Source organism: Fibrobacter sp. UWH6 (genome assembly GCF_900142465.1).
Classification (GTDB): Bacteria; Fibrobacterota; Fibrobacteria; order Fibrobacterales; family Fibrobacteraceae; genus Fibrobacter.
Map to the genome: position 1 here is coordinate 1 of NZ_FRAX01000003.1, position 57,671 is coordinate 57,671.

Annotated in this window: 42 protein-coding genes (1 of these 42 running past the window's edge); 21 read left to right on the forward strand and 21 right to left on the reverse strand. The window is 50.0% G+C overall.

The annotated features are described in order from the left end of the window. Window positions 1-318: 318 nt before the first annotated feature. From BUB73_RS03470 to BUB73_RS03505, 8 genes are all read left to right on the forward strand, one after another. Entirely contained in the window at window positions 319-1,617 is a 1,299-nt protein-coding gene (locus tag BUB73_RS03470) for a chloride channel protein (RefSeq protein WP_371522154.1), read from the forward strand. Window positions 1,618-1,753: 136 nt separating this feature from the next. Then, window positions 1,754-2,710 carry a radical SAM/SPASM domain-containing protein gene (locus BUB73_RS03475; RefSeq protein ID WP_073234753.1) on the forward strand — a complete coding sequence of 319 codons (957 nt, stop codon included), beginning with the start codon at window positions 1,754-1,756 and terminating at the stop codon, window positions 2,708-2,710. Between the two features lie 35 nt (window positions 2,711-2,745). Then, window positions 2,746-3,579 (forward strand): hypothetical protein, encoded by an 834-nt coding sequence (locus tag BUB73_RS03480; protein WP_073283642.1) that lies wholly within the window; start codon window positions 2,746-2,748, stop codon window positions 3,577-3,579. A gap of 108 nt (window positions 3,580-3,687) precedes the next feature. Continuing rightward, window positions 3,688-4,200 carry a preQ(1) synthase gene (gene queF, locus BUB73_RS03485; RefSeq protein ID WP_073161466.1) on the forward strand — a complete coding sequence of 171 codons (513 nt, stop codon included), beginning with the start codon at window positions 3,688-3,690 and terminating at the stop codon, window positions 4,198-4,200. A 95-nt stretch (window positions 4,201-4,295) separates the two neighbouring features. Then, window positions 4,296-4,985: a 7-cyano-7-deazaguanine synthase QueC gene (queC, locus tag BUB73_RS03490; RefSeq protein WP_073161467.1), complete on the forward strand. Its 690-nt coding sequence runs from the start codon at window positions 4,296-4,298 to the stop codon at window positions 4,983-4,985. An 11-nt stretch (window positions 4,986-4,996) separates the two neighbouring features. Next, window positions 4,997-5,692 (forward strand): queuosine precursor transporter, encoded by a 696-nt coding sequence (locus BUB73_RS03495; RefSeq protein ID WP_073283645.1) that lies wholly within the window; start codon window positions 4,997-4,999, stop codon window positions 5,690-5,692. A 9-nt stretch (window positions 5,693-5,701) separates the two neighbouring features. Then, window positions 5,702-6,526, forward strand: a complete 825-nt coding sequence (locus BUB73_RS03500) for an arginase family protein (RefSeq protein WP_073283647.1) — start codon at window positions 5,702-5,704, stop codon at window positions 6,524-6,526. A 45-nt stretch (window positions 6,527-6,571) separates the two neighbouring features. Next, window positions 6,572-7,435: a pseudouridine synthase gene (locus BUB73_RS03505; protein WP_073283650.1), complete on the forward strand. Its 864-nt coding sequence runs from the start codon at window positions 6,572-6,574 to the stop codon at window positions 7,433-7,435. A gap of 157 nt (window positions 7,436-7,592) precedes the next feature. Here BUB73_RS03505 and ftsE read toward each other — a convergent pair whose 3' ends face one another. The 6 genes from ftsE to rfbD all read right to left on the reverse strand — a co-directional run bounded on the left by ftsE (window position 7,593) and on the right by rfbD (window position 15,642). After that, complete coding sequence (gene ftsE / locus BUB73_RS03510; protein WP_073161471.1) at window positions 7,593-8,282, reverse strand: cell division ATP-binding protein FtsE; 690 nt, start codon at window positions 8,280-8,282, stop codon at window positions 7,593-7,595. 16 nt (window positions 8,283-8,298) lie between these two features. Continuing rightward, window positions 8,299-9,588 (reverse strand): peptidylprolyl isomerase, encoded by a 1,290-nt coding sequence (locus BUB73_RS03515; RefSeq protein ID WP_249269302.1) that lies wholly within the window; start codon window positions 9,586-9,588, stop codon window positions 8,299-8,301. A gap of 5 nt (window positions 9,589-9,593) precedes the next feature. Continuing rightward, the gene (locus BUB73_RS03520) at window positions 9,594-10,430 is read right to left on the reverse strand and encodes a hypothetical protein (RefSeq protein WP_073234746.1); all 837 of its coding nucleotides are present in this window, start codon (window positions 10,428-10,430) and stop codon (window positions 9,594-9,596) included. A 38-nt stretch (window positions 10,431-10,468) separates the two neighbouring features. Next, the gene (gene hrpA / locus BUB73_RS03525) at window positions 10,469-14,461 is read right to left on the reverse strand and encodes an ATP-dependent RNA helicase HrpA (protein ID WP_073283653.1); all 3,993 of its coding nucleotides are present in this window, start codon (window positions 14,459-14,461) and stop codon (window positions 10,469-10,471) included. A gap of 121 nt (window positions 14,462-14,582) precedes the next feature. Continuing rightward, a complete protein-coding gene (locus BUB73_RS17160) occupies window positions 14,583-14,726 on the reverse strand; it encodes a hypothetical protein (RefSeq protein WP_158236671.1) in 144 nt (47 codons plus the stop codon). A 1-nt stretch (window position 14,727) separates the two neighbouring features. Continuing rightward, a complete protein-coding gene (gene rfbD, locus BUB73_RS03530) occupies window positions 14,728-15,642 on the reverse strand; it encodes a dTDP-4-dehydrorhamnose reductase (RefSeq protein ID WP_073161475.1) in 915 nt (304 codons plus the stop codon). Between the two features lie 118 nt (window positions 15,643-15,760). Here rfbD and BUB73_RS03535 point away from each other — a divergent pair, with 118 nt between their 5' ends. Next, complete coding sequence (locus tag BUB73_RS03535; RefSeq protein WP_073283656.1) at window positions 15,761-16,927, forward strand: GDSL-type esterase/lipase family protein; 1,167 nt, start codon at window positions 15,761-15,763, stop codon at window positions 16,925-16,927. 178 nt (window positions 16,928-17,105) lie between these two features. Here BUB73_RS03535 and BUB73_RS03540 read toward each other — a convergent pair whose 3' ends face one another. The 7 genes from BUB73_RS03540 to BUB73_RS03570 form a co-directional block, all read right to left on the reverse strand. Next, window positions 17,106-18,836: a glycoside hydrolase family 11 protein gene (locus tag BUB73_RS03540; protein ID WP_083539630.1), complete on the reverse strand. Its 1,731-nt coding sequence runs from the start codon at window positions 18,834-18,836 to the stop codon at window positions 17,106-17,108. Between the two features lie 248 nt (window positions 18,837-19,084). Then, window positions 19,085-21,778: a DNA gyrase subunit A gene (gyrA, locus tag BUB73_RS03545; RefSeq protein ID WP_073161478.1), complete on the reverse strand. Its 2,694-nt coding sequence runs from the start codon at window positions 21,776-21,778 to the stop codon at window positions 19,085-19,087. A 57-nt stretch (window positions 21,779-21,835) separates the two neighbouring features. Next, entirely contained in the window at window positions 21,836-22,726 is an 891-nt protein-coding gene (gene surE / locus BUB73_RS03550) for a 5'/3'-nucleotidase SurE (RefSeq protein ID WP_073283662.1), read from the reverse strand. Between the two features lie 121 nt (window positions 22,727-22,847). Beyond that, on the reverse strand, window positions 22,848-23,990 hold the full coding sequence (locus BUB73_RS03555) for an ATP-binding protein (RefSeq protein ID WP_073283664.1): 1,143 nt from the start codon (window positions 23,988-23,990) through the stop codon (window positions 22,848-22,850). Between the two features lie 263 nt (window positions 23,991-24,253). Beyond that, on the reverse strand, window positions 24,254-25,417 hold the full coding sequence (locus BUB73_RS03560; protein ID WP_073283667.1) for an FISUMP domain-containing protein: 1,164 nt from the start codon (window positions 25,415-25,417) through the stop codon (window positions 24,254-24,256). Window positions 25,418-25,562: 145 nt separating this feature from the next. Then, a complete protein-coding gene (locus BUB73_RS03565; protein ID WP_073283671.1) occupies window positions 25,563-26,318 on the reverse strand; it encodes a TrmH family RNA methyltransferase in 756 nt (251 codons plus the stop codon). 50 nt (window positions 26,319-26,368) lie between these two features. Further along, the gene (locus BUB73_RS03570; RefSeq protein WP_139258473.1) at window positions 26,369-27,628 is read right to left on the reverse strand and encodes a PD40 domain-containing protein; all 1,260 of its coding nucleotides are present in this window, start codon (window positions 27,626-27,628) and stop codon (window positions 26,369-26,371) included. 217 nt (window positions 27,629-27,845) lie between these two features. Between BUB73_RS03570 and BUB73_RS03575 the strand changes: the two genes are divergently transcribed. After that, window positions 27,846-29,219, forward strand: a complete 1,374-nt coding sequence (locus tag BUB73_RS03575; protein WP_073156803.1) for a glycoside hydrolase family 5 protein — start codon at window positions 27,846-27,848, stop codon at window positions 29,217-29,219. A gap of 115 nt (window positions 29,220-29,334) precedes the next feature. Here the strand turns inward: BUB73_RS03575 and BUB73_RS03580 are convergent, their stop codons facing one another. The 5 genes from BUB73_RS03580 to BUB73_RS03600 form a co-directional block, all read right to left on the reverse strand. Further along, the gene (locus BUB73_RS03580) at window positions 29,335-30,543 is read right to left on the reverse strand and encodes a hypothetical protein (protein WP_254794999.1); all 1,209 of its coding nucleotides are present in this window, start codon (window positions 30,541-30,543) and stop codon (window positions 29,335-29,337) included. A gap of 203 nt (window positions 30,544-30,746) precedes the next feature. Continuing rightward, window positions 30,747-33,488: a TIGR02171 family lipoprotein gene (locus BUB73_RS03585; protein WP_073156806.1), complete on the reverse strand. Its 2,742-nt coding sequence runs from the start codon at window positions 33,486-33,488 to the stop codon at window positions 30,747-30,749. Continuing rightward, window positions 33,488-36,250, reverse strand: a complete 2,763-nt coding sequence (locus BUB73_RS03590; RefSeq protein WP_175552185.1) for a TIGR02171 family lipoprotein — start codon at window positions 36,248-36,250, stop codon at window positions 33,488-33,490. Before BUB73_RS03590 ends, BUB73_RS03585 begins: the two co-directional genes overlap by 1 nt. An 82-nt stretch (window positions 36,251-36,332) precedes the next feature. Next, a complete protein-coding gene (locus BUB73_RS03595) occupies window positions 36,333-37,046 on the reverse strand; it encodes a transglutaminase family protein (RefSeq protein ID WP_073156812.1) in 714 nt (237 codons plus the stop codon). 46 nt (window positions 37,047-37,092) lie between these two features. Then, on the reverse strand, window positions 37,093-39,084 hold the full coding sequence (locus BUB73_RS03600) for an alginate O-acetyltransferase AlgX-related protein (protein WP_249269301.1): 1,992 nt from the start codon (window positions 39,082-39,084) through the stop codon (window positions 37,093-37,095). A 147-nt stretch (window positions 39,085-39,231) separates the two neighbouring features. Between BUB73_RS03600 and BUB73_RS03605 the strand changes: the two genes are divergently transcribed. From BUB73_RS03605 to BUB73_RS03625, 5 genes are all read left to right on the forward strand, one after another. After that, the gene (locus BUB73_RS03605) at window positions 39,232-39,423 is read left to right on the forward strand and encodes a TM2 domain-containing protein (protein ID WP_073157379.1); all 192 of its coding nucleotides are present in this window, start codon (window positions 39,232-39,234) and stop codon (window positions 39,421-39,423) included. 33 nt (window positions 39,424-39,456) lie between these two features. Then, window positions 39,457-40,086 carry an RdgB/HAM1 family non-canonical purine NTP pyrophosphatase gene (gene rdgB, locus BUB73_RS03610; protein WP_073234722.1) on the forward strand — a complete coding sequence of 210 codons (630 nt, stop codon included), beginning with the start codon at window positions 39,457-39,459 and terminating at the stop codon, window positions 40,084-40,086. Window positions 40,087-40,203: 117 nt separating this feature from the next. Beyond that, entirely contained in the window at window positions 40,204-42,114 is a 1,911-nt protein-coding gene (locus tag BUB73_RS03615; protein WP_073283676.1) for a glycoside hydrolase family 9 protein, read from the forward strand. A gap of 102 nt (window positions 42,115-42,216) precedes the next feature. Next, entirely contained in the window at window positions 42,217-43,365 is a 1,149-nt protein-coding gene (locus BUB73_RS03620) for a hypothetical protein (RefSeq protein WP_139259103.1), read from the forward strand. Window positions 43,366-43,607: 242 nt separating this feature from the next. Beyond that, entirely contained in the window at window positions 43,608-45,452 is a 1,845-nt protein-coding gene (locus BUB73_RS03625; protein ID WP_073156822.1) for a DNA topoisomerase IV subunit B, read from the forward strand. 110 nt (window positions 45,453-45,562) lie between these two features. Here the strand turns inward: BUB73_RS03625 and BUB73_RS03630 are convergent, their stop codons facing one another. The 3 genes from BUB73_RS03630 to BUB73_RS03640 are packed head-to-tail and all read right to left on the reverse strand — an operon-like array spanning window position 45,563 to window position 47,633. Continuing rightward, window positions 45,563-46,894 carry a hemolysin family protein gene (locus BUB73_RS03630; protein ID WP_073283682.1) on the reverse strand — a complete coding sequence of 444 codons (1,332 nt, stop codon included), beginning with the start codon at window positions 46,892-46,894 and terminating at the stop codon, window positions 45,563-45,565. Beyond that, window positions 46,894-47,349, reverse strand: coding sequence for an rRNA maturation RNase YbeY (ybeY, locus tag BUB73_RS03635; RefSeq protein ID WP_083538114.1), 456 nt, complete (start codon window positions 47,347-47,349; stop codon window positions 46,894-46,896). The genes BUB73_RS03630 and ybeY overlap by 1 nt, the downstream gene beginning before the upstream one ends. Further along, window positions 47,349-47,633 (reverse strand): hypothetical protein, encoded by a 285-nt coding sequence (locus tag BUB73_RS03640; RefSeq protein WP_073156826.1) that lies wholly within the window; start codon window positions 47,631-47,633, stop codon window positions 47,349-47,351. Before BUB73_RS03640 ends, ybeY begins: the two co-directional genes overlap by 1 nt. A 180-nt stretch (window positions 47,634-47,813) precedes the next feature. Between BUB73_RS03640 and BUB73_RS03645 the strand changes: the two genes are divergently transcribed. The 6 genes from BUB73_RS03645 to BUB73_RS03665 all read left to right on the forward strand — a co-directional run. Then, on the forward strand, window positions 47,814-49,676 hold the full coding sequence (locus BUB73_RS03645; RefSeq protein WP_073283685.1) for a FecR family protein: 1,863 nt from the start codon (window positions 47,814-47,816) through the stop codon (window positions 49,674-49,676). Beyond that, window positions 49,676-52,825: a right-handed parallel beta-helix repeat-containing protein gene (locus BUB73_RS03650; protein ID WP_073283687.1), complete on the forward strand. Its 3,150-nt coding sequence runs from the start codon at window positions 49,676-49,678 to the stop codon at window positions 52,823-52,825. The genes BUB73_RS03645 and BUB73_RS03650 overlap by 1 nt, the downstream gene beginning before the upstream one ends. Window positions 52,826-53,009: 184 nt before the next feature. After that, entirely contained in the window at window positions 53,010-54,800 is a 1,791-nt protein-coding gene (gene pyk, locus BUB73_RS03655; protein ID WP_073283690.1) for a pyruvate kinase, read from the forward strand. A gap of 18 nt (window positions 54,801-54,818) precedes the next feature. Continuing rightward, window positions 54,819-56,477 carry an NAD(P)/FAD-dependent oxidoreductase gene (locus BUB73_RS03660; protein WP_073283693.1) on the forward strand — a complete coding sequence of 553 codons (1,659 nt, stop codon included), beginning with the start codon at window positions 54,819-54,821 and terminating at the stop codon, window positions 56,475-56,477. Between the two features lie 9 nt (window positions 56,478-56,486). After that, window positions 56,487-56,609, forward strand: coding sequence for a hypothetical protein (locus BUB73_RS17810; RefSeq protein ID WP_256374933.1), 123 nt, complete (start codon window positions 56,487-56,489; stop codon window positions 56,607-56,609). 64 nt (window positions 56,610-56,673) lie between these two features. Next, window positions 56,674-57,671, forward strand: the 5' portion of a protein-coding gene (locus BUB73_RS03665) for an RluA family pseudouridine synthase (RefSeq protein WP_073156839.1). 175 nt of this gene lie beyond the right edge of the window; the window shows 998 of its 1,173 coding nt (coding positions 1-998); its start codon is at window positions 56,674-56,676; the stop codon falls past the right edge of the window.

The window sequence follows — 57,671 nt, forward strand, 5'->3', positions numbered from 1 at the left end:
GTGATGGTGACCGTGGTATCGGTTTGTTCCTGCTTGACGACAGTACAGCCGTTGACATTGAAGATGGATTTGTATAATTTTGACATGGGCTTTTTCTTCTGTTTTTTTTGGCGATTAAATTTTAGAAAATAGCCCATTTTTTGTTTAATTTAGGCGAATGTCAACAAAAAAGGGTGGCGAAGCCACCCACACATGTTGATGAAGAGCCGATTTTTTATGAATTTTAGCGACTTTGGAAAATACAACCAGTTCAAGGAACAGTTCGCCAACATGTCTCCCGAAATGAAGGAGCAGATGATGAAGATGGCGAAGGAACAGATGAAGGCCCGTGTTGGAGGCTTTTTCAAGAAGTGGTTCTCCCTGCCGGTTTTGACAATCGTTGCCGCAGGAATGGGTGCAGCCATTGGCGCGCTGATGGCATTCTTCGGCCAGGTCTTGCAGACTGTTGGCGGATTGCGAGATGCACACCCCATCTACTTTATTCCGGGTTTGGCTCTGGCTGGTATCGCCATCGTTCTCGCCTACAAGAAATGGGGCAAGGGCGCAGAACGGGGCATGGGCTTGATTTTCTCTGTGGGACAGGGCAAGGAAAGCCACATTCCGTTGCGTTTGATTCCCATGGTGGCTGTGGGCACTTGGCTTACCCACTTGTTCGGCGGAAGCGCCGGCCGCGAAGGAGTGGCAGTACAGATTGGTGGCGCACTGGGTCACAACATCAGCAAGAAACTGCCTTTTGAAAATGCGTCCCACATTATGCTGGTGGCGGGCATGGCCGCAGGCTTCAGCGGACTTTTCCAGATTCCTATGGCGGCAACGGCCTTTGCATTGGAAGTGCTGATTGTTGGCCACATGGACCTGATGGCTTTGCTGCCGGCTGCAGTGGCTGCTTTTACCGCCTGCAAGGTTTCCAATATGTTGGGCCTTGAAAAGTTTGCGGTAGACCTGAATGGAATTTTGAGCACCGACGGCGGAGCAACCGTTAGCGGACTCTTTATGAATGGCGGCGCACTGGACATGAATTTTGTGGTGAAGCTTGCCTTGCTGGGCGTTTTGTTTGGTGTTATTGGTGGAGGCTTTGCAAAGTTGCTGAGCTTGGCCAAGGAATTTTTCGCCAAGAAATTCCCCGACGGAATGAAGCGTATCGCCATTATGGGCGTTACCTTGAGCGCACTTTTCCTGTTGCTGTGGCAGGGTCGCTATTCCGGCCTGGGCACCAACCTGATAGACATGTGTTTCTCTGGCGCAGGTATTGCTGACGGTTCCAATATCGCCGGCGGCATCCAGAGCTACGACTGGATTCTGAAATTTGCATTGACCATTTTGACATTGGCCGCAGGATTCCAAGGAGGCGAAGTCACTCCGCTGTTTAGCATCGGCGCAAGCCTTGGTGCAGTTTCTGCAGTGATGTTCGGCCTACCCTTCCCCCTGGCAGCAGCCCTTGGCTACGCCGCTGTTTTCGGAAGTGCAACCAACACCCTTTGGGCCCCGATTTTAATCGGCTGTGAAGTTTTCGGTTTCGACTGTCTGCCCGCATTCTTTGTGGTTTGCATTGCAGCTTATGTTTGCAACGGCGGACAATCCATTTACAACCAGAAGAAACTGAAACTGAAGTTCTAGGCAACTCTTTTAAAAGCTCAAGAAACAAGCGAAAACGTCATCCTGAGCGAAGCCCCGCGAAGTCGAAGGATCCAGTCGTTAGATTCCTCGAATCCAAGCCTACGGCATTTTGCTCAGAATGACATTCAGGTAGAAAATGAACGGCGTTTACATTGAAATCACGGATGTGTGCAATCTGCACTGCAGTTTCTGCCCTTGCGGAAAGCGTAAGACGGAAGCGCCTCGTGAATTCATGAGCTCGGATCTTTTTGAGCGTTGTGTTACCGAAGCAGCCGTCGTTACAGAACAAGTTTACTTTCACGTTCTTGGGGAGCCCACATTACATCCGGGATTTTCCCTGTACCTGAAAAAGCTGGAGGAAGTTTCCAACGCCCGCACCGACGGCAAAAAGCTCCAACTGAACTTAACTACAAATGGCACCACCATAGCACGCTGTGGCAAATCAATTCTAGCCTCCCCCGCTGTCCGACAGGTGAATTTTTCAACCCACGCCTATGCGGAATTGCCCTTTGACGAAGCCGCGGAAAACCTGCAGAATATCCTAGACTTTTGCCGTATGGCCGCTGCGGAACGTCCCGACTTGTACATCAATTTGCGACTGTGGAATGTAGGCGACGAAAGTTCCAACGCCTGGAACAACTACATGCTGGAGCAGGTGAATAAAGCCTTAGGCCGCACAGGCTCTGCAGATGAGAACAGTGCACCGGAAGAAAACCGCGCACCCATCACATTGGAGCATTTCTGCAGCCGCCACAAGAGTTTCCTTGTGGAAGGCCGCATTTATATTCATCAGGACTCAAGATTTGAATGGCCCGCGGCCGTCTCCAACGACGACAATTCAAGTTCTTGTGCAAACTTTCCGAAGGGAACGTGTCGCGCCTTGGACACTCACTGTGCCATCCTTCACGACGGCCGCGTAGTCGCCTGCTGTCTGGATCACAGCGGACAAATTACGTTAGGACGAATTCAAGACAACAGTCTTTTAAACATTTTGCATTCTCCTCTTGCGGTCAAAATCAAGGAAGGCTTTACCAATCACGAGCTGCGCCATCCCTTCTGTCAAAACTGTACTTTCTGCAAACGATTTAAATAAGACTTTTTCTATAATTCCTCCAGTAGGAGGTTTATATGAAAAACAGATTCTTATTTGGCTCTGTCCTAGCCTTTTCATTAGCATTCTGGGCTTGCGGAGATGATACTTCTAGCACAAGTTGCATAAGCGAATCCTCTGATTCCAACAGTCAAGAAATTTCCTCCAGCAGTGAAGCAACTGCGGAATCATCGAATGAATCCGAAATTCATAGTTCCTCCAGCATTGCTGAAGAAAGCCCTTCGTCAAGCAGCATAGTAGCCGAAGTGTCATCAAGTAGCGAAGAATCGTCCAGTAGTTCAGACGAATCAATTTCCTCCAGTAGCGAAGATACATCCAATAAGTTGGGTGTCTGGAGTTTTTACGAAGATAACTGCGACGCCTGCAAAATTTCAGCATCAAGCGTTTACTACGAAGAGTACGACTTTACAGGTTTGAAGGGCGCTGTAAAATGCCAAATGGGAGAATCCACTTACGCCGGCGCAACTATTCGCATTTACGAAGAACAGCAAGACATAACCGACTGGGGTGGGCTTTGCGCCGTCTTCAAATCAGAAGGTAGATTCTTCCTCGGCATTGTCCCCGAAGATGCAAAAAATTATTCGGGAGGAATCAATTATATGGCATGGATGGAAAGTGCAGATTCCCTTGTCATAGCAGACCTTCCCTGGGAAGTTTTCAGTCGTCAGGATGGCTTTGCAGAACAACGGGTAACAAAGGAAGACTTCCTCACGCGAATCGTGGGATTTATGGTCCAATTCGAAGACAACGGACCAGAATTGGACGGATCCTATAAAGGTGGATTTGAAATTCAAAAAATCGGTCCTTTAGGAACATGCGGAACTCCTACCGAAGGTTATACAACTTGGTGATAAAAAGTTATCCGAGGCGGTCTTGATGGACCGCCTTTATTTTTCTAAATTGCGGTACGCAAAGACAGTTCGAAAACCTCCTGTCTCTAAACAAAACTAGGAGCACATATGACCGACAATACGTCCGTTAATTCCGGCCGTACCGACGCTGAATTGGAAGGCGTCACCTTGCTTGGCAATCAGAATACCAAGTACAAGTACGATTACGATCCCGACGTTCTTGAACGTTTCCCCAACAAGCATCCCGACAATGACTACATGGTCATGCTGAATTGCCCGGAGTTTACTTCCCTCTGCCCCAAAACCGGTCAGCCGGACTTTGCGGAAATCCGCATCAACTACATTCCGGACCAGTACATTGTGGAATCCAAGTCCCTGAAGCTGTATCTTTTCAGTTTCCGCAATCACGGGGATTTCCACGAAGATTGTGCCAACATCATCATGAAGGATTTGGTGAAGTTGCTCTCACCCAAGTACCTTGAAGTGGAAGGCATTTTCACGCCCCGTGGCGGCATCTCCATTTACCCCTTCGCCAACTATGGCAAACCGGGTACCATTTACGAACAGAAGGCAACCGACCGGCTTTTCGCCAGCGTAGACCGCAGAAACTCCTGGAAATAAGTAAGCAGTGCTTAGTGATTAGTAAGCAGAAGTGGCAGGAGAAGTCCATTTTCTGTAATTCTAACCACTAATCACCAACCACTAACCACTATTCTATGAAAAAAGCAATCGTCCTTTCGTCAGGCGGTGTGGATTCCACCGTCTGCGTGGCCATGGCCGTAGCTAAATACGGCGCAGAAAATGTAGCCACCACTTCCATTTTTTACGGTCAAAAACACAACAAGGAACTGGAATGTGCCCGCAAGGTGGCAGACTATTACAAGTTGCCTCATTACGAATTTGACTTATCCAGTGTACTGCAGTTTTCAAACTGTTCGTTGTTAGCCCAGTCTACACAAGCCATCGAGCACAAAAGCTACGCCGAGCAAATCACGCCCGTCAATGGCAAGGTTTCCACTTACGTTCCTTTCCGCAACGGCTTAATGCTCAGTGTTTGCGCCAGTCTCGCCCAAAGCATTTTCGAAAACGATGACGTGGAAATCTACCTGGGTGCCCACGGAGATGACGCCGCCGGTAACGCTTACGCCGACTGCAGCGAAATTTTCGTAAGCACCATGAGTAGAGCCATTTCTATCGGCACCTACGAACAAGTCCGCGTCACCGCTCCTTTTGCAGGACTATCAAAAGCAGACGTGGTCAAGAAAGGTCTGGAGCTTAAAGCCCCCTTTGAACTGACCTGGAGCTGCTACGAAGGCGGCGATAAACCCTGCGGCGAATGCGGCACCTGCATCGACCGCGCTAAAGCTTTTGCCGCCAACAACGTGAAGGACCCCGCCATCGCATAAGGATTTCACTCATGAAAAAGACCAACGAAAACTTGATTCTTCTAAACATAATCTTCACCGTTGGCTTGGTCATCTCAAATGTGGTTACTGCCAAGCTGATGTACACAGGCATTAGCCTTTTCGGCAACGCAGTCACTTTGCCTGGTGCGGGCGTTTGCTACGCCTTTACCTTTTTGGCCACCGACATCATCGGCGAAATCTGGGGCAAGAAAGAAGCCAACAAGGCGGTCATCTTCGGCCTAGTGGGGCAAGTTTTTGCCACCCTCCTGATTTTGCTGACCCAGCACCTGCCCGCCGCAGACGACAGCATGCAAGAAACCTACGTTCGCCTTCTAGGTCAGAACTGGGTGTTCGTGGTGGCAAGCCTCGCCGGCTACCTCATCGCACAAAAATGGGACATCTGGATTTTCCACAGCATTCGCACCCGTTACATCGCCAAGCTTGGCGATACCAAACATCGCTGGATCTGGAATAACGCCTCCACCATGACCAGCCAAATTCTAGATACCGTTGTGTTTATCGGCATCGCCTTCGGTTTCGGATTCGGTTGGCTGTTCCAGGCAGAAATGCGCCCGGTGCTACTTTCCATGATGGTGGGGCAATACTTCTTCAAGATGATTCTTGCGGCCTGCGACACCCCCATTTTCTACTTGCTCACCCGAGATATCAAAAAGGATACCGAAATAGAGCTAAAAGATTTTTCTTAACTTTACGTCATGAATTTTTGCACCATCCAAGACTTTACCGGCATCTATAGCGAACAGCCTTTTATGCAGGAACTGCGGGAACGTGCCAACGTCTACTGGATGGATTGCACAAATATCAGCGGCACTGATTGTTACTGCGATGACGACGCCCAAGCTGAAATCCGTAAAATGATGGACCAAGCCGCAGACCGCGTCACAGCTAATAACGACGCCGGTTTCACCGGCATCCACTTCTTTGACAACGGCAATTACCACTACATGAGCAAGCTGTGGACGGACCGCGTCAACGAAGATTTTGACCTGGTCATATTCGATCATCATCCCGATATGCAGCCACCCCGATTTGAAGGAATTCTCAGTTGCGGGGGCTGGGTCAAGGAAGTTCTGGACAACAATAAGTTTATTAGAAATGTGGTGCTTATCGGCGTTGCGGACCATCTGATTGAAGAAATCAAGAACGAACCTAGTGCGGAATTCAAGAAGTACGCAAGCCGCGTGACATTCATTCCCGAGACTTTGTTACGCACCCCAAATTTTGATATATCACAGGTAGCACTTGCCGCCCTACGTTCATCAAACCTATATATCAGTATCGACAAGGATGTCCTTTCCATTGACGACGTGGTGACCAACTGGGACCAAGGCAGTCTAACCTTTGAACAACTGGAAAATATTTTGAAGAATCTGTTTGCCCACCGTAAAATACTTGGGGTGGACATTTGCGGAGAACGGGCTCGGAACCAGGATTTCCCGGAAGGCATTGACGAAGGCTCTGCGGATGCCACAAACAATGCTTTAAATAAAAAAATATTCAGCCTTCTAGATGTGCTCTAGATCCTTCGACTCCACTTCGTTTCGCTCAGGATGACACGTAAAAAAATGGTCTTCAATTCTCGCAACAGTTTCAACAAGCGTCCGCAACAGGGTAAGCCATCCTTTGGAAAAACCGCCAACAAGTTTGGCGGAGGCGCTCACGGCGTTGCCCGCGTTATTAGCAAGCGGGGTTACTGCAGCCGAAGCAAGGCCGAAATGCTTGTACGTGAAGGCCGCGTCACCCTGAACGGTCGCATCATCCACGACCCCGAAACTCCTGCCCGTGAAAGCGACGAAATCATCATCAACGGCAAGCGCATCGAAGCCAACGCCAAAGTGTACTTCATGATGAACAAGCCCCGGGGAATCGTCACCACGGCAAACGACGAAAAGGGACGCGCCACCGTCATGGAAGTTTTCGCAGAGCAATACCGCAAAATGTATTCGGGCAAGGAACCGCCCCACATCTCGCCGGTGGGCCGCCTAGACGCAGCCAGCGAAGGGTTGCTATTGTTCACCAACGATACTGAGTGGGCCAACCGCATTCTGGACCCCCGCAAATCAGACGAGAGACCAGAGGCGAGAGACGAGAGCGCAGGCACAGGCATCCACAAGAAAATTTACCGCGTGCAGACCAAGGGCAAGCCCACCGCCGAAGACCTTCACAAAATGGAAGAGGGCTTTATAGTTCCGCCCCGCGTTTTCGGGGAATCCGAAGAATTCATGCACGCCAAGCAGGCCGTCCTCCACACCGAAGGCGAAAAGAACTGCTGGCTAGAAATCACATTGACCGAAGGCAAGAACCGCGAAATTCGCCGCATGCTAGCCCACTTAGGCTACGAGGTTCTCCGCCTGGTCCGCATTCAGATTGATGAATTTATTTTAGGCGACCTTAAACCAGGTTGCATCAAGGAAATCCAGATTTCCTAAAAGCAGAATAGAGCCATTTCTATGGCAATCCAAAAACGAGTTAAATGGAATGGAAACCAGGATGACGTCCAAAGCCCACCAGCAAAGGAACAGGAACAAATCATTGCCAGGCAGCAAATGATTTTTACAGCCATTCCCCTCAACATATTCGAAGGCCTTAAATAATATCGCGATTGAGCAGTTCGCCGTGATCAAGAGTCAGACGGCGGAAAGTGCTGTTCATGTAGAAGTCGGGATTATGGGTTGCCATCAAAACGGTAGTGCCGCGGGCATTGATTTCCTTAAAAATCTTGAACACCTCTTCGGCGTTTTTCGGGTCAAGGTTTCCAGTAGGTTCGTCAGCCAGCAACAAGTACGGGTTATGCACCATGGCGCGGGCGATGGCCACACGCTGCTGTTCACCGCCAGACAATGTGTAAGGCATGGCAAAACGCTTCTGACTGATACCCACCAAAGCCAAGGCGTCAAAAACGGCGGCGTTAATCTTGTTGTTGGGAGTGCCCACAATACGCAGGGCCAAGGCCACATTTTCAAAAACATTGCGATCCGGCAACAGCTTAAAGTCCTGGAAGATGATACCCATCTTGCGACGCAGCGCCTGGATATTCTTGTCGGGAGTGTTCTTGCTATCGTAAAGGCAATCGCCGGTAAACTTCACCATGACCTGTCCACCACGTTCATCGTCAGGGCGTTCGTCCATGTAAATCAGCTTCAACAGCGTAGACTTACCGGCACCGGAATGACCCGTCAAGAACACAAACTCACCCTTGTGAATACGGAAAGAAACGTTGGAAAGAGCTTTCCAGTTTTCTTCGTAAGACTTGGTGACGTGGTTAAAATGAATCATGGTTCAGCAAAAAAAATTATTCGGTCATACGGATTTCCACATGGACTTCCTCACGCCACTTCTTAATGAGTGCGCCGAGTTTTTCGTTTTCCATGTGGGTAGCACACATCTGTTCGATCTTGCCGTAATCTTCTTCCAGAGTCAGTTCACGAATCTGGCGGGAATCATCCAGGCGGAACAGATGGTAGGCACCATCAATCAGCACCGGTTCAGAAACCTGACCTACTTCCAAGTTAGAGACGGGATCTACATAGGCAGGAACCATTTCGCTCTTCTGGAACCAGCCCAGGCGACCACCGGCAAAGTTGCTGGCCTTGTCTTCGCTGAACTTACGGGCAGCCTTGCCAAAATCTTCGGCAGACTTGATAGACTTATGAAGAGAGTCGGCGCGAGCCAGAATGTCGGCACTGTCCTTGGCAGAGGGAATGGTATAGAGCAAAATCTGTGCGGAACGAACGCCGTCTTCCTTACGACCGAGAACGCGAGGAATATGCCAACCCAGAGAAGTCTTTACCGGGCTTGCAGAATACTGACCGTTCTTCAGCTGATCCAGGGCGCGTTCAAATACAGGGTCCAGCTGACCGCGCTTGTAATAACCCAGGTCACCGCCCTTGGCAGCGGCAGTATCCTGAGAGTGGGCCTTGGCCAAAAGTTCAAAGCTCATACCCAAGTTCAGGGTATCGATCAAGGCTTCGGCCAACTTCTTCACGGAGTCCACAATGGCGGCATCGGGAACAATGGGTATCTGAATATGGCTCAGCAAGACGCAATTATACTGCGGCGGCAGAGAATCCTTATAGGCAGCGTAGAAGGCATCCACTTCCTTCTTGGTGGGATTGATGGAGCCAACATGACGCTGACGGACACGGCTCATTTCGATATGGCCACGAATCTGTTTGGCCAGCTGGTCGCGGTACTGAGCCATGCTAATCCCCAGCTGGGCACGGATTGCCTTTTCCAAAGTGGCCAAGTTGGTGTTCTGGCTAGAAGCCAACTGCTGCAAGTGGGCCGTCACACGCTGATCTACTTCGGCGTCAGACACCACAATGGAATCGCGGTCGATTCGAGAAAGCAGAACCTTTTCTTCGATAAGCTGATCCAGCACATACTTACGCTGATCCGCTTCGCTCATGGCAGAGCCTTCAGGTGTTTCCTGATACCGATAAAGGCTGCTCAAATATTCGGAACGCATAATAGGTTTGCCGTCTACAACTGCTGCAACCCCTTCCATCAAGACCGGTTCTGCAGAAGCCAAGGAAGCCACAGCACACAACGCCAACAAAATCAAACGGAACTTCATCATCATACCTTTTATTGTTCCTTTCCACTAAAAACATTCATCTGTGAAAAAATGGGGCGAGCCTTTTTCCATTCCTTTTTCAGTCGGTCCATCACCACCTTCTGATGTTCCACCCAGGCGCGATCAGCCACATCGTTAGCCACTTCGGCATAGGGCAGCACATCGGCAGAATCCAGGCGAGAAAGAACCACGGCCATCTTGAGGGAACCACCGCAATACTTCATGCGGGTCAGGCTACCCACAGACACACTATCTAGAGACGGAATGGTGCAACTGTCCGGCGTCACTGCCACAGAGTCAAAAGTCTCGTACTTCTTAACCAGGTAATGGGGGCCCGGAACGGAATCGTAAACCGTATTCTTGTGGCCCTTGTAATAAGTGTCAGCGCTCTGCCAATCCTTGAAGTAAATCAGGAAGCCAGAAATGGTGGTCTTACCACGGAGGAACAAATCCTGATGATTGGTATAGTAGTCCAGGCGTTCGCCATCGCCCACCATCATGGTATCTGCAAAAGTCTGAAGGAAGTGATCCACGACAATCTTTCGAACTGTCTTTTCGATCTGGTACTGGAGCACGGTATCTTCCAGCACGTTGTTGGCCAAGGCTTCCTGGTAAATGGTTTCTTCATTAATCCAGTGTTCCAGGAAAGAAAGCTTTTGACGGTTGTCCCAGGAATCCCAATCCGGAGCCATGCGGCGCACGTCGGAATCCTGCAACTTAGATTCGCCAACAGAAACAATCACAGAATCATTCTTGCCCAAACTAAAGGGCAAATCACAAGCAGTCAGCGTAAGGGCGGCAAGGCCCATCACGCAAGAAATACAAAAATTGCGGAAATTAAATTTCATCGGACACAATTTAGAAAATTACGTCCTTCCAAACCACGTTAAAGACGGCCAAATCGGCCCTTTAGCTTAGCCAAAGCGTCCACTTCAACCACTTCTTCGGAATCGTCGCCTTTCCGCTTGAAACGAACAATCTCGAAATCTTCCAGCATGGCCTTAGCCTGCAAGAAAAGTTCCGGGAATTCAGCATCATCGCTATTCTTGCGTTCAATTTGAGAAAGCAGGTCACGAGCCGCCTTCAGCTCATGATCCTTCATAAAGCGAGCCTTGAGGTACGGGCGGAACAAGTCGCGAAGAGCGCGGGCATCCAGTTCACGGGCCGGAGTCCCGGCCGAATCTATGGGATGGACGTCACGACGGGTTCCGCTAACTTTTTGATCAAGAGAATGATCCAGCAAATTGCCAAGCGCCTGAACGCGGTCAAACAAAGCGTTATCTTGTTGGTAAAGAGCCGCAATTTTATTCACCACGAATCCCGCAGCATCAACCGCATGATCGTGGCCCTGACGCATGGCCACACTGAAATTCTTCAGAATGTCCCAAGCCTTGACAAAAGCATTTCCGCCAAGGAGGCCTGCTTCGTAAGTCCCACGAACGAGGGCCAGACGAATTTCTTCGTCTTCACTGCGAGTAGTGTTTGCCAAATTCCTGAAATCAGAAATTTTCTTGCCGCGGGAAAATTCCAGCCCCGTAAAACGGGTACAGCGATTAGCGTCCAGACCGTCTGCGTTAAGGGATTTCGCCACCCAGATTTTAAGGGCCGTCTTGAAGCCGTCGGAATAGAGGCCGCCCGTTTCCAGCATATTCAGGCGGTCCGCAACAAGGTCAGCTGCCCCCGCAGCAGAACCCGTCCCGGAATTAGCCATCGAGCCCCGTTCCAGACGCTTGCGGAAATCCTGCCAGAAAGTCGATTCCTCGGGAGCCATCAAGGCAGACTCTCCCAGGCGCCAACCAAAGCGCAAGTTCTCCAGCGGGAAATCGATACCGAAAGTCACCACCACCGGACGCACCGCCAGGAACAGGCGGTAGCTTCCCCACTCCGGAGAAAGTTCCAGCGGGAACTTTTCTTCTACACCCTGCTTAAACACCTTAAGATGCAAGCGCAGATGATTTTCACGTTCCGGAGTTACGGTAGGAATATCGCAGTCCAACTGTTTAATTTCAGCCAAAGCCTCGTACAGGCACAGCAGCGGAGCCTTATGGGGATTGTTCACCAGCTTTTCGCAGAAGGCATCATCAATCTGAGTACGTCTGCCTTCCAGGTACTTCTTGGCAGACTTGGGCATTTCGCGAACGATGGATTCCACCATCCACTCACGCCATTGATGAATAGAAAGCGCCAAAGTAGCCGGAGAAGTTTCCGTGAGCAAGTCATAGGGGAATCTCAAGGTAATGCCGTCGCAATCCTTGGTGGCGTCGAAAACCATTTCGCCGGTCACCACACGTTCCTTACCGCGAGTCAATTCCATAATGCGGAACTGTTCTACAGAACCGCCCAATTCCGCCTGAGGCTTTTCTTCGTGCTTCCTGGCGGCACGGGGATCATTACCGCGACCCTTTAAGGCACCATCCAGCAAATCGCCGAACTTTCCAAGACTGCGGTCCCCGCTAGACTGCAAGGCAACGCCCATCTTTTCGTCTAGCTGATCCAGCCAGAATTTCGCATCGAATTTTAGCCACTGGTCGCCAGACTCTTCCAAATACTTTTTCAAGGTCCTGATGGAATTAACCTTAGGTGCAATACGCACATAATAGTCCACCAGGGCATCTTCGCTGGGAGCCAGACCAAACTGACGCTTACGGGCTTCCAGGGCATGCAAATCTTCCACCACACGTTCATTGTGGACCATGAAGGGGAAGGGCCTTGCCATCTCGCCCACCACAACCGCTTCGCGCCAGAAGATCTGGCAGCATTCTTCAGGGTTCACGCGGGCATAATCCACACGGTGACCGCGGCTAATCACAAGACCGCGGAAGGTCACTTCTTCAACAGCTTCTACAAAGCCTCGTTCCTTGTTCCACACCGGCGCATACCAGCGGCGGGTGCAGAAAGGTTCCGCCACCTGCATAATCCATTCAGGCTTGATTTCTGCGCCCTTGGTCAAGAAGATTCGGCTGGTTTCGCGAACTTCGGCGCTGAACAGCCATTCCACACTCTTGCCATACAGATCGCTACCCGGGAACACGTGAGTTTCACGACCGCTTACCAGGCGGTAGCAACCGTTCTCGATATCACGGCGGGCAATACCGCCCAAGAAACCGCTGAGCAAGGCAATGTGCAAATTGTCCTGATGGAACTTGTCTGGCGGGCAAATGCGGCTTTCGAACTTGGCATCCAGAATTCGTCCGAACTGTTCGTACAAATCGATCCATTCGCGGCAACGCAAAAAATGCAGACTCATCTTGTCGCAGAACTTGCGCAACTTGTTCCAGGATTTCTGATCGGTATCCCAGGCTTCGCAGAAAGCATTCCACATGCACACATAGGTGATAAAATCGCTCTTGTGTCCCGCAAACTTTCGATGGAGTCCGCGAACACGACCGCGTTCCGGCTCCTCGTTAGGAACCACTCGCGGATCCTGAATAGAAAGGGCGGCGCACACAATAAGGGCCGGCTGCAAAACACCAGCATCACGAGCACGCAGCAGCACCGCAGACAAAGCCACATCCATAGGCAGCTTCGTCATATCGCGGCCCAACTTCGTCACATGACCGCTGGCATTATCCGCCGTCAGGGCACCCAGTTCAAACAGAGTCTTATAGGCGCCACGGAACGCAGAATGAGGCGGAGCCTGCAAGAAAGGGAAACTTTCCATTTCAAGGCCAAGACTGCGCAATTGCAGCACCACGTTGGCCAAATTGCTTCGGCGAATTTCCGGTTCCGTAAAGTCGTCACGCTTTTCAAAATTCTCGGGAGAATAAAGTCGAATGCAGACACCGGGCTTCACACGGCCCGCACGACCTGTACGCTGACGGGCGCTAGCCTTGGAAACCTCTTCCACAGGCAAGCCCTGAATTCGGGACTGGGCGTTGTAACGTGAAATTCGAGCCATACCCGTATCCACCACGTAGGCGATACCGGGAATCGTCAGGGAAGTTTCAGCAATGTTTGTGGCAAGAACGACACGGGTCTTGCTGGTACTCTTGAAAATGCGGCGCTGTTCATCGGGGCTCATGCGGCCATACAGCGGCAAAATATCAAAGCTGGCGGCATCCAGATCCGGCTTCAATTCGTTGGCCAAATCCTGAATATCACGTTCCGTCGGCAAGAAGCAAAGCAGATGGTCGCGATGGCGGCTTTCCAGATCCAGAATGGCATCGCGGGCTTCTTCTATGAGACCGGAGTCCCCCTTGCCAGAGGCATCACGGCGATCATCGTCGTCATCATCCCAAGGTCCGCGGAAACCATCCCTCGGTTTGCTCTTCTGCACCGCATCCCGGAAGTAATATTCCACTTCTACAGGGAACGTGCGGCCTTCCGCTTCCAGCACACAGCTGTTATCATAGAACTTCTCGAAGAGGGCCGCATCCAAGGTGGCAGAAGCCACAATCAGCTTAAACTCGGGACGCGCCTTCAGCACCGACTTGAAAATCCCCAGCAGGATATCGATGTTCAAGGAGCGTTCGTGAGCTTCGTCAATCACGATGGCGGAGTACTGCTTAAAAAGTCTGTCGCGACGGAATTCCTGAAGCAGGATACCATCGGTCATGACCTTGACAGGAGCATCATTGGTTCCCTGTTCCCAGAAACGGATCTTGGTGCTGACCAGTTCATCCGCCTTCAGTTCCTCACGCAGGCGGTCTGCAATAGACATAGCCGCCAAGCGACGAGGTTCCGTCACGCCGATCTTGAAATCACCACCCTTGGTGATTAAATACTCCAGCAGGAATTTCGGTAACTGGGTAGACTTACCGGATCCCGTATCCGCCTTGACGATCACAACCTGATGTTTTTCAAGTAGCTTAAAAAACTCCTCCCGTTTCTGAACAACGGGAAGCTCCGGGTACTCAATCTTTAAAGCAGTAAGATCCATCAGAACAATTATGAATTATGAATTATGAAGTATGAGTTACGAGAATCCTATGGCATGGTCCAGCCAAGATCACCTATCTCATAATTCGTACTTTGTAATTCAAAGATTAAAACCGCCGGTTTTAATCTTTGATATGTCCACACTTGTCGCAGGTGAACTTGTAGCTGTTATCCGGATCCACCACCATGACGCCGTCGCATTCGGGGCATTCACAGGGGAGTTCACCGGGCATTACTTCGCGATAGGTTTCTTTTTCTTCGTTCATTTTATTCCGCAATTTCCTTTAGGTAACGGCTCAGGGCATCCTGCCAGGTAGGCAGCGGTTCAAAGCCAGCTTCACGCAACTTGCTCTTATCCAGTCGGCTGTTAAAGGGTCGAGCCGCCTTAGAAAGACCATATTCCGCAGTAGTCACAGGAACAACCTTGGTGCTCATGCCAGCCTGCTTGTAAATTTCACAGGTAAAATCGTACCAGCTGATGAATCCGCCTTCGTTGGTAGCATGGTAATAGCCGTACTTTTCAGATTCATTCATATCGATAAGCAGACGGGCCAGGTCAAACGTGTAAGTGGGAGTACCGATCTGGTCGTTCACCACGCGCACGGTATCGTGAGTCTTGCCCACGTTGATCATGGTCTTGATGAAGTTCTTGCCATTCAAGCCAAAGACCCAGGCAATGCGAACGATAAAGTACTTTTCCAGAGTGTTAGAAACGGCAAGTTCGCCTTCCAGCTTAGTCTGACCATAAACATTCAGAGGCTTGTAATCCTTGCAATCCGGTTGCCAGGGTTCAGAACCTTGACCATCGAACACATAGTCTGTGCTGATGTAGGTCATCTTGCAATCCAGCTTCTTACAGGCGTTGGCAATGTTCTGGGTACCGCCGGCATTTACCGCACGTACCTTTGCCACGTTGGCGTCATCTTCAGCCATATCCACGGCAGTCCAGGCAGCACAATGAATCACGGCGTCGGGCTTGATTTCAGAAATCACCTTTTCAACGGCAGCGGCATCAGTAATATCCAACTGAACGTAGGGCATCGTGGTAACGGCACTTCCATCGGCCACACCACTGTATTCAGGAGCCATATCCGTACCGACACCGGTATGACCACGCTTAGCCAATTCATTCATCACATCGTGACCTAACTGGCCACCCACACCTGTAACAAAAAACTTCATAATGCACTCTCCCATTTTTTGCGGGAGCTCCATGACACCAAAGATAGAAAGTTTCCCATTTTAGCTAAATTTGGATTCCGGTAAATCAGGTTAGGAACGCTAACTTTAAAAAAAGGTTATGTCAATGTCCACATTCACCAAATGGGTTGCCGCCTGGGGTAACGCCACCTCTATCACAGACAGAACTGCAGCGGTATACGCCAAGGACATCACCCTCCGCTACCCCATCCGCATTTGTTTTTCGGGAAGTAAGATCCGTTTCAGATTTTCCAATCTGACAGGAACTGAACCCGTCACCATTACAAGCGCATTCGTCGCCAAGCAAGTTCCGCAAACCGCAAACGCAACGACCTACACCCCCGCAGCCATCACCTTTGATAGCAAGGTCTCCATCACCATGGCCCCCGGCACCGAAGTAGAAAGCGACGCCATCGCCTTTGACATTACCGCCGGCGAAACCATAGAAGTCAGCATGTACTTCGCAGACTTCACACAAATGAACGCAGGCACCCTGATTACGGGCCCTCTTTCCAATGGCAAGTACAGCTACGGCAATTTCGTCAAGGATCGCGACCTTCCCGCCGATTTAACCCGCAACACCAACTGGTTTTACTTCCTGAACACCGTCGACGTATTCACCGAAGAACAGAACCACGCCCTGGTCTGCTACGGTGATTCCATTACCGCCCAGGATTGGCCCGATTATCTCGCCCTGCGCGCATGGGACGCAGGCTTCCGCAATGTGTCCGTCATTCGTCGCGCCGTCAGCGGCACCCGCATTCTCCGCGAATACAACTGCATCACCTATGCCGCCTACGGTTTAAAGGGCGCCACCCGCTTCCCCATCGAATTGAACGTAGCGGGAGCTTCTGCAGTAATTATCCAGCATGGCATCAACGACATCATCCATCCCGTGGGCGTCGAAGTCAATAAGTTCCGTCCCTGGAGCGACATGCCTACCGCAGAAGATCTGATTAGCGGCATTCAGGAAATCTACCTCACCCACGCCCGCAAGCTAGGTCTCAAAGTTTACAGCGGCACACTGCTCCCCATTTACGGCTGGCGCACCTACAACGAAAACCGCGACGCCATCCGTAACGCATTCAACCAATGGCTGAGAACCGCAGCGGATTTCGACGGTTGCGTTGATTTTGACGCCGCTGTACGCGATTCCGCCCGCCCAGAATGTTTCGCCCCAGGCTTTGACTCTGGTGACCACCTGCATCCTAGCGCCGCAGCCTATAAGGCCATGGCGGAGGCCGTTCCCGAAGATTTGCTGAAATAAAAAACAAGTCCCGAAAACCGCCCTTGAAGAGGCCCCCAAAAAGCCTCCTTCATCTTTCGGGAATTTTTCATATATCACGCACACATAAAAAACGTCCCGCATTCACGGGACGTTTCTTCGTTAATCACAGAGGTTTTGTAAGGAGCAATTGAGTGAGTAACGAAACCTTTTGCCTTTCTTAGCGAGAGACAGAAACCTTCTGGAGTCGATTGCCCTGGCGAACCATGTAGACACCACTCTGCTGGAACTTGGCCTTGAGGGCATCCTTCAGAGAGGTACCGGCAGCAACTTCAACCAAGCCCAGGCTCTTACCCTGCATATCGAATACCTGGAAGCTGCCCACGGCCAGTTCGAACTGAACACCCTGAACCATAGAACCGAAAGAAGTCGTACCAGAATCATTTTTACTTTCGGAACCCGGTTCAGCAGTGGTGAAGACCAGCTTGACGTCACTAATCTTGACAGCACCTGTAGCCTGTCCCAAATTGAAGGCAAACTGAGCGGCATCATCAGAATCTTCTTCCATAGCAAAGATAAATGCGTATTCCTTTTCCGTGGTGGTGATGTCAAATTCCTTAGTGGCGTATGCACCCCAGGGGTCTACGGACTGCTGGAAAGAAACTTCAATCTTGCGAGCAACATCTGCGCTAGCCTTAAAGGACAACTTGTACTTCATGCCCTTATCAAGAGCCACACCGTACTGAACAAGCTGCGGCATATAAGTTTCTTTACCAGTAGTGGTAACGTCAACCGTAGCCGTGCCACCAGCAACAGAAGTCTTTGCAGCAGAGCCACCCCAGTTTGTACCCTGACCCAGGAACCAAGATGCATCGTTGCTTGTAGAAATCACGCTGCCGCTAGGGAAATTACCATCCTTAAGAAGGTTCACAGAGGTTTCGCCAACCAATTCAAACTTGGCGACCACAGACTTTTCCTTGTCCATGGTTACAGAAATGGTTTCGGTAGAACCAGTAGCGCCACCTTCCCAACCCACAAACTTCCAACCTTCGTTGGCCTTGGCGGTGAGCTGTACAGTAGATTTGGGAGCATAATAGTTAGCGCTGGGGCTCTTTGTCACAGTACCTGCAGCAGCAGGAGATGCAGTTACATTGAGGGCAAGTTCATCGGCACTGCCACCGATTTTCAGCAGGTTCTTCTTAACTTTAGCATAACCCTTTGCTGTACCCGTATTTCCAGTGTAGGATTCAATTTTCATGGAAGCAACTTCATACAGCTTACCCATCTTCATACCAGCTTTAGCCCATTCGCTGAAGTGCTTGGAAATAGAAATGGTACCCTTGGTACGATGCTGGCTCGTATTCGACGGGATGGACCAATACTGCTTAAAGGTGCTGGTACCCGAAAGAGAAGGCTGCTGAATACGGTCGGTAGTATAGAAATCGTAGCTAATACCATCGATAGTTGCAGAACCCCACTTTTTACCGCCCTGGGTAGGATTGTAGCTTCCGCGATCCTGGACAATGTAGTATTCAATTTCATTGCTGAAGCCACTGGGTTCGTCCCCTCTGTCGTAATAGCCCCAGCCATAGACACTGACATACTTCACGTTGTCGGTGGAGCTCCATTCCACATCAAATTCGGAGGTAATATTACCCACATTCTGTACGGTAACACTGGAGTTAGATCCCCAACGCTTTCCGGTACGGGCTAACATGTTGATAGTACCCTGCCATTCAACTTCGAAAGCACCACCATTTTCGTCGCTTACGTTAAGCTTCATAGTTGCGGAACCGGCACCATTCTGGCTCCAGAGTTCGTAATCATAGCCACCGGCGCTACCCATTTTCTGGGATGTGCCATTGGAGCAGGTAACGGTCTGTCCCCAGGAAATGGATGACGAAATTGCAGCCATGGCAAAGGCTGTTGTTAAAACTTTTTTGATACTCATACTTATCCTCTCGGGGGGTTATTTGTACTCTATTCTAATCTATACTATTCTACATCGGTTGTTAAGCACTACTGGATCAATTCCGTTGTAGCCTTCTACAACAGCTACAACAGGTAAAAAACAGCTTTTTTCTAAAAAAAATCAACAAAAAGAACGTTGGCTTTATAGAGTTCCGTAAAAAAATCCCTGTTGCAATAATAAGCAACAGGGATTAAAAGTTTTAACCGATAATTTAAAACAAACTATCGCTAGTCTTCAGAAGGAGCACCAATCTGCTGTTCCGGAGAATCATCCTTCACAACGGAATCGTCATCCACTTCAACGCCTTCGACGTGGTCGAAGGTTTCCTTGGCTTCAGCGGAATCATGTTCGATGTCTTCAACGCTAGGCAGAGCAGTTGCATCCTGGACGGTGTCGCCATCGTTCAGGCGGATACACTTCACGCCGATCGCGCTACGATTGGTAAGACGGATAGAATCGGCTTCGATACGGATGACCTGGCCTTCCTTACTGGTAATGATCAAGTCGTAATCATCTGCAACACTTTCTACGAATACTGCAGAACCGGTCTTTTCCATACCGTCGGCACTGAGGTTGCGAACGCCCTTGCTGCCGCGCTTGGTCACGCGGTAGGAGCTGGGCTGAGAACGCTTACCAAAGCCCTTTTCGGTAATGGTCACGATCTTGTTGCCTTCCTTGAGCCAGATGAGGGAGATGACTTCATCACCTTCGGCCAGGGTAATGCCCTTCACGCCGTGAGTGCCACGACCCATGGAACGCATGCAGCTAATGGGGAACGTTACGGCCTGACCATTCTTGGTGGCAAGCATCAGGAGGTCCTTGGCAATGGGCTGGGCAGCGGTATCGTCGCCATCTTCAGATTCAGGGGCGGCCTGATTTTCTGCAGTCTGAGATTCTACAGATTCATCATTGTCGTCACCTTCCTGAGAGGCGTTAAATTCTTCGGCAGACATACCCACCAGCTGTACCTTCACCAATTCATCGTCTTCATCCAGGCTGATGGCATTGACGCCAGCCTTACGGGGACGGCTGAAGAGGGTGAGGTCCATCTTGTTGACGATACCCTTCTTGGTAGCGAATACCAGGCAGAAGTAACCGCCGAACTTACGAACGGGCACAATAGCCTGTACCTTTTCGCCTTCGGTAAGACCAATGAAGTTGATAATGGGGCGACCCTTACTGTTGCGGTTACCTTCGGGCAGGCGATAAACCTTGGTCCAGTAGGCACGGCCCTTGTTGGTAAACACCAGCAGGTAGCTATGGGTGCTTGCAGTAAAGATCTGGTCCACGTCGTCATCGTCCTTGAGGCCGGTGCCAACAACGCCCTTACCGCCGCGAGACTGAGCCTTGAAGGTATCGATAGGCAGGCGCTTGATGTAGCCTTCCTTACTCAAGGTAATTACCTGTTCTTCTTCGGCAATCAGGTCTTCGTAGTCGTAATCGTCTACAGCATCTTCGATGGAGGTGCGGCGTTCGTCACCGAACTTAGCCACAACGGCATCCAGCTTTTCAAGCATAATGGCAATGCGACGTTCGCGCTTTTCCAGGATATCCTTCAAGTCGGCAACGAGAGCGATCAGTTCGTTGTATTCGTTTTCCAACTTTTCCAGGTTCAGGCCGGTAAGCTGGGCAAGACGCATGTCCACGATAGCCTGGGACTGAATTTCATCCAGGTTGAAGCGATCCTGCAAAGACTTCTTTGCGGCTTCGGTGGTTGCGCTGCTCTTGATAATCTGCACCACTTCATCAATGTTCTGAGTAGCGATGCGCAGACCTTCGATAATGTGGAGACGGGCTTCAGCCTTCTTCAAGTCGAACTGGGTGGAGCGGGTGATCACATCAAGACGATGGTCAATATAAATCTGGATTAAGTCCTTCAGGGTCAGAACCTTGGGCAGGTTGTTCACCAGGGCCAGGTTGTAAATGCTGAAGGTAGTCTGCAGCTGGGTATTCTTGAACAAGTTGTTCTGAACCACTTCTGCAACGGCATCCTTACGGAGTTCGATAACGACGCGGATACCTTCCTTGTTGGATTCATCGCGGATGTCGGTAATGCCGTCGACGCGCTTGTCCTTAACAAGTTCTGCAATCTTCTTACAGAGTTCAGCCTTGTTCACCATGTACGGAATTTCCGTCACGATGATGCGGGGCTTGCCGCGGCTGTCGGTTTCAATTTCTGTGCGGGCACGGAGGCGGACCTTGCCGTGGCCAGTGAGGTATGCATCACGGATACCTGCGCGACCGCAGATGATGCCACCCAGAGGGAAGTCCGGACCGCTGACATAGTTCAGCAGTTCTTCGCCCGTAATGTCGGGATTTACAGCCTGAGCATGAATAGCGTTTGCAATTTCACGGAGGTTATGGGGTGCCATGGAGGTGGCCATACCCACAGCAATACCGGTAGTACCGTTCACCAGCATGTTGGGAATGGCAGAAGGCAGGACCTTCGGCTCTTCCAAGGATTCATCGAAGTTGGGACCCATGTCTACGGTATCTTTTTCAAGATCTTCCAGCATGAGAACACCCAGGTTGTTCATCTTGGCTTCGGTATAACGCATTGCAGCGGCGCCGTCACCATCGATAGAACCGAAGTTACCCTGACCGAAAACCAGCGGATAGCGCAGGGAGAAGTCCTGAGCCATACGGACCAGAGTTTCGTATACAGCGGAGTCGCCATGGGGGTGGTACTTACCGATCACGTCACCCACGATACGGGCAGACTTCACGGTGGGCTTATTGGGAAGCACACCCAGCTTATGCATACTGTACATGACGCGGCGATGCACCGGTTTAAAGCCGTCACGGGCATCGGGCAGAGCACGAGCCACAATCACGCTCATGGAGTAGCGGAGGTAGCAGTCCTGCATGTCCTGTTCAATCAAGGACTTGAACTGAGTACCTGGAAGCATTTCTTCAGACATTCACTTTTCCTCAAATTAGTGATTAGTGGTTAGTGGTTAGTGGTTAGGAAAGCACTCCTAAACTTGGCCACCCTCCGCTAATTTTTCATTTATCATCTCATCTATTAATTTCAAACTTTCGTAGGCGGTCTGGTTGATGCGGTGGGGCGTAATAGTCGCATAGCCCTGGTTCAACAGATAGTCATCACTATCCACAGGGGATTCATTCCACAACTTGTCGCCATCCAGCAGCCACAGCTTGTCGCCAGAGCCATCTTCTGCGTCTACCAGACTATAATGGTCCGTAAACATTTCGCGGGCCATGACCGCAGCCTTGAAGCCCTTGAAGTCCGCAGGCTTTACCTTGGGGAAGTTCACATTCCAGAAAGTACCGGGCGCAATACCTTCAAAAAGGCGTTCCTTGACCACACGAACTGCAAATTCAACAGCAGTTTCCAGCAGGTCTCCCCCACAACCGCGGAGGGAAAGTGCAACGCCGGGAACACCCCACAGGGCGGCTTCGCGGGCACCGGCAACCGTACCGGAATACAAGGACGAGACGCCGGAATTTTCGCCAACGTTCACACCAGAGAAACAGACGTCGAATTCACCTGCGGCAGAACTTACACCCGGGCAACCCTCCGGTTCCTGGGAAAGCCCGAATTTTGCGAAGTGACCAAGGGCAAACTTGGCGCAATCTGCAGGTGTGCCAGACACGGAATAGAATTCATAAGGCCAGGCTTTTGTACCGTCGGTTGCTACGGGAGCGGTTTCATCCACGGGCACCTGTTTAACGCGCAAACCTCTGCGCACGGTAAAGGCCTGACTGACCCCGCTCTGCTCCGTTTCGGGGGCAAAAACGAACACATCAGCCACCTTGGACAAGGCAGCCGCAAGAGCGCGCAGATTGCCGCTCTTAAACCCATCGTCGTTTACGATGAGAACACGTGTTCTAGGGGTATTTTGCATGCTCTATAAAAAATAGAAATTTCTTACAAAGCGGGCTGTAAAAACCTGACATTTTAAAGCAAAAAGCGTCCCTTTTGAGGGCGTTTTAGGGGTATTTTTTTGGGGAAAACTAGAATGCAAACTACGGTCTAAAATTTTTGACTTGAACACCTTTGAATTCAAAACTTTCTTTGCCTGCATAAACGACCGTTTTTTCGCCACACATTTCGGGATATTCCTTTTCAAAGACACCAAAGTTTTTGACGAATTCCGAATTGAAAGTTTCCGAAGACTTTATTTCAAAAGGAGTCAGGATCCTTCCAGTTTCTTCAACAAGGTCAATTTCCTTGCCGTCACTGGTTCTATAATACCAGAAATTTTTCTGCTCCGCGCAATTAAACGAACGCTTCATTCTTTCAAGAATCACAAGGTTTTCAAAAAGATTGCCACGCAAAGGATCGCGGTTTAATTGTGATTCTTCGGCAATTCCTAGCAAGGCACATGCAAGCCCAGTATCGTAGAAATAGAACTTGGGCGATTTTATCAAGCGTTTAGTCCTATTCATGTACCACGGATTTAATGTAAAGCCGATAAACGAAGCCTCAAGAATCGACAACCATTCCTTCGCTGTCCTAACGTTGATTCCGCAATCGTTAGAAAGGGAAGTGTAATCCAATATGGAGCCGATTCGTCCAGCGCAAAGAACAAGGAATCTATGAAAAAGAGCCGCATCCTTTATATTGACAATTTGGCGAACATCCCGCTCAACATAGGTTGAAATGTAATTCTGGTAAAAGAAGAACCTGTCTGGACGTTCCGTTATATAGCGGGGGTACCCTCCCGAAAGAATTAGACTGTCGATGGAATCATTTGCGTTCAGTTCCTTGATTTCGTCCAGGGAAAAAGGCAGCAGTTTAAGCATGGCGACACGACCGGCAAGAGTCTGAGTCACAGCTTGCTGTAATGCAAAATTATTACTGCCCGTGACAATGAACAAACCCTTTTGATTTGATTCATCGACAATCTGCTGCATATAGGATAGCAAATGGGGAACATTTTGAATTTCATCAAGAATGGCCCCATTGGGGATACTTTTGAAGAACCCCCGGGGATCCTGCAAAGCTCTTTCCCTGGTGTCAGGATTTTCTAGAGAAATGTAGGGTTTGTCGGCGAAAGTGTCGCGACAAAGAGTAGTTTTTCCGGATTGCCTGGGACCATGAACCAGAACGACCGGGTATTGCGAAGCAGACTTTAACAGGAAGTCTTTGATTTGGCGCCTAATCATGCCCTAAATATAAGTTTTGTAAAAATGGTAGTCAAGTACACGTTTTGCAAAACTCTGCCAGGCGTAAACGTGCGCTTAGCAAATAAGTTGTAATTTTTAAGCCCGTTGGCCTACTGTATTATTACTGCACAAATGTAACTTATAACCTGCCCTGTCGGTTCGTTTCACAAGCATTTTTACAGTAATTTCGCAGCTTAGGCGCCACGCAAGCAATTATCTAGCAGAGCTTTAAATTAAACTTTTTTTAAGATTAGACTATCAGACTAGTAGTCCTTCGTGCAGCGGACGGGTTGATAACCATATCGTTCTAGACCTGAATCATACAGAGTATAAGCATCCGTATCACTCGTCAAAACGGTCCTTCCCATATCATCTCGTTTTTTACTCAAAGCCGGAAGCCAAGCTCTTGCAAATTCTCCATACCCATAAAATTTTCCCTGAAAAGAATATCCTACCGGAAGAAGCGAGAAACCATAATAATCCTGTCCATTCCAAACAGCTCTCGAATTAACCATGGCTCCGCCCCCCAAAAAACGCCACTCATTTTCTTCCATGATATGCCACCCCTTCGGGCATATTCCCTGAATGTGTTGATCAATGTATTTGCCATTGTCAAAATATGTCGTATCGAGTTTTTCGACGGCTACTGTGTCATATTTTTTAGGAATATTCATGGCCTCGCTCCATGTATAGAGACCACCGAATCCATTGTCGCAATACCATTCATCATCATTATAGCAGACCTTTTCCACAATCGAGTCGCTAAATTCAGTTGCATTAGCCAATATCTGTTTTCCCAAATTCAGATTTTCGGCAAAAAAAGTGTACTGTTCGTCGACGCCATCACCAGCACCATCAAAATGCTTTTTAATAGTAACAATCTTATATTCCTGACCATCGCGTTCATCGACAAATGTTTCATAATCAATTTTTGATGCAAACTGTTTTTCCATATTGGGGTGTGGGACATAGGGTTTTACAGTATCTTGTCCACCAACGGAGTCTCTAAGCCAAAAATCATATTTACAAGTAAAATATTGAGTGTATACGCCACTCATCACTATAGCCGTATCACCATTACAACAGTTTGCAGCCAGATCAGCACTACCATCTTCATTTCGACCATTAAAAGGGCACCCTTCAGAGGAACTCGACTCAACCACCGACGAGCTACTATTCTTGCCGCTTTCAAAGCTGGAGTTCATTTGTTCACTACTCGAACTAGCTGATTCGTTACCCTTAGAGTTGCTAGACGAAACCGAACTGCCACCGGAAGACGCCTTTTCACTACTAGAGATTGCTTCGTCGCCACTGGAAGACGATACTTCCGCTACCGGGTCCGGTCCGGCACCGCTGGAACTGTCATCACAGGCCACAAGGCCCAAAGCAAGCGCAAACGCAACACTTGTCAAGAAATTCTTTTTCATTTCCATTTCCTTGCAAAAATTTCAGGTACCCTTCGAGAACAGCCTCTATTTTTATGCAGATTTGTCCGAGCGGATCTTCGTGAGCCGCAAGCGATTCATCTTTATGAGTCGTGGCGGCGAGAGCGAGAGCCGTCACAGGTTCTTGTTATGCAGAATAGCTCGAGCGGATCTTAAACGCCATGATGGCGAATGCTCCGGCCACGTTCATGCTGGCCTTGCGGCCTGCCATGGGAATGGTCACCTTCATGGTGGTGGCGGCCATGATTTCGGGAGCGATACCCAGTTCTTCGTTACCCAAGATAATCAGGCCCTTTTCCGGCCACGTTACTTTGTTTATATCAGGAATGTTTTCGCCGGTTTCAAGGGCGATAATCTCGTAGCCGTTTTCTTTGTGCCAGTTGATGCAGTCAAAAGGATCTTCCCAGCGCTTGATGGGAATCCATTCCTGGCAGCCGCGGGCGGCACTTTTCACGGTCACATGATCGGGACTGCAACTATATCCGCTGAGGTGTACGCCTTCCAGGCCGAAGCAGTCGGTGCTTCGAATGATGGAACCCACGTTAAAGGCACTGCGAAGGTTATGAACCAACACAGCAAACTGAATAGGTTTTTCCGCGGCTTCCTGACGGTCACCCGGTTCCTGTTCCAGATAGACGTCACGTTCAAAGCCAAGGCCTGCGCGGGTACGGAAGGTCTTGTACAGGTCAATCATCTGAGCCTGGTTCTTCCCTACCAAAGTTTCTTCTGCAGGAAGCTTCATCCATTCCGCATAGGTCTCGAATTCACGACGAGCGCGGGGAACGTCATCCCCCAGCTGGAGGATGATGACGCGGAGAAGTTCCGCCATACGCTTATTCTTGGAGGAATCCTTTGTGGCGAGAAATTTCTTTTCAGAGAACATATTTTGCTGGATCCTTCACTTCGTTCAGGATGACACGCGAGTGGAGAACATTACTTGGCCTCGGCGACGCCTGCGGGAATGTGTTCAGCGCCTTCGGCGGCCATGTTCTTGTCCATCTGAGTGCGGGTCAATGCATTCACCGCATCGGTCAGGCGATCGATAGCCTTGATCAGCTCATCCATCTTGGCATCGCTTGCACCACCTGCAACGGCTGCGGCAGCCTGGGCCTTTACATCAGCAGCGGTGGCAACAGGCGCAGCCTTAACAGGAACCTTGCCCAGCCAGATATCCGGCCAACGGTCGTTACCGGAATGGTAAGTGATACGGGTAGCAGATTCTACCGGTTCACCAATCTTCCACATATAAAGTTCGTAGTCGAACATGTCGTGGTCATGGCCCTTATCGGTAGCACCCCACACCAGCCACTTCCCGTCAGGGGAAATTCTGGGGAAGTATTCATGACTGCGACGACCCGGCAAATCCATCAGACGAACATTCTTGGGTATACCGAAGAAGCCAACCTTTTCAACCTGTTTGCCATCCTTGGCAGAGAACCACAAAATTTCGCTAGGAGCGGCAGTACCGCCATTACCCGTAGGATTCACGCGATAAAGCTTTGAACCGTCAAAATTCCAGTCAATCTGGCAACCGTCACCGGACTTGGTCCAGCCACCCTTTTCCAGATTCCAGACGCCAGTTTCACGCATGGAACCGCGAAGAGTAATAGCCAGATGCTTTCCATCAGGACTCATATTCGGTTCCTGAAGAATTACGCCAGACTTGTCAAAAGCGACTTCGCCGTCAAGGATCATAGTTTCTGCCTTGGAAGCCAAATCCATGGTAAAGACCTTGCCTGCACGACTAAACACAATAGACTTTCCATCAGGGCGCCACGTACCCCAGGTCGCATTCTCAACCACCTTATGGGCATCACTTCCATCCAGATTTACCATCCAGAGGTCCCACTTTTCGGGGTAGTTGGCATCGTTTTCGGGAACCCAACCGCCCTTGCTGCGGTTAAAGAGCACCTTGGATCCATCGGGGGAAATTCTGGGGAACCAGTCCACATTATCACTAGCAGTCAGGGCATGAGCGCCAGTTCCGTCGGCATTCATAAGCCAGATATCGTGATGAGAATTTGCTCGACTTGTAGACCAGGCGATTATACCTTCCACCTTGCCTTTCAAGGCGTCCAAAGCCTTCTGTTCATCGGCGGTGGGGTCAACGGCAGCTCCGGTAGGAGCCCCCTGCTGGGCAAAAGCCATAGCAGTTGCAAACAGACTGGGCAATACAAACTTCATTGCTTTCATAAAATCCTCAATTCGCGCCTTATACTTTTCTCTCAAAAGATAGCAACACAACCTTATTTTCTAAAAAAAATCAGCATTTTATACCCGACATTCCCCATTTTTAAGGTCAAAAACTTGATGAGAAACACAATCGGTTCCATCCGTATACATAAATCACTTACAATTAATCGCAAATTAAACTTTTGAATTTATTTTAGTACAAAAAAAGGTGTGCTATATGAAGATGTTTTCTATTCCCGCTCTCGCCTGCGCCATGACCCTGGGTTTTGGCCTGGCATCCGCTCAGACAATCACCCCCACCCGCGTGGGTCCCGTTAGTCAGTACGGCCAGCTCATCACCGGTAAGAATTCTGCTGGACAGGGCCGCATTTACGGATCCTGCGAAGGCGTCAAGGACGGTGCCGAAGTACAGGTTCGCGGCATGAGCCTTTACTGGAGTATGGTCGCGAAGTCTACCGAATTCTGGACTCCCGAAGGTATCGCCACTATGGTCAACGACATGAACGTCCAGATTGTCCGTGCCGCCATGGGTACAACCAACGAAGACTGGTGGGGATGTAAGGACGGAACGGAAAGTTGCGGCAACGACAAGTCCAAGCACATTACCGGCTATGCAACCGATGCCGAATTCCAGACCAATCTTATGAACACCGTGGTAGAAGCAGCCATCAAGAACGACATCTATGTCGTTATCGACTGGCATTCCCATCAGGCTCACGAAGAAGTGGACAACGCAACAAAATTCTTCACAGAAATGGCCCAGAAGTGGGGCCAGTATGACCACGTCATTTTCGAACTTTACAACGAGCCCAAGGAAACATCCTGGGGCGTGATCAAGGACTACGCAGACAAGGTCGTTTCCGCCATCCGTCAACATTCCGACAACCTGATTCTTGTGGGCAACAGAAAGTATGACCAAAACCCGCAGGAAGCCATCAATAACGAAGTAACCGGCGAAAACATCGCCTACACCTTCCACTATTACGCCAATTCCCATTGTTGGGAAGGTCAGACAAGCTGGGGTGACCCCTGCGAAGGCGCCAATGCCCAGCAGGCAATCAACGCCGGTCTGTCCGTATTCGTGTCTGAATGGGGAACCGCCGACGCAAACGGCGGCGGCAATCCCGATACCGGCCGCAACACCAGCTGGCAGAATTGGATGAATCAGAATAAACTTTCCTGGGCAAACTGGAGTGCCTCCAAGGTTGAAGAAGGTACCGCCGCATTCAGCAGCGGATCCAACAGGAACAGCCTGCAGTACACCACCTCCGGTCAAATGGTCAAGGAATATCTGTCAACCAATCCCACCACTTACACCAGGTGCGCCACCGCCCCCATTCCGGAACCCAATCCGGAAGAAGCAATCCATGGTTTGCACAGCGCAAACTTTGACGTAACCTTCTCAGGCAAGGCATTGAACGTTTCCGGTGCTACCGCCAACGTTGAAATCTTTACCGCAAAGGGTGACAAGCTGATGGACATCAACAACGTGCAGGGCGAACTTTCCCTTGCCGCATTCCCTGCAGGTAAGTACCTGGTTCGCGTAAAGTCTGGATCCGTTTCCAAGATGAAGGCAATCAGCATCAAGTAACTCAAATTTTCTATGAGAGAGAAGAGGTCGCCGGCCGTGGGTCAAACCATAACGCTGGCGGCCATTTTCGCATCCAGGAATGCATACAGATAAAAGAACGTAACCTGGAATCCGTTTAGTTGACGCGATCTAGTACTGCAAAGTACTCATCGTTATAAACGCAAGTCCACCGACCCGACTGAATCAAGGAATTAATCAGCTTTTCCCAACGGGCGTAATATCGCAAGGGAAGAACGGCCCTATCTATATTATGAATTTGCGCATGAGTTACAAACTCCTGGGGATTTTCGGCAAAGTTTAGATACTGCTGAAAAAAATCCGCTGACTTTAAAATAAAGCGTCCGTCGATGTACGTTGAATCCGCAGGATTTATAAAGGCTAGATACCCTCCAGCACGGTCATCATTAAACAATCTTCCCAAATGAGGATGCATCGACATCCACTGTGCCGCCAACACAGGCACACGCTGATACGAAATCATCGAGCAATCGTACGTTGTTAGAGAACGGCACCAAAGCCCTGCGACAAACATCAATGCCGCACACAGAATGCCCCATACGACTTGCCGCCCATGGGCGGTCATTCTCTTTATCCACAGATTCACTCCGGCAGTCACCACAACCACACTGTAGATGAACACGGGCAGGAACAGCACGAAATTCCGTTCAGCGGTCAAAGCGAGAACCGAAACCACAAGCAGGCCAAAGCGATACTTAAAAGAACTCCGTAGGCTAATCGCAATTCCCGCCAGCGACATCAAGATTACAAGCGCAGAAGTTCCCGCAGATTCTCCGGCAAGAAGAATCTTGAAGGGTGACCTGTTCTCGGCAATTTCACTTGCAAAAATAGAGGCGGATTCCGTAAGCCCTAAAAGCCGGTCAAGAAGTCCAAACGGATACAGGAAAAGCCGGAGTCCTTCAGCATGAAGAAGTGGCATCAAGAACATTGCTATTACAAAGGCAATCCATGGAGAACGCCACCAGCACTTAACCCTGGAAACAAGAACATAGAATGCAAAGAGAGGGCCGAGAATGTACAATCCCTGGCATTTGCACCATAGCCACTGTACCAAGAGAACCAGCAGCGACACCATCATTTTCTTTTTCAAGGCCCAGGCAGAATCAAAAACTTTTTCAAGGAGATTCCAATACAGTCCTAGAAATACAAGACTGAATACAACAGGACGGATTTCAAACTGATAACGGAAAACAAAAAGTAAAATGGCGAAGCACACCGTCACCAGCCAACTTAAGGTTTTATAGCAAGGGCGGAGGAAAAGCCAAAATACCAAGCCCCAAAGCAAGGACTTTGCAAATACAAGCAAGGGGGCTCCACCTAGACCATAGACAAAACCCGTAACGGCCTGAAAGTATTCATGTACATTTACGACAGGTTCACGAACAGGAGTCCACGTAACCACCCATTCTCGCGAACAGGCCAGGTGCCACCAGATATCAGTATCCGTTAACGGGAATAGTGCAACCAGAATTGCCGTCAAACAGATAAATGAAAGCATCCTAGGCAAGACTACTCCAAGGTCTTGAGCAAGGAATCAATACGGCTAGTAATCCGCATAGCCCCATAATAGCAGAGGTGGTCTGCATCAGAAGCCATGTCATCATCGTAGTCGTGGTTTCCCATCTTATTTTCATCCATCATCACGAAATTCGGGTACTTTTCGCTCAGCGCCTCAATCTTCTTGATAAGGCTCTTGGCCTTACTGCGACGCAAGCCGTAGCGTCCGTAAGCGCCTGTTTTCTTGTATGCCGGATTCTGCGGGAACAAAACGCCAACCACATAGATATCACGTTTCTTAGCTTCCTTGATAATGGAAACTAACGTATTAAAGCTACTGTCGAGCAATGCGGGATGATCATCTAAATATGTGGAGTCAAACAGGACCTCGGGATTCTTGCCCCAGGATTTGCATTTCGCCTTGCAGTAACGTCCATAATCCACCTTATAATCTGAACCGGACAACACACCAGGTCCGTCTTCAGTATATTCCGCAAGACCTTCAGGATATCCATCCTTCCAATAATCGTGATTTTCATCGTACACATAACCAGGATAGTTCTTGTAATAAGAGTCAAAGAAGTTATCACCGTCAGCACCATCGACCTTATGCCAGAAATCAATATCCAGCGACAGGACGATATATTTCATGTTCTTCACATGGTTGAACACATACTTGTGCAGCAAATCCCTAATGGTATAAATGGAGCTTGGCGTCTGCGCAATATTGATAGAAAAGAAATCATCTTTCATCTTGTTCGGAGACACACCATCCAAAGGTCTAGACGAGCCAACAATAACAACCTCGGCGGAATCCCTATATTTCCAGATCAGTTCCATCTTATAGCGCATCAGAAGCGCACTTTGACTGTCGCTAGGTTTCATATAGACACCCGCGCTATCGGGATCAAGGACAGATTCGTTTTCCAATTTTATCGGTTGCTGAATCCAGAAACTGGGATGCCACAACTCATCACTTTCGGCCACATCGATAACGCTACTGTCAGAAAGGTTTACCAGCACGATCTTAGGATGAGCATTGTTGGAATTGGTAACGGTAGCCACAATCAGGTTAGAACATTCATTAGGATTGCGATTCTGAACCCACTCGCTATGGTCAAAAGAAAATCCTTCGGGAGCCTTTACGGATTGAATGAGCTTGCCCGTACTATCGGCCACAAGAATACGTTCGTGGGTCTTGTAATCATCGCCAACAAATTCCTTGCCAGTCTTTCCACCGAAATCCAGGAACAAAGTCCTCTTGCAAACATCATGGGATAGCGACACGTTGCAGGCCTGTTCACCATTATACCAGACCGTATCCGCCCCACCCACACGAGCTCTAAGCAGGCGGGCCCCCGTCACAGCAAACTTATTGTTGTTGCTGACGCCTCCATGATAGGCTCCGTTAAAGAGTTTCTTCGGAGTTCCAAAACGGTTATTCGAGAAAGTTACCTGCCAAGTGCTTTTTTTCTCAAAGTCAGATTCGTTCTTATTATTACCAGCATCGGATACATAAACGATTACGGTATCTCCGTTATCCAGAACTCGCCATCTGGGAATTGCGGCATGATCGCTATCCAGCTTATAACGTTTATAAGTTTCAAGGTTTCTAACAAAAAGGTTAGACTTTCCACTTACGCCTTCCAATCCTGTACAATAGGCGACATATCGACCGTCAGGAGAAATTTCCGGATGATAGACCGAAACGGAATCATCAAACTCATAAGCATTCAAGAAGCCGTTAGAATAATCCACATAGGCGAGATTTCCCGTCATATCGTCTCTAAAGGCAAGCTTTCCCTTATAACTTTTTGAAAGGCGGTATATGGTGTTATAGTCAATAACGGAACCTACGCGATTGCAACTAATGGTACCATCACTGCTCAACCATACCGCAGAAAGGAAGGGACCATAGACAAGTCGGAAGCCCACATAATCGGCCTTCGTTGAAGATGTTACGGTATAAACGTCACCCCTGCTGTAGACATGCATGGACTTGGGAGAATTCTGATAGCTCCCCCCCTTGATAATGCGTTCACCAAGGGAGCCGCCGTTCAGCGCCCCCACAAAGTTATACACTGTAGTATCGGCAAATTTTCCCAGCCAGTCGTTCACCCATTCCGCAACGTTACCGGCCAGATCACACACATTCAAATCATCGCCGGTAGTGCAGACTTCATGAACTTCATAATCAGAATTGTCGCTATTCCAGCTTTTCTTCGGGAGCCAATTTGTCTTTGCGGCAAAAGCCCATTCCGCTTCAGTGGGCAAACGGAAGCCCACATTTTCCATTTTATAGACGAAGCCTTCCAGGTTAGTGCAGTTTCCGTCGGAATCAAAAGTCATTCCCGTATAGGAATAAACCGTATCCAACTTCTCTTGCTTACTCAAGGCATTCGCATATAGAACCGCATCATAGAAGGTCACGTTCGTCACAGGCAAATTTTCTTTTGAACAGGAAACGAACTTCCCCCACTTTTCGCCCTTGGCCAACTTCTTGTAATCGCCACAAGTAACCTCATGCTTATCCATGTAGAAACTGTAGTTGAAAAGGACCCGCATCTTGGTCTTTTCATTTTCCTTGGCATCTTCATCATCGGTTCCAAGGAAGTTGTCAAATTCTGCGGCAGGATCAAAATACACCATTCCCTTTGGCATATAGCCTTCTTCCGTAGAGCTGCTAGCAGAATCCGAACAGCCCCAGAAAAGCAAGACCATCATGCACAAGGCAAGGCTAAATACACGTTTCATTACTTAAGTCCTTTCAACACATCAACAAGGCGGGTTGTTATGTATTCGGCACCCACACTACTTAAATGGTCACGATTATAGGCCATTTCATCAGCGTAGTTATGGTAACCCATCTTGTATTCATCCATCAGGATAAAATGTTTCTTTCGCTTGGCCAAATCATTCAGCCACTGGATTTTTTCAACAGCGATACTGCGTTGTAGGCCATAAACACCAAAGCTACCGGTATTGGCATATTGGGGTGCCTGCGGGAAAATTATACCTATAAGATAAATGCCTTTTTCTGCAGCAATATCAGTCAGAGCTTCCACTTCCTGCAAGCAACTATCCAGGAATTCCAGCTGTTTATCGGTAAAGACAGAGTCAAACAGGACGTCAACCGGATCAGAATTCCAGCCGCGAGAAGCAGACCAAATATTTCCGCGTTCACTAAACTGTTCCACGAGTTCATCTTCTGCAGGATAGGCTTCACGAACCGCATCAACAAAGCCTTCGGGAATTCCATCTTCCCAATGATTGTGGTTTTCGTCATAAATATACCCAGGCACAAAATCTCTAATCAAAGCCCAGTGATCTTCGACACCACGCCAGTTATCCAAATCGACAGAGAATACAATAGCCTTCAAACGGTCTGCATGCTTCAAGGCGTAGTTTCGGATAAAATTCAAGTCTCGATGACCGTCAATACCCGACACAGCCACATTCAGCATATTCCATTCCGGATAGAGGTCGGGATTCAAGCCCATTTCACTGCGAGAACTTCCGACCATCAGGACTTCTGTACGGTCTAACTGTTCCCAAAACTTCTGAATCTTGATTCTATAGCGAGCCTGTTCAAGATTATGGCCATCTCCGAGGTAGACGCCAGCACTATCCCAATCAATCGTAGACTCTCCTCCTGCGTGACCGCTGTGCTTAATCCACAGACTAGGATGCCAAAGGTCATCACCTTCAATCAGTTCAACCACGCTACTGTCAGCAAGATTAATCAAGGCAATTCTAACATGAGAACCTTCCAAATCGGTAAGAGTAGCTACAGCAAAATTTTCCTTGTCGCTCCAATTGTTTCTTAGAGCCCATTCGCTATGATCAAAGGTATAGTTTTCGGGAGCGGCAACAGACTGTACCAGTTTGCCAGACTCATCGGCAATCAGCAGGCGCTGGTGAGTTCTGTATTTTTCGCCTACAAAGTCAGCACCAGTCTTTCCACCAAAATCAAGGAATAAGGTTCTTGCAGAGCCATCTTTAGACAAGGAAACGTTACAGGCCTGTTCACCATTGTACCATACTTCATCCTTTGCGGAAGAAGCCAGGGTTTCCCCCTTACGGGCAACTTTTGCACGGAGCAAACGAGCACCGGTTACAGCCAACTTTTCGTTAACACCGCCATGATAGGCTCCATCAAACAGTTTCTTGGGAGTACCGAACTTGCCGTTTGCAAAAGAAACCTGCCATGTAGAAGTTGCTTTAAAGGAATCATCATTTTTATTGTTGCCAGCATCCGTCACATATACAATCGTCGTATCCCCATCTTCGGTAACACGCCAGCGAGGTATAGCGGCACTTTCAACATCAAGTTTAACCAGACCGAGACCAGACACATCTAAATTACGCACATAAAGTTCAGAACGGCCGCTAACTCCTTCCGACTTGGTACAGAAGGCCACCTTGGAACCATCAGGGGAAATATCCGGATGATAAACCGACAGTGTATCATGGATTTCCCTAACGGTAGAACGGCCACTGGCATAATTCACAAAGCTCAAGTTTCCAGATACATTGTTTCGGAAAGCAAGCTTTGCAGAAAATGTTCCCACCAGGGACTGCATGGTAGACGAGCTAACTAGAGAAAGTACGCGGCTCCCGTTGGCGGAGCCATCAGAAGACAACCATGTTGCGTTGGCGATTTTACCATAAGCCAGCCTAAATCCCACATAGTCCGCCCTAGTCGAAGAAGTCACCGTATAGATATCGCCACGGGAATACACATTCAAGGATGTTAAATCATTACGATAGCTTCCACCCTTTACAACACGTTCACCAAGAGAGCCTCCATCAGGAGCTCCCGTATAATTTAAAATCGTAGTATCCTTGAAATAACCAAGCCAGTCATTCACCCACTCCATGGCATTACCTGCCATATCGCAAAGCATCAATTCTTCTTTAACGGCTTTCCTAGACAGGGTATTTCCTGTCTTTTTCACGGAACACACAGGATGCAGTACATAGTCAGAATTACCGGCATTCCAAGACAAATCAGGATTCCAACCCGTAGAGGCCACCAGGACCCATTCCGCTTCCGTTGGCAAACGGTAGCCATCGGTTTCTGGCCTGAAGACAAAACCCTCTAAATCAATGCAATGTCCTTCTGTGTCAAAAACAGCCTTCGTGTAGGAATAGGCTGTATCCCTATGATCCTTGACGCTTTTGCCATTGGCAAAGAGAACCGCATCATAGAAGGTAACATTGGTTGCAGGCAGACTATCGTTGTCGCAAGGAATCTGCACCAGTTTCAGTTCGTTAAATTCCTTACAGGTTACCTCATGTCGTCCCACAGAAAAATTGTAATCGAATTCCACCTTCATCACGGGGCGTTCATTGACCTTACCATATTCCGAGCCCAAGAAGGTTGAGTGCCCTGCGGCAAGAATCCGGAGCATACCTTCGACAGAATCCCTATCCATTACAGGCTGAAAATACTCCGGCATCACAATCTTCGCCTCCGGTTCAGAATCGGAGCACGAAAGAGAACAAAATACCATTCCCAAAGCAAAGAACGATGTCAAATATTTTTTGAGATGTTTAGGCATAAATAGTCCTGGTTAGACAACCAAATTTATAAAATTAAAGACTATTCTTTGCAACCTGCTGGTTTACCTTTATGCCTTCATAATCAGGAAAAAACTGTTCTGCAACCCGATACCAAATCAGAGCGTGATGTACATCATCTTTTAAATACAGATTGCCCATGTTAAAGGCGGCAAGCCCCATGAACTGGGAGGATGTCAACGGTTTAAATTCAAAACCCGTCCATGGTCCAGACTTGTATTTTTCACGGTATTCGTCATCCGTGTAGGAATACCCCTGGCGATTAGGTTCCAGGTTTACTGAGCCATAGCGTAAAAAAACATGCCCCGGCAAGAGAATTGCAGAAAGATTGATTTCACGAGCCTCAGCCACCATCATGGCAAGCCAGGCCAATCCCATACAACCCGAGGTTTTCGCATCAAGAACCTTCAACGGTAAAATGGAACCTTCCGATACCGCAGCCTCCCCCGCCCCGGCAAATTTTATATCCCAGAAATTCCAGAGCAATTTTTTTAGGGAACCTAAGGTATCACCCGAAGCTGCAAGGGAACTGTCGTAAAACGCAAGCCCCCTTCGCCAATCATCCGTAGAATCAGCGCAATCCACAGAGCGACCCTCAAAGCCACAAGCCATTTCCAAGTAGCTAGGATTTCCACCCTGACCACCCCAAAGCCAATACAACCCAATACCCCCCAGAACAAACAAAGTTCCAGGAACAAACAGCTTAAAGATGTATTTCGACTTTTTCATACGTTTTCACCCAACCGAAACGCATCGCCCGGAGCAAAACTAATCATCACCGAAGCGCGTCCCACTCCATGGGGGATTGCCAGAGGTCTCTTGCTGTCATCATGTAGACAACGAGTCTCTTGCTTTGCATATCCTTCTTCATCTTCATCATACGGCTGCGCACGCCAGGGCCACCGCCCCAACTGGTAAGCACCTGTACATCCAAACCTGTTGCATAAGCCAGCAAGGAACCCGGTCCACCACTCTTCTGATCCACACTTTCAAACACACCCGTAAAAGAATCCCCCATCAAAAGAATAGGAGCATTCTTACCACCCTTATAAGTTTCAGTTCCCTTATAAACCTTCATCACGTTCAAGGTATCCGCAGGATACTTTGCTTTTTCTGCATCCGGCAAATGAGCCACCAGATCACCTTCACGCAAGGTGGTCGTTTCCTGCAAATTCAGGGAACCAGGCTGAGCCCCCGTCTCTGCGTACCAGCTATACTGCGTCACGCGGCCGGCCAAAAGTTCCATGGCAGCAAGTTCACCCGGCAAGGCCCAGTGGGTATCGTAGCGCTGGTAGCTGAAATGAGGCGGTTCATCGCCTGCCTTTGCCGACATAAGTGCCGGATAAATATCCAGCACATCGATACCCGCTTCCAGAAGTTCCTGAGTAAAGGCTCGACCTTCAGGATTGACGCACAAGTCAGCAGCAGTCCCCGGCACAAGCTTTTCACCATAGATTTCTTCTTTCACCGGAACTGGAACAACCAACAATTGGATACCAAGAGAATCCAGATACTGCTTCAATTCTACCATTCGGGGCAGCGGATTATGGAGAGAATCCTGGGCACTAATCTTGTCAGCCAGCAGATAATTTGCATTGCGACGGAACCAGAGGAAACCTCCCTCCACCTTCTTGCCGTTAGCATCTACTTCGGCCCAGGCATTCTGTTCCTTGGGCAGTTTCGCCATCTGTTCTGCCAGAGCCTTGCGGAATGTTGCGGTAGCTTCGTTCGCCGGGCAGGAACCCTTCACTTCATTCAAAGTTTCAAGGCGGAATGCAGACGTTGTATCCAAGTGACGTTCCACCGGAATCACTTCGCCGGAATTGGCCAGAGAATCAGCCACCTGCTTAGCTCGAATCGCCTCATCACTCATACGGAACGCAGGAACTTCAAAGCCGATCCACATAGGCGTGCCCATTGGATTGCCACGCATCACGGCAAAGGGTTTACCATTTTCCCAGGGAGCACCTGCCGTATGCGGTTCCAAATCTGTATTCAAGGTCGGATACCAGTAAGAAGACAAAGTGCGAGCCCAGTTCATGGCATCATCCGCATTCATCTCACCAGTTAGATAGTAATTCAGGATTTCAGCAGCCTCTCCAGTAGACTTGTACTTCAGCTTACCATAGAAAACACTGCGACCCGTCCAGAAAGCAGGCATCACCTCGACCCACCATTCCACAGAACCGTCACTCATGGGAACACCCCACATGCGATTCACATTCTGGAAGGCACGGAACACTTCAGGTTCGTCCCACTTGACCGCTTCCACGGAATTCAAAATTACATTCAGGGAATCGTTACCCAACTGGGTATACATCAACTTGGCAAAAGGTTCCCAAGAAATGGGAGCACGTCCACCGACAACGGCCGGTTCATAAGCAGAAAGAGAATCCAGCATGGGGAACGGATAATCCTTCAGCTCGGCGGAAGCCATCTTACCAGTATAATTTTCAGGCTTTTCATCCTTACCGGCCCAACGGATAGGATTGTTAAAATAGGCGGCAAAATCAAGGGCAGCCATGGTGGGCTTTTCCACCACACGAATCTGCTTGTCTGCAGAAACCACTTTCATTTCGAAAACGGCAACCGGTGAAGAAGGAGGCGGCAGCGGAATGACAGGCGCAACCATTTCTGCAGAAGAATCAATTTCAGTCTTCTTATCGACCCCGGAATTACTTCCGGCACAAGACATCAAACCAAAAGAAAAAGCCGATGCAGCGAGAACGGCCCCGACCTTAAAACATTTAACGGTATAATTTTTCATATTCATTAGGGAATATAAAAAACTCCGCCCGACTTTATTTTTTTTGATTCTAAAAATTCATTTCCTTTGGGTAACACATCAAACATATCCAAGTGTTACAGGAAAGGAACAATTTCTATATTTAACTCGGTAAATAAAGGAATGCTTATGCCCGCACAAGGTGAACACAACAAGTGGATAGCTCTAGCCCTCTGTATCTTACTAGGCTATCTAGGACTGCACCGTTTTTACGAAGGAAAAATCTGGACGGGAATCCTCTGGCTTTGCACTGGAGGTCTTTGCGGCGTAGGTATCGTCGTCGACGCAATCCTCATCGTCCTTAAACCGGAACACTACTAATCTTCCCCATCAACCTTTAACCGAACCTCACCCATGAAAAGTCTTTTTGTTATCGCTACCGGCAGCGCAGGTAAAATTCGTGATTTCGCCCACATCCTGGGAACAGACCACTATGAATTCAAGACTCTCAAGGACATCGGTTTTGACGGGGATATCGTAGAAGACGGAAACTCCTTTGCCGCCAATGCCATCATCAAGTCTAGCGTTACCGCCCAGTGGCTCGCCGACCGCGGTATCGAAGCAACCGTTCTTGCCGACGATTCCGGTCTTGAAGTTTTTGCACTAAATGGCGAACCGGGAATTTACAGTGCTCGCTATGCCGGCGGTCACGGCGATGACAACGCCAACAATGACAAACTAATGGCAAAACTTGAGGGAATCAAAGATCGCGCCGCCCGCTATTTCTGCGCCCTCTCCTACCAGCAAGTCATCAAGGGCGAAGACGGAAAGTTCTCCGTGACCGAGCCTAAGATTTATGAAGGCGAATGCCGAGGCAACATCAATTATGCACCCGTAGGCGATATGGGTTTTGGATACGACCCTCTCTTCGTTCCCAATGGCGAAACCAGAACTTTCGCCCAGATGGAACTTGAAGAAAAGAAAGTCATCAGCCACCGCGGCAATGCCATCCGTGCCCTATATAAGGCACTCTCTTCCAAGTAAGACTTACTAGATCATTCCACATTAGGGTGTTTTCAGCAGAAAACACTTTTGTGCAATTATTTCAGCAAAACAATCCTCGCTCTGTTTAATTTTATAGTCAAACATGAGGATTGGTTTATGAATTTCAAAAAAAGTATCGCAAGATTCCTGACTGTTGCTGCGTTCTCTACTATAGCAGCCCAAAGTGCTGTGGCAGCAACAGTTCACCAGAACCAGATTGGCTTCTTGACCAAGGGACTCAAGCAAATTGCAGTCGTTGGCGCAGAAGGCATGGAAGTTACCTTCAAGGACGCTTCCGGTTCAAAGGCTCTGTCCGTAAAGGTTCCTGCAGCGGCACCTTGGGCACCCGCAGGCGATACAGCAGCCTCCCTTGTAGATTTTTCCGAACTTTCCAAGGCAGGCACCTACCAGGCCTACATTGGCGATGAAGCCGTAGGCTACCCCATTATTGTCAGCGATAACGCCTATGAGGCAATCGGCAAGGCCGCCCTCAAGTTCTTCTACTTCCAGCGTTCATCCACCGAACTGACCGAAGAATTCGCCGGCAAGTACGCCCGCGCAGCAGGCCACCCGGACACAGCTGTTCGATACCACGAATCCACAGGAATCATCGACAACATCTCCACCTTTAATGGAGCCAAGGGATGGTATGACGCAGGTGACTACGGCAAATACATTGTCAACTCCGGCATCACAACCTACACCCTTCTTCAGCTTTACCGTCTGAACGAAGACTATTTCAAGTCCCTGAATTTGAACATTCCCGAAAGCAAGAACGACGTTCCCGACATTCTTGATGAAATCCGCTGGAACCTTGAATGGATGCTGACCATGCAGGATGTCGACGGCGGTATTTTCCACAAGTTGACCACCAAGAATTTCTGTGGTGAAATCATGCCCGAAAAAGACAAATCCGTCCGTTTCGCAATCGGCAAGAGCATCACCGCTACCTGGAACTTCGTAGCAGTCATGGCTCTCGCAGCAGACATCTACAAGCCTTATGACGAAGCTTTTGCAGAAAAGTGCGTTCGCGCCGCCGAAAAAGCTTACTACTGGGGTACACTGAATCCTAACGCAAAGTTTGTACAGCCCTCGGGCGTCGGCACCGGAACCTATTCCGACAACTCCGCTACAGACGAACGAATCTGGGCCGCCGCCGAACTTTTCCGAATCAGCAAGAACGAAACCATCAAGGCAAAGTTCCAGGAAGTCCCCCTGTTCCATTCCAGAACGTCTCTGCCCACCTGGTCTACCACCTTTATGCTGACTTCCTACACCGTATCCACCAACCCCACCATTTTTGACAAGGCAGATGTGGATTCTGCAAGAATTCAGGTTTTGGGTCTCGGAGACAAGATCGTTGACCTTTTGAATGATAACGGCTATGGCGTCGCCATGGACGGCAAGGATTTCAACTGGGGTTCCAATAGCTTCGCTGCCAACAAGGGCATGGCCCTGATCTACTCCTACATCCTGACCAAGGAACAGAAGTATCTGGATGCTGCAGTAGGTCTGTTGGATTACCTCATGGGAAGAAACCCCCTGGATATGTCTTACCTGACTGGCTATGGCGTGAACCAGGTTATGCACCCCCACCATCGTCCCAGCACAGCTGACACCGTTGAAGCCCCCGTCCCCGGCATGCTTTCTGGCGGTCCCAACCCCGCCGCCACCGACATCAAGTCCTGCGGCAACGTAGACTACCGCGATGAAAGCGCTCCCGCCAAATCCTTCTACGACAACAAGTGCAGCTACGCCAGTAACGAAGTGGCTATCAACTGGAATGCCCCCTTCGCCTTCCTGGCCAACGGTCTCCAGGCAATTTCCTCTACTGGCAAGGTATTCGACGTCGAAAAAGCCTCTGCCGCCAACTTTGAAGTGAGCAGTATCGCCAGGAAACGCGAAATTTCCCCGAAAAACACAGTTGGCAGCCAGCTGATTGTTCGCAAGGGAAGCGTAAACATCAAAAAGACCGATGTTAACGGATCTACTCGCTACTTCAATCTCAAAGGACGTCAAATCCGTTAAAATCCACACCCCAGAAAAAATGTGATTAACACCACACATTTTTACAACGGAAAATGCGGCGGAACCATGCGTTCCGTCGTATTTTTATTTACCTTTTGCGGTATGAATAAGAAAATTTTTATCCCCGTCTTTTTTTCTCTTGCCGCATATATTTCCGCAGCAGAGCCTCTCTGCCTTTCTCCTGTAGAAGCCAGTGGCATTTCCGCCGAAACCCAGGCTAGTATTCCTTCCCTTTTCAAGAACTACGTTGACAGCCAGGGCAGCTACCAGATTGTTGCCGAAGGTTGCCAGAAGACAGCCTCCATCAACGTCAGCAAGTTGGGTCAGGCCACCATGGTCAGCGCCAAGATCCAGGATTCCGAAAACAAGCCTGTCTGGAATCACCAGGTCAAGATTCTCAAGGAAGAGAATATGGACAAGGCCCTTGCAAAACTGGCCGAAGTCATGAGTTCCGAAAATCAGGCTGCAGCACCTGCCGTTGAGCCCGCAGCTGAATCCGTCGCCAAGGCAGAACCTGCCGCCGAACCGGTTGCAGAGCCTGTCGCCGAGCCTACCCCCAAACCGGCAGCAGAACCAGTCGCAGCTGCTCCGGCTCCCATGCCCGTAGCAAAGGCCCCCGCAAAACAGCCCGCCGCACAGCCTGTTGCAGCACCGGCTCCTGCAGTTTATGAAGCAGCTCCGGCCGCAGAACCTGCACCCGCCAAAAAGCCTCGCATTCCCAATCTCTACTTCGGTGTCGGTCTCGGTCTGACCAAGTTCATCGGTGACGAAATCAACGCATTCACCGATTACGAACCCCTGACCTCCTACGATTTCTTCTTTGCGTACGATTCCAAGTACACAATCACCATGCTGACCCTCAACATCAGCCACAAGGTCAATACAGTCGACAGAAATAACAAGGTTAACAACGGCGATTACTACTACTATAATTACGATAAGTACGAAGACATCACTACAGACTATATCGCCTGGGGTTTCTCTTTCTACTACCCCATCCTCTCTGGTCCGATTGCCCCCTACATTGGCGTGGGTATGTCTGCAACGACCTTTGACATCGATTACGAATACAACAGCGATGAAATCCGCGACAACGGCCTCCAGGCTCACATTGGTGGCGGCATCCTACTGAATCGTAACAGACGTCTCAACACCTGGATTCATGGTGAATACTTCTTTAACACCTATGAACCCATTAACCACACTTTCCATGGTTTCAGCCTGCTCATGAGAGTTTCTCTGGGCGTCTAACCCACAAGGTCAAATTTTTATGGAAAAGGCTTGGCCCAGGGCCAGGCCTTTTTTTTTGCAACAAGGAACTGCTCTTTTGAACAGCTCCCATTTCGTTTTTACTATATTGTCGACCGAAAAGTTCGCAGGGGCAGAACTATCTTGACACTAAAGTGTCAGCGAAAAAGTTTATCTTTGTGAAAAATTTTGAAATAGACATTTTGAACTGATTTTTTAACCTTAAACGTTCTGATTTAAAGATTATGGCAGCAGCAAAGTATACAGACGACAGCATTAGAACACTGGAATGGAACGAACACATCCGCGAACGTCCGGGTATGTACATCGGCAAGCTGGGCGATGGCCAGAGCCCCGATGACGGGATCTACGTTCTCGTCAAGGAAATTATCGACAACTCCATCGACGAATTCGTCATGGGCGCCGGTAAAAAGATCATTATCGACATTGAAGATCACTCCGCCCACATCCGCGACTTCGGCCGCGGCATCCCCCTGGGCAAGGTCATCGACTGTGTCAGCAAGATCAATACCGGTGGTAAGTACGATTCCGACGCCTTCCAGAAGTCTGTAGGTATGAACGGCGTGGGTACCAAGGCTGTAAACGCCCTCTCTACCAAGTTCATCGTCAAGAGCTACCGCGATGGCCGCGTCAAGGAAGCAGAATTCAGCAAGGGTGTGCTTGTCCGCGAAGAAAAGGAAAAGGACACCACCGAAAAGAACGGTACCGAAATTTTCTTCGAACCGGACGCCAATATTTTCAAGAACTTCAGATTCCTTCCCGCCTACATGGAAGAAAAAGTCTGGAACTATGCCTACCTGAACAACGGTCTTTCCCTCATCATGAACGGCAAGACCTACGTCAGCCCCAACGGCCTCCTGGATTTGCTCCAGAAGCACGTAGACGATTCTATCCGTTATCCGGTGGCCCATTTCAAGCAGTCCGACATTGAGATCGCCTTTACCCATGGCAACCAGTATGGCGAACATTATTACAGTTTCGTGAACGGCCAGTATACCACCCAGGGCGGTACCCATCAGCAGGCTTTCCGCGAAGGTATCGTCAAGGGCGCCCGCGACTTCTTCAAGAAGGATCTGGATCCGTCTGACGTCCGCAACTGCATTATCGGCGCCATTTCTGTGCGTATCCAGGAACCGGTGTTCGAATCCCAGACCAAGACCAAACTGGGCAGCACCACCGTTTCTCCGGGAGGCGCTCAGCTCCGTACCTGGATCGTGGATTACGTTTCCAAGGAACTGGACAACTACCTCCATAAGAATCCCGAAACCGCAAAGGCCCTTCAGGATCGCATTACCCAGAACGAACGCGAACGCAAGGAAATTGCAGGTATCAAGAAATTGGCCAACGAACGCGCCAAGAAGGCAAGCCTGCACAACAAGAAGCTTCGCGACTGCAAGGTCCACCTGACCGACGTGAAGAACGCACTGAACAAGGAATCCATGATCTTTATCACCGAAGGTGACTCTGCATCCGGTTCCATCACCAAGGCTCGCAACGTGCAGACCCAGGCCGTGTTCAGTCTCCGCGGTAAGCCCTTGAACTGTTTCGGACTTACCAAGAAGGTGGTTTACGAAAACGAGGAATTCAACCTGCTCCAGAGCGCTCTGGATATCGAAAATGGCCTTGAAGACTTGCGTTACGACAAGGTGATTATCGCAACCGATGCCGATGTGGACGGTATGCATATCCGCCTGCTGCTCATGACCTTCTTCCTGCAGTTCTTCCCGGAACTGGTAGAACAGAAGCACCTGTTCATCTTGCAGACTCCGCTGTTCCGCGTGCGTAACAAGAACGTGACCAAGTACTGCTATGACGAAGCCGAACGCGACAAGGCCGCCAAGGAAATCGGCAAGACAGGTCTGGAAATCACCCGATTCAAAGGTCTGGGCGAAATCAGCCCCGAAGAATTCGGGCAGTTCATTGGCGACCAGATGCGTCTGGAAACCGTGATTCTCCCGCCGGACGCCAACTTCGGCAAGATGTTGGCCTATTACATGGGAAACAACACTCCCCAGCGCCAGGACCACATCGTGACGAACCTCCGTGCTGAAGCGGTTGACGAACTTTAACCTAGATCGTCAGACGAAACAGACCGCGAATTTAACGCAAGGAAGCCCGCTTCAGCGGGCTTCTTTTTTAGGTTTGCGGGACTCGATCTGCGTCCCCAAATCAAACAAAATCAAGTGACGCGGAAGGCCTGCGTACGGGGACCGGACTTGGGCTTGTTCTTGCCGGGCTGGATCATGAGAACCTTTTCCATGCGGTTGCCTTCCATCTTGAGCACACGGAAGGTGTAGCCCTTGATGACCACTTCGGCGCCAGGAGAGGGAATGATTCCGAGGGTTGCCTGGATCAGGCCGGAAAGGGTTTCCACATGGGAATTTTCCGGAGCTTCCAGTTCCACGCCCAGTTCGTATTCCAGGTCTGACAGGGTCATCAGCGGATCCAGGATGTAGCGGCCGTCCTTCAGTTTCTGGACGTCCTGTTCCTCATCCACGTCGTCTTCGTCGCGGATTTCGCCAACGATTTCTTCAAGGATGTCTTCCAGGGTTACAAGGCCCGCGGTTCCACCATATTCGTCGACCACAATGGCCAGCTGGTTACCGGTCTTTCGCAGGTCGGTCAGCATGTCGTCAATTTTCTTGTGGTAGGGCACGAATACCGGCGGCATCACCAACTTCATGATGTCGAAAGTTTCGGTTTCGTGATGTTCGGTGTACCACTGCAAAAAATCGCGGTTAGAAAGGATACCTACGATGTTGTCGACGGTTTCCTTATACACCGGCAAGCGGGAATGGCGTTCGGTGTTCAGCACCTTCACCAAATCTTCCAGGCTGGTATCGACATCGATGGCGCACATGTCCACGCGGGGAGTCATGATTTCGCGAACCGGAGTTTCCACAAAGTCGAAGATGTTCAGAATCATCTGACGTTCTTCTTTTTCCAGACCTTCGCCATCGTCGCCCTGGACGTCAGACAAGTCGGCCTGAACAGCGTCGCGGCGTTCTTCGGGCAAGAAGCTGAGTTTGGAATCGTAACCCATGACCTTCAAGATCTTGACAAACATCCAGTGGCAGATTTTTGCGGGTACCGCAAAGGGCAGGCGGATCCACTTGAACAGAGGGATCAGCACAATGGCCAAGGTGTCGGGTTTCAGGTTTCCGAGAACGTTGGCGCAGAAAACCGTAAGGGTATAAATGCAGATGCAGGCCACCACCATATAGGCCAGGAACGCAAGAATCCAGAAGTCCTTTGCCCAGGGGAGCATCTCGAACAGATAGAATCCCAGGACACCGCTACCCACATTGCAGAAGATTCGGCCAATGGAAATGGTCTCGTTGAATCCGCCCAGTTCCACCAGGGCGGCCACCTTCTCTTCACGGCCTTCGCGGTCCTTGGCATCACGCTTGGCGTAAATGCCACTGAACACAGCCTTGATTAACGAGAAAGAGAAGGAAACAAAAAGGAAAAGGATTAAAAAAACAATCGCCCAACTTTCAGGAGATTCCATCAGTCCTTCTCCTTGTAGGGGTCAAGTCCAAGAAATTCGCACTCGCGGGCGCGCATCACCTTGCGGTCGGCAGCCTTGATGTGGTCGTAACCGGACAGGTGCAAAAGGCCGTGAACAATGACACGCTTCAGTTCGGCGTAGAAAGTGTTGCCGTACTCCGGAGCCTGTCTGCGGACCTGTTCCTGGGCGATGTAGATTTCACCCAGCATTTCGGGTTCACCGGGGAACTCGGCATGCCATTCAAAGGAGAGCACGTCGGTCACCTTGTCCAGACCGCGGTAATTCTTGTTCATTTCGCGGACGAATTCGTCGGAACACATGACGATATTGACGTCCTTCTCCTTGCCTTCTTCGGCCAGGAGTTTGCGAGCCATCTTTTCAAACTTGTCCTGATAAGGGAACTTCTCGATGTCGCCTTCGGTAAGAAAGTCGATGTTATAACTAGCAGGGTCCATTAGATGTTGTACCACTTCTTGAGAACTTCGATGATAGCTTCAGCCTGGGCCTTGCCGGTAATCTTGAACTTACCCTGGGCCTTGAAGTTTCCGTTCATCTTGCGATAACGACGGAGGCTAACCTTAGGTTCACCGAATTCACCGGTCTTGGGATCCTTTTCCTGATAGTGGAACATGACGGTCGGCCATGCGCCCTTGGAGAGGATCTCCTTGCCCAATTCCTTGATGACTTCTTCGCCAGAGTCTTCGTCGCTGAATGCAACGGTCAGTTCTTCAACTTCCATAGTGCTATCCTTTTATGAAATACTTCTATATATATAGCTTTTTTCGCCAAAAGAGCAAATCTCCAAGGGGTTTTAGTCCACGGAATACATCAAACTTTTATTTTTGATACAAAAAGGAATCTTCCCCTAAAGCTATATTTGCCCCAAAAGACATGAAGACCCCTTTGAACGAGAGGCAATATGTGTTCACGCTATTCTAGAGTTATCGCGATATTCCTGGCCCTTCTGGTAGCCAACTCCTTCGCCGCCAAGTCCGCCTCGGGCAAGGTCCGTTCCCGCATTGGCGAAGTAACGATCCAAAAGGAAGGCAAGGGAGACTGGAAAGACCTTAATGTTGGAAACAAGGTCAACCAGAGCGACTTGATCCGTACCCTGCTGGAATCCCAGGCAATCATCGCCCTCCCCGACGGAAGTAACTTTTCCATCGAAGAGAATTCCCTGGTGTCCATGACCGAAGTGATGACAGACGACGGGAAGAATTACATCACCGCCGAAATCAAGTCGGGCAAGATTAAGTTCGACGTCCAGAAACAGAATGGCGGAAGTCATTTCAAGTTCAAGACGGGCACCGCCACGGCAGCTATCCGAGGAACCTACGGTCTGACAGGACTTAGCGAACGCCAGACACCCATTGCAGCCCTGATTTTTGGTAAGATGGACATGTTCATGGGAACTCAGGCCGTATCCATCCACGAAAATCAAGCCATTGTCACCCACCGCGACAAGTTGGTCGTCATTGACCTGAGCGCCGGAGCCGACGCCGATTTCCTGGACAAGATTGACAGCCTGGCAGGCGACTCCACCATCACGGAAGAGGAACTGCTCAAGAAAGCCGGCGAACTGGACAAGCTCCGTACAGAAGCCCTGAAAAAATTGAAGGATGGCGTGCGTTGCGAATTCGAGGCTCTGCCGGACACCATCCGCGAAAACTCCGTAAAAATCCAGGGCCAGTGCACCCAGGGCATCAAGGTCGGTATCGGCGGCGAAATGCAGAACTCCGACGAAGGCTCCGTCACCTTCACCCCGGAATGGTCTCCGAAACAGCAAGGTCCGAAGAAATTTACAGTCACCTGCCAAGTGGGAAAGACCAGCTTTGACTGCGGAAACTTGGCCACTTACTATGTCAGTTCCGCCCCCAGGGATTCTGTGGCAGGCCACGAGCCCTTGACTCTCATCACCAGCTCTCCCCTTACCGTTAGCGATCCGTCTGCGACCATCATCGAAGGAAGATTTGATCCGTCCGACCCCAATGCCACCCTTACGGTAACCCACGATGGCAAGGTTTCTGACAACCTGCTCCTGCGCAATCCCGATGGACACTTGCGTTACAACCTATCCATCAAGGACTCCTGGAAAAACTGGAACAGCGAACTGGTGGAAGTGGAATACAATTCTGAAAAATACGGAACCGAAAAGGCAACACTCAAGCTGGCCATCAAGAAGAACAGCAAGACCATCAATACAATTTCTCCAACCATCGGCATCACAAGGACCGATTCCCTCAAGTGCTTTATCAAGTTAAATATTAAGGATACTGAAGGTGACCAGGTCATACTGACCCCCTATGTAGATGGAGTCAAGGGCATCGACCAGATTTACGGAAACTCCGGTGAATACACCTTGAAGACCACCAAGGGCATCCACAACTACAACTTTACTGCAGAAGACCTGGCAGGCAACACAAGCAAGGTTAGCAAGACCTTGGGATGTTTCCCCAAGACTAATGCCACCCTGGATGTCGAAGGACCGAAGAAGATCCGCCTCCGCGTTCCGCGCCCGCCCCAGAACCACACCAATCGTTTTTACCAGATGATCCGTTTCAAGGTTAACGGGCTGCCCGAAAACAATCCCCAGTTTATCAAGCGCATTGTCATTAGCCAGTCCGGCGAAAAGGATGACGTTCTCACCGAAACCGATTTTCATGGAACAGCTTTTGACAGGCAGGTAGGAATCATCCGAGGGAAGACTACCGAAATCAAGATCAAGGTATTCCTGAAGAGCGGCGAGACCTTGAACGCAACTAAGATTTACGAGGTTCGCTAATGAAACACGTTCTTATTACAGCAATCGCGTTAACAGCAAGCCTTTCCTCTGCACAAACTGAACTTCAGGCAGAAGCTCAAACCGCAGCCCAGACAGAACAGACCCCAGCACAGAAGTCCCCCATTCTTCGGGGCACCGCCATCAGCGGAAACATCCGCGGTTTTCTGCGAGCAAGCGAATCCCCTTATCTTGTCACTGGAGACTTGCTTGTAGACAAGGCTTCGGCCCTGGTCATCGAACCGGGAGTCATCCTCCAGTTCACTCCCGGTTCCAAGCTGAAAGTCGAAGGTCAGATTGTGGCTGCAGGCATCAGCACCGAAGCAGTCGTTTTCAAATCCGCAGCCAGGACACCCAAGGCCGGCGATTGGAAGGGCATCACAATTTCTGGCGAAAACGGATCCGAGTTGCGTAACGCAGTCATTACCGATGCAGAAAACGGAGTCGTCATTGAAAACACAGGGCTGAACCTCCACGGAAGTTCTATCAAGAACAGTACAGGTCGCGGTCTTTATATCCGTAACGGCAAGGCAGAAATCACGGACTGCGAATTTACCGACAACCAGGGTGCAGCCCTCCATGTATCCAACTACGGCGAGGCCTCCCTGGACAACGTTGTCTTCAAGAAGAACACCGTAGCCATCTACAATTCCAATCTGGGATACATTGATGCTAGCGGAACCACCATCCAGGAAAACGGCTATGGTATTCTGGATATGGGCAACAGCCATCTGACCCTGAAAAATTCCGACATATCGAAAAATACCGTGGGAGCAAGCGCCGCTGACGTTCTCGACAATTCCGTTTCAGAAAGCATTTCCGGCAACGCCAACGATTTTACGGTAGATTCCAGAACTGTTGCAGGAGCCCTTTCCGAAGACCCGCAGATTTTCGGAATCAAGAAACGTATTACCGACCCCGACGAAAAGATCGGAAACCTGATCAAGTCCCGCGAAAAGGAATCCGCCCTGCAGGATTCTACCGCAAAGTCCTGGAACATCATCGGTAACGTCATGCTGGGCGGAAACTACCACCATGTCATCACCGGCAAGTCCTACGAAAATACATTCCAGGTTCCGGGATTCGGTGCTGAAGCCAGCGCCTACTTGCTGATGCAGTCTCCAGACGGTCGAACCATCGAATTTAACGCAGACCTCTCTGCAGACTCCTGGAATCACTTCTCACCAAACCCGGTCACCCTCTCCTACACAGACCAAGTCAACCATTTAGTTCTAGGTGACTTCCAGAAAAGTCAGGGGGACATCTACATGTCAAACCTACCCATCTTCGGTGTAGGCTACACCATGTCGCTCCTCAGAAACAACGCAGACATGCCCCTCTTTGAACTGGGCGGTTTCTTTGGCGAAGCCCGCCGCCCTTACGCCTGGAATGACCGTCACCCCCTTATTTACAAAGAATACATTGAAGATGGAGAACTCCAGGCCCAGCGTCTTGCCTACGGAGCCTCCTTCAAGTGGGCGCCCGTACGCCGTTTCGACGCCACCGTGGGAATCATTTACGCCAACGACGAAATGGAAGACCCGCTGCTCCGCGACGGTTCCAGCAGAAGTACCGGCGAACCGATGCAGACTTCCTTCACCATGTACGCCGACGGAAACTGGCTATTCTATCCTGGAGACATTGAACTGAATGGCTCTGTGGCCGTAGGTCGCGCAGACACCGCCGACGTCGCCAAGGAACGCGCAGCAAACAAGGTATTTAGCGAAGCAGGACTGAACGTAAGTTCCATGGGAACTCTCCGTCAGCTTATGAACAACGAATCCCGAATTCGCACCCTCAGCGACCAGGAACTCTACAACATTTTCGGAGACAACACCACTCTCACCCGCAGCCAGATGCGCGACTCTTTGCGCACCCTCATTCGCGATGCGAAACTTGCCAAGCGTGAAGAAGACAGCGATATCGAAGACAGCCGCGTTATGGGCCTCAACTGGGGCAGTCAGAATTTCGCCATCGGCGCTTCTCTTGACTGGAGCATCTACAAGACAACTATCTCGGCTCACGTCAAGTATGTAGGCGAAGACTTCTACAGCGCAGGTTCCCCAGACCAGCTTTCCGACACCCGCGAATTCGGCGGCCGCATTGAACAGGAAATCCGAGATTACTGGACTCTTGGTTTCGCCTACCAGATTAACGTAGAGAACGCAGCCAACCACGGAAACACCAACCTATTCGGCCTTGGTGAAGGAACCCGTTGGGGATTCTTTGACGAGGCATCCGACAGTTGGCAGGAAGAACATGAACTGGATAACGACAGAACCAAGTACATCCAGAATTTCTCTCTAGAAAACACATTCAAGATCTCAAACAACATTTCTACAAGACTGAATTACAATCTTGAATACCGCACTCAATATCGTCCCTACCAGTTGCAGGTGAACCAGTTCTACAAGGACGGAGTTTTCCTAGACGATTGGTTTGCACCTCGCAAGGGAAAGAAAACTATTGAACTGACCGACAACGAAAATTCCACAACCGTAGACGCAGAACGTTGGGCTCAGTACACCGGCTATGCCATTGAAGACTACCTGGCCTCCAATTTCCAGGAAAGAATTTTCAGACATACCTGGGCAGCAGATGTATCCCTGAAACAGGGTAAATCCATTGTCAAGGTGGGTGGAGTCCTCTCTATCAGATCTGACTATTCCAAATTCTACAAGGATAGCCTTGCCAACTTGCTGGACCTCGCTGATTCTACCTGGGGCAAGATGGGTTATTACTTCGGCGGCGCCGATTATCTGGAACACACCTATCCCCTTTCATGGACTCTGGAAACAGACCTTCTCCAGAACAGCCTAATTGTCCGCCCCCGCTTCAAGAACTATACTCGCGACGAAATGAAGGAATCCGAAATCAATGTCGACGAAGAAATGACGATTCCCCTCATGAACAAGTTCCTGACGCTTGGCATCAACGGAGAATTCCGCTACCTGCTTACCACCTGGGAAGACGATGGCGAACAGGATGAAACAGAAATGGATATTCTTGGTGGTCTGAACGTAAAGGTGAACCACACCAAGCACTGGAGCAGCGAATGGTTTGCCGGCACGGCCATGTATCTGCGTCCCGATAGCAAGCGCGATGAATACACCGACATCTACGGCGGTATCCGCGTGAACTACATTTTTTAATACGGTAAGCGTAAAAGTACCGCATACTGTATAGAAAGAACATTGAGAGGCGAGGCTTATGCCCCGCCTTTTTCATACATTTTTAGTACGTTCACTTTTACCCTTTGGGAAGGTGTTAAAAATTTTTATCATTGGCGCCGAAAATTAATAGTTTGATTTCTGACGAAAAAAAAAGAGGCGAAAAATGTTCACCCACAAGACGAAAATTGTATGCTCCATGGGCCCCACCACCAAGGATGACGAAGTTGTCTCCCGCCTGATTATCGCAGGCATGAACGTGGCCCGATTCAATTTCTCCCACGGCTCCCACGAATCCCACAAGGATGCCATGGACAGGGTGAAGCGCGTTTCTGCCAACCTCAAGCGACCCATCGCCTTGATGTTGGACACCAAGGGTCCCGAAATCCGCACCGGCAATACCGAGGGTGATGCCGTCATCCAGTTCAACAAGGGCGACAAAGTTTGGGTAACCGTCGACGACACCCTCACCAAGGGCGCCACCGAAAACGAACCGGCAAAGCTGAGCCTTTCCTGGAAGGAATTGCCCCAGAAGATTGAACCCGGCCACCGCATCCTTATTGCCGACGGCCTCCTGGAACTAGACGTAGAAGAAACGGACGGCTTTACCGTCAAGTGCGTCGCCAAGAATTCCGCAGCCATCGGAAGCAAGAAGAACGTGAACCTGATCGGTCTTCACGCCGGCCTTCCCATCATGAGCGAACAGGACAAGAACGACATCAAGTTCGGTACCGAACAGGACGTAGACTTTATCGCCGCCTCTTTCGTAAGCTACGCCAGCGAAGTCCAGGAAATCCGTCGCTATCTGGATAGTCTCAATTCCAAGGCAAAGATTATCGCCAAGATTGAAAACGAAGAAGGTCTGAACAACATCCGCGAAATTGCCGCCACGGCTGACGGCATCATGATTGCCCGCGGTGACCTTGGCGTTCAGCTGCCCACCGAAAAAATTCCTCTGGCCCAGAAGCACATCATCCGCGTCTGCCGCCAGCTGGGCAAGCCCGTCATTACAGCCACCCAGATGCTGGACTCCATGATTCAGCACCCCCGCCCCACCCGTGCGGAATTGACCGACGTGGCTAACGCTATTTTCGACGGTACCGATGCCGTGATGCTCTCCGGCGAAACCGCCAACGGTCTCTACCCCATCGAAGCGGTAGAAACTCTGGTCCGCGTTGCAGTTACCGTAGAATATTCTCCCGAATACTACAAGAAGATGCGGGAATCCTTCGAAATGGATCTGCAGGGCGACATGAGCCGCATCGTTTCCCAGAACGCCTACCAGACCGCCCGCGAAGTGAACGCCGCTGCCCTCATCACGCCGACGCTTACCGGAAACACCGCCCGCATGATCAGCATGTTCCGTCCCAGTCAGCCGATCCTTGCTGTAACTCCCTTCGCACAGGTCAAGCGCCAGCTCCTCTTGAACTGGGGCGTATTCCCTCTGTTTGCCGAAGAAGTAAACGACTCCGATTCCATGGTGCAGAACGCTATCAAGAGCGCCTACGACGCAGGAGCCGTCCACATTTCCGACCGCATCGTCATGGCTTCCGGCTACCCCATTAGCGCACAAATTGTGAACACCATCCGAGTCCTCCACGTGGGTAACGAACTGGTGAAGGGCGAACAGGGCGGCTGCGCCTCTGCAGATATTGCCCGCGCCAACGGCCGTATCCTTCGCGCAAAGACCCCCACCGAAGCCTACATGCTTCTGCGTCGCGACAGCAACGAAATCTTGCTGTGCAACACTCTGACCGAAGAATACATTCCCGTACTCCGAGACGTTCGCGGCGTAATTGTAGACGGCGAAAGCAGAATTCCTGCAGAAACCTTGCCTCTGATCAACCCCCGCCTGGTATGGCTCGCCCAAGCCAAGGGTGCCTTCAACGCTCTGGAAAGCGGCATGGCCGTCACCATCGACGGAAAACGTCTTGTGGTTTACGAAGGTACGCTGTAAATTTCTACCTTTGGGTTGATGTATACTTACCGCTACAGAGAACTTTCCGTCGCCCTCGCCAAAAAGGGTGAGTACCGAGCCGCTTTGGCCCGGGAATTGCGAATCCATCCCGAAGAAATCTTCAATCTGGAAGTGGAACGTTTTTCTCTGGATAGCCGCCGGAAGGGAGACCCAAAGTGGTCTTACAATGTCATTTTTGAAGTAAAGCGCCAGTTGCGAGCCACGGGCAATCACGCCAAGGGCTTGGTGGCCGCCACACGAGAAACCGAATCCCTGGAAAATGATCCCCAACGCAACACCGTTCCCATGGCAGGCCATGTGGATGTGATCGGTGCAGGTCCCAGCGGATTGTGGGCAGCCCTACACTTGCTTCGCAAGGGTTTTTCTGTGGACCTCTACGAACAAGGCAAACTGGTAGAAGAACGTTTTAGGGATATCCGCCGTTTCTTTGTAGACCGAAAATTCAATGCATACAGCAACGTGCTCTATGGCGAAGGAGGCGCAGGTGCCTTCAGTGATGGAAAACTGAACACCCGCAGTCGCAACCTGTTTTCTGAAGCGGTACTAAAGGACATGGTATCCTTCGGCGTCGATGAATCCGTAGTCACCTTTGCAAAGCCCCACATCGGCACGGACCGACTGGTTTTGATGTTACGTCAGCTTCGCGCCGAAATCGCACGACTGGGCGGCAAGATTCATTACAGCACCACCCTGGAAGATATTGAAATCAAGGACGGACGGATTTGCGGCATCAAGCTGCGGGACGTGTCCCGCCGTAATTTGGGAGAAGTTCCTTCTGCAGACTTCGCAGAAATCTGCCCCAGCCATTGGCAGCCTTGCGAGGCCTTGGTTCTCGCCGTAGGCCATTCTGCACGTCACATTTACGAGATGCTCCATGCTCGCGGAGTCTCTCTCGAAAGCAAGGCGTTCGCCATGGGCGTTCGCGTAGAACACCCGCAGATGCTTATCAACATGCGCCAGCTGGGTCGCGACATTGATACTAAACTTACCGGTTCCGCAGAATATTTTTTGGCAACGCCGACCTTGAACAAGACCAGTTCTGCCTACAGTTTCTGCATGTGCCCCGGTGGTGTCCTGGTGCCCTGCGCTTCAGAACCCGGCACTCTCGCCACCAACGGCATGAGCTACAGCCATCGAAACGGTCCTTTGGCCAACGGCGCCATCGCAGTTCCTATTACACCGGGTGCAGAAGGTTTCGATATCAAGACTGCCGGCACCCTCTTTGGCGGTCTTGACTTGCAGCGCAAAATTGAAGCGGACGCCTACGCCGTTGGCGGTAAGAACTACGCCGCTCCCGCCCAGACCATCAAGAACTTTTTGGCAAAACGCGTCGACAAGAATCTGCCCAAGACCACATACCCCTGCGGCCTGGTAAACAGCAATATGTGGGATTGGATGGACAAGACCATCTGCGCTTCCCTGGCAGAAGGCTTCCAGAATTTTGACAAGAAGATTCCAGGCTTTATTGAAGAAGGTTTGATTGTGGCGCCGGAAACTCGAACCAGTTCTCCCCTCCGCATCACCCGCAATAACGAAACTTTAGAAAGCGTCAACACCAAGGGTCTTTACGTTCTTGGTGAAGGTGCCGGCTACTCCGGTGGAATCGTCACCAGCGCCGCCGACGGCATCCGTCTAGCCCACTACGCAAAGAAATAGGTATCAGGTATGAGGTATGAGGTCGGAGCCTACGGCTCCTTTCAGGTAGATAATCGCGCCAAAGGCGCCCTGTTCAGCGGTGAGTTTTCTGCAGCGAGCCTTGAATTTTATAATCGCGCCGAAGGCGCCTAGCTTTAGCTCACAGCTCATAGCTCACCACTCATAACTATTCACTTTTCACTCTTCACTGTTTGATATGATTACTCGCCAGATTGACCGCAACTTCGCAAATATGCGTCTCGACCGATTCCTCCGCAAGGCTTTCCCCGAGGAATCCCTCTCCGTATTCTTCTCCGTCATCCGCAAGAAGAAAGTCCGCGTCAATGGCGTGGTCGCCAAGGCAAACCAGATGCTCCAGGAAGGCGATCTGGTAAACATCTATGAAAACTTCAAGTCCGTTTCCGAAGAAGAAAAGGACATGAGCCGCGCCCAGTCCGCACAGATCAAGGCCGAAGTAGAAGCCGCCTACGAAGCAGGCGAATCCAACATCATTTCCTTCCCCGGTGCAGCGGGTTCCGCAGCAGGCGCAAACCGCGACAAATCTGCAGTCACAGGCTTCGCCAAGAACAAATCCACCTGGGGCAAGAACATGTCTGGCGCCGAGAAGCAGTCCAACTGGGGCGCTCAGGAACTGGACATCGTCATCCAGACCGAAGATTATCTGATCGTGAACAAGCCCTCGGGATTGGCAAGCCAGCCCGGTTCCGGCACCAAGCCCGGCGAAAGCCTGGTGGAATACCTGTGGGAATGGGGCCGCAAGGAAGATCTGGACTTCAAGCCCACCATCGCCCACCGACTGGACCAGGAAACTTCCGGCATGATCATGGTGGCCCTCCACGGCGACACCCTCCGCGAACTTACCCGCATGATCCGCGAACACGAAGTAGACAAGTATTACTTCGCCCTGGTCAAGGGCAACCTTTCCAAGGACCGCGGCACCATCAGCGAAAAACTGACCCGCACCGACGCCGCCAAGGGTAGCAAGATGAAAGTTGGCGAAGACTCCAAGGACGCCAAGGAGGCCGTCACCCATTACCGCGTCAAGCAGCATTACATCGGTTTCGACCTGGTTAAGATTAAATTGGAAACCGGTCGTATGCACCAGATTCGCGCCCATTTCGCAAGCATCGGTCACCCCCTGCTGGGCGACTCCCGCTACGGCGACTTCGCCCTGAATCGCGAAATCAAGAAGCA

Excerpts from the sequence above, each read along its gene's own strand:
- pyk (WP_073283690.1), top strand. The coding sequence starts at position 53,010 with ATGTTCACCCACAAGACGAAAATTGTATGCTCCATGGGCCCCACCACC.
- BUB73_RS03470 (WP_371522154.1), top strand. The coding sequence starts at position 319 with ATGAAGGCCCGTGTTGGAGGCTTTTTCAAGAAGTGGTTCTCCCTGCCG.
- BUB73_RS03600 (WP_249269301.1), bottom strand. The coding sequence starts at position 39,084 with ATGAAAAATTATACCGTTAAATGTTTTAAGGTCGGGGCCGTTCTCGCT.
- BUB73_RS03570 (WP_139258473.1), bottom strand. The coding sequence starts at position 27,628 with ATGAAAGCAATGAAGTTTGTATTGCCCAGTCTGTTTGCAACTGCTATG.
- hrpA (WP_073283653.1), bottom strand. The coding sequence starts at position 14,461 with ATGGATCTTACTGCTTTAAAGATTGAGTACCCGGAGCTTCCCGTTGTT.
- BUB73_RS03500 (WP_073283647.1), top strand. The coding sequence starts at position 5,702 with ATGAATTTTTGCACCATCCAAGACTTTACCGGCATCTATAGCGAACAG.
- BUB73_RS03585 (WP_073156806.1), bottom strand. The coding sequence starts at position 33,488 with ATGAAACGTGTATTTAGCCTTGCCTTGTGCATGATGGTCTTGCTTTTC.
- ybeY (WP_083538114.1), bottom strand. The coding sequence starts at position 47,349 with ATGGACCCTGCTAGTTATAACATCGACTTTCTTACCGAAGGCGACATC.
- BUB73_RS03480 (WP_073283642.1), top strand. The coding sequence starts at position 2,746 with ATGAAAAACAGATTCTTATTTGGCTCTGTCCTAGCCTTTTCATTAGCA.
- BUB73_RS03620 (WP_139259103.1), top strand. The coding sequence starts at position 42,217 with ATGAATAAGAAAATTTTTATCCCCGTCTTTTTTTCTCTTGCCGCATAT.
- BUB73_RS03645 (WP_073283685.1), top strand. The coding sequence starts at position 47,814 with ATGTGTTCACGCTATTCTAGAGTTATCGCGATATTCCTGGCCCTTCTG.
- BUB73_RS03520 (WP_073234746.1), bottom strand. The coding sequence starts at position 10,430 with ATGAAATTTAATTTCCGCAATTTTTGTATTTCTTGCGTGATGGGCCTT.
- ftsE (WP_073161471.1), bottom strand. The coding sequence starts at position 8,282 with ATGATTCATTTTAACCACGTCACCAAGTCTTACGAAGAAAACTGGAAA.
- BUB73_RS17810 (WP_256374933.1), top strand. The coding sequence starts at position 56,487 with ATGAGGTATGAGGTCGGAGCCTACGGCTCCTTTCAGGTAGATAATCGC.
- BUB73_RS03505 (WP_073283650.1), top strand. The coding sequence starts at position 6,572 with ATGGTCTTCAATTCTCGCAACAGTTTCAACAAGCGTCCGCAACAGGGT.
- BUB73_RS03590 (WP_175552185.1), bottom strand. The coding sequence starts at position 36,250 with ATGGTATTTTGTTCTCTTTCGTGCTCCGATTCTGAACCGGAGGCGAAG.
- BUB73_RS03605 (WP_073157379.1), top strand. The coding sequence starts at position 39,232 with ATGCCCGCACAAGGTGAACACAACAAGTGGATAGCTCTAGCCCTCTGT.
- BUB73_RS03630 (WP_073283682.1), bottom strand. The coding sequence starts at position 46,894 with ATGGAATCTCCTGAAAGTTGGGCGATTGTTTTTTTAATCCTTTTCCTT.
- BUB73_RS17160 (WP_158236671.1), bottom strand. The coding sequence starts at position 14,726 with ATGAACGAAGAAAAAGAAACCTATCGCGAAGTAATGCCCGGTGAACTC.
- BUB73_RS03535 (WP_073283656.1), top strand. The coding sequence starts at position 15,761 with ATGTCAATGTCCACATTCACCAAATGGGTTGCCGCCTGGGGTAACGCC.
- BUB73_RS03650 (WP_073283687.1), top strand. The coding sequence starts at position 49,676 with ATGAAACACGTTCTTATTACAGCAATCGCGTTAACAGCAAGCCTTTCC.
- surE (WP_073283662.1), bottom strand. The coding sequence starts at position 22,726 with ATGCAAAATACCCCTAGAACACGTGTTCTCATCGTAAACGACGATGGG.
- BUB73_RS03495 (WP_073283645.1), top strand. The coding sequence starts at position 4,997 with ATGAAAAAGACCAACGAAAACTTGATTCTTCTAAACATAATCTTCACC.
- rfbD (WP_073161475.1), bottom strand. The coding sequence starts at position 15,642 with ATGAAGTTTTTTGTTACAGGTGTGGGTGGCCAGTTAGGTCACGATGTG.
- BUB73_RS03575 (WP_073156803.1), top strand. The coding sequence starts at position 27,846 with ATGAAGATGTTTTCTATTCCCGCTCTCGCCTGCGCCATGACCCTGGGT.
- BUB73_RS03560 (WP_073283667.1), bottom strand. The coding sequence starts at position 25,417 with ATGAAAAAGAATTTCTTGACAAGTGTTGCGTTTGCGCTTGCTTTGGGC.
- queF (WP_073161466.1), top strand. The coding sequence starts at position 3,688 with ATGACCGACAATACGTCCGTTAATTCCGGCCGTACCGACGCTGAATTG.
- BUB73_RS03515 (WP_249269302.1), bottom strand. The coding sequence starts at position 9,588 with ATGATGATGAAGTTCCGTTTGATTTTGTTGGCGTTGTGTGCTGTGGCT.
- rdgB (WP_073234722.1), top strand. The coding sequence starts at position 39,457 with ATGAAAAGTCTTTTTGTTATCGCTACCGGCAGCGCAGGTAAAATTCGT.
- BUB73_RS03640 (WP_073156826.1), bottom strand. The coding sequence starts at position 47,633 with ATGGAAGTTGAAGAACTGACCGTTGCATTCAGCGACGAAGACTCTGGC.
- BUB73_RS03615 (WP_073283676.1), top strand. The coding sequence starts at position 40,204 with ATGAATTTCAAAAAAAGTATCGCAAGATTCCTGACTGTTGCTGCGTTC.
- BUB73_RS03565 (WP_073283671.1), bottom strand. The coding sequence starts at position 26,318 with ATGTTCTCTGAAAAGAAATTTCTCGCCACAAAGGATTCCTCCAAGAAT.
- BUB73_RS03555 (WP_073283664.1), bottom strand. The coding sequence starts at position 23,990 with ATGATTAGGCGCCAAATCAAAGACTTCCTGTTAAAGTCTGCTTCGCAA.
- queC (WP_073161467.1), top strand. The coding sequence starts at position 4,296 with ATGAAAAAAGCAATCGTCCTTTCGTCAGGCGGTGTGGATTCCACCGTC.
- BUB73_RS03595 (WP_073156812.1), bottom strand. The coding sequence starts at position 37,046 with ATGAAAAAGTCGAAATACATCTTTAAGCTGTTTGTTCCTGGAACTTTG.
- BUB73_RS03625 (WP_073156822.1), top strand. The coding sequence starts at position 43,608 with ATGGCAGCAGCAAAGTATACAGACGACAGCATTAGAACACTGGAATGG.
- BUB73_RS03475 (WP_073234753.1), top strand. The coding sequence starts at position 1,754 with ATGAACGGCGTTTACATTGAAATCACGGATGTGTGCAATCTGCACTGC.
- BUB73_RS03540 (WP_083539630.1), bottom strand. The coding sequence starts at position 18,836 with ATGAGTATCAAAAAAGTTTTAACAACAGCCTTTGCCATGGCTGCAATT.
- BUB73_RS03660 (WP_073283693.1), top strand. The coding sequence starts at position 54,819 with ATGTATACTTACCGCTACAGAGAACTTTCCGTCGCCCTCGCCAAAAAG.
- gyrA (WP_073161478.1), bottom strand. The coding sequence starts at position 21,778 with ATGTCTGAAGAAATGCTTCCAGGTACTCAGTTCAAGTCCTTGATTGAA.